The sequence below is a fragment of the Streptomyces sp. NPDC042002 genome, from assembly GCF_055588305.1.
On record NZ_JBVJCT010000014.1, the window covers coordinates 4,605 to 54,693 of the forward strand.

Consider the following 50,089-nt stretch of genomic DNA (forward strand, 5'->3'; position numbering starts at 1 on the left):
ACCCCCCCCCCCCCCCCCCCCCCCCCCCCCCCCCCCCCCCCCCCCCCCCCCCTCCCTCCCCCCCCCCCCCCCCGCGCCCCCCCCCCCCCAGGAAGGGGCGGACATGGAAAGGGTGTGTGTGATCGGGGCGGGCTCGTCCGGGATCGCCGCCTGCCAGGTGCTCGCGGCGCGCGGGATCGCGTACGACTGCTACGAGACCGGATCCGAGGTCGGCGGCAACTGGCGCTATCTCAACGACAACGGGATGTCGTCCGCCTACCGCTCGCTGCACATCAACACCTCGCGCCAGATCATGGAGTACGCGAGCTTCCCCATGCCGGAGGACTGTCCGGTCTACCCCGGTCACTTCCACATCGCCCGGTACTTCGACGGCTTCGTGGACCACTTCGGGCTGCGGCCGTCGATCACCTTCCGCACCGAAGTGGTGCGCGTGGAACCGGTTCCCGGCGGGTCGTGGAGCGTCACGACCCGCCACCGCGACTCGGGCGGGACGGCGGAACGGATCTACGGGGCCGTCCTGGTCGCCAACGGCCATCACTGGAAGCCTCGTTGGCCGCGGCCGTCCCTGCCGGGAACCGAGGAGTTCGCCGGCACGCAGACGCACTCGCACGACTACCGGACACCGGAAGCCTTCGCCGACCGACGTGTCCTCGTCCTCGGCATCGGCAACTCGGCCTGCGACATCGCGGTGGAGACCTCACGGGTGTCCCGGCGCACGGTTCTCGCCATGCGGCGCGGCGCGCACATCCTGCCCAAGTACCTCTTCGGTGTGCCCACCGACCATCTCACGGGTTCCTGGCTGGCGAGGGCTCCGCTGTCCGTGCAGGAGCAGGGCCTGCGGCTCCTGCTGCGGCTCAGCCGGGGCCGGCTGAAGGACTACGGGCTGCCGACGCCCCGGCACCGGGTGATGGGAGCCCATCCCACCATCTCCGACGACCTGCTGTCCCGCCTCGGCCACGGTGACATCGCCGTGAGGCCCGCTCCCGTACGACTGGAGGGCCACCGGGTGACGTTCGAGGACGGGAGCACCGAGGAGATCGACGCGATCGTCTACTGCACGGGCTACGACATCGCGTTCCCGTTCCTCAAGGACGAGGTGATCGACCCGTCCGACAACGACCTCGGCCTCTACCACCGGGTGGTCGCGCCGGACCGCCCCGGCCTCTACTTCATCGGGCTCGTCCAGCCGCTCGGCGCGATCATGCCGCTCGCGGAGGCACAGTCGCACTGGGTGGCGGATCTGCTGGAGGGCCGGTGCGCGCTGCCCGGACCGGAGCGGATGCGCCAGGAGACCGAGGCGTACCGCGCGAGGCTCGCGCGCCGCTATGTCACCTCGACCCGGCACACCATCCAGGTCGACGCGCAGGCCTATCTCCGGGAACTGCGGACGGAACGGCGCAGGGGCGCGGCCCGGGTCCGAAAGCAGGCCGCCGGCCACTGAGAACCCTGCGGAGCGCAGCGGAGGAGCGGAGGGGGACGTCGCCGAGTGCGATGCCCCCTCCGCTCATGCCCGGTGGCGGTGCCGCGCTTCCGACGTGCCCGCGACGACGAAGCCGGCCCACGGGGGCCGTGCGTTCCAACGCGCCCGCAGCGCCTTCCCGTTCTCCACCCCGAACCTCGCCGTCGTCGCCGCACCTCGCCCGACGTGATCCAGATCACCCGACCTGGGTGCATAGTGGGACCCCCGCCAGCGTCTTTCCCCAGGTGTACGAAGGTGGCAAGGGCGGGGACGGTGCGGATGGAACAGGCAAGAACCGAGGGGATCGACGGCTTCGACGCGTTCGTCGCGGCCCGTTGGTCGGCGTTGTTCCATCTCGCCCGCCTGCTCTGCGCGGGTGACCGGCACCGCGCCGAGGACCTGCTCCAGGAGGCCCTGGTCAAACTCTGGTTCGTCTGGCCGAAGGTCGCCGACGAGGCGCCCGAGGCGTACGTACGGAAGGTTCTGGCCCGTGCGGCCGCCCGTTCCGCACGGCGGCGGTGGTGGGGCGAACGCCCCGTGGAGGCACTGCCGGATCTGGCGCACACCGGGGACGAGTCCGCGGCCGTGGTGGAACGGTCGCGGCTGGAGGCGGCCCTCGCCCAGCTGCCGCCCCGGCAGCGGGCGGCCGTAGTGCTGCGCTACTACCAGGATCTGCCCGAAAGGCAGGTCGCGGAGGTCCTGGGCTGCCCACTGGGCACCGCCCGTTCCCACGCGTCACGCGGTGTGGCGCGGCTGCGCCAGATCCTGGCGGATGTCATCGAGCCGGTGGGGTGAAGGAAAACATGGACCACTTCGAGCGGGAGTTGGCGCGGATGATGCGCGACGCCCAGGAACACACCCCCTTCGAGCCCGCACAGCAGAACAGCCTCCGTGCCGGCGTGCGCGTCCGCCGCCGGGTGCGCGCGGCGCAGAAGGCCGCGAGCTGCGTCCTGGCGGTCGCCGCGGTCAGCCTCGGCCTGTTCCTGCTGCCGCACACCCCCGACCGCGACATGCCGCTGGGTCCCGTACCGCGGCCCACGAACAGCCCCGGCTCCCCGTACGTCACCCCGTCACCGACCCCGTCATCGAGTGGGACTCCCACCGAGTCGGCCACCGGCATCGCCGAGAACACCGCCGGGAACACCGGCCCGCCCGACACGCCTACCACGACAGGGAGTTCGACCTCGGTGTCCTCCGGCCCCGGGGGGACAGCGACGACCAGTGCGCCCGCCTCCGCGCCGGTGACGCCCAGCGAGACCCCGTCGTACTCGTCGACGTCGAGCCTCGACCATCCGTCGTCCTCGGCCGGATCGACCAGCACCCCGTAACTCCGGCACGACCTCCGCCGGGCCGCTCCCGCGGGCCGGTTCGGCCCGGGACAGGCTCCCGCCCCCACCGCCCGGCCCGCGATACCGGCCCTGTCCGCACAGCACCCATATCCGCACCCCGTCAGCGCGGTTCGGCCGTGAGCGTCTTCGGCCTGCCTCGCGACAACGCACAGAACAGGACGAACCATGACGAAGGCATTGCGGTCCGCTCCGCCGGACTTCGAGGGCTTCGCGGACTCCGAGGACCTCGAAAGGGGACTGCCCGTGGAGCGAAAACCCGGAAACCGGCGGCCCGTTGACCGCGAACCCGCTGACCGTCCGCTCGTTGACCGGCTGCCCGTCGGCCCCCTGCCAGTCCGCCTTCCGTTGCCGGCGGACCACACGGAACCCGTCCTGGACGTGGTCGTCCCCGTGTTCAACGAGGAAGCGGACCTGGAACCGAGCGTGCGGCGCCTGCACGCCCACCTGCGCGAGACGTTCCCGTACCCGTTCCGCATCACCGTCGCCGACAACGCCAGCACCGACGCCACCCCGCGGATCGCCGCCCGGCTCGCCGCCGACCTGCCCGAGGCCACGTGGATACGGCTCGACGAGAAGGGACGCGGCCGGGCCCTGCGCACCGCGTGGTCCGGCTCGAAGGCGCCGGTGCTCGCCTATCTGGACGTTGACCTCTCCACCGAGCTGAACGCTCTCCTGCCGTTGGTCGCCCCGCTGATATCCGGGCACTCCGACATCGCCATCGGCTCGCGGCTGGCCCGCGGCTCCCGGGTGACACGGGGTCCCCGACGGGAGATCATCTCCCGTTGCTACAACGCCCTGTTGCGGTCCGCTCTCGCCGTCGGCTTCTCCGACGCGCAGTGCGGTTTCAAGGCCATCCGCCGCGATGTCGCCGAGCGCCTGCTGCCCCTGGTGGAGGACTCGGGGTGGTTCTTCGACACCGAACTGCTGGTGATCGCCGAACGCGCCGGGCTGCGTATCCATGAGGTACCGGTCGACTGGGTGGACGACCCCGACAGCCGGGTCGACCTCGTGTCCACGGCCGTGGCCGACCTTCGCGGCATCGCGAGGATCGGCCGCGCGCTGGCCCGTGGCACGCTGCCGACCGCGCGGCTCGGGCGCGACCCCGAGAGCGGGCCGCCTGCCTCACTGACGGCTCAGCTGCTGCGGTTCGGCGCCGTGGGCGCGGTGAGCACGATCGGGTACGTCCTCCTCTACGCGGCGCTGCGCCCGGTGGCGGGGCCACAGGCCGCCAACGCGTGGGCGCTGCTGGTCTGCGCCGTCGCCAACACGGCCGCGAACCGGAGGCTCACCTTCGGGCTGCGCGGCCGCGGTGGCACACTGCGCCACCAGGTCAAGGGACTTGCCGTGTTCGGCCTCGGTCTCGCGCTCACCAGCGGCTCGCTGGCCGCGCTGCACCGCTGGACGCACGGACCCGGCCGATCCACCGAGATCATGGTCCTCGTCTGCGCCAACCTGGCCGCGACGCTGCTGCGTTTCCTGCTTCTGCGCACCTGGGTGTTCAACGCCCCCGCCCAGAACGACGGCACGGAAACCGGGCCGCGATGAACAACGCCGACCCCGCGAACACCCCGGCGGAGCAGAGCAACAGGCCCCGTACGGCTGCCCGTTGGCCCACCGTCAAACAGCCGGACGACACGAGCCCGGCCCACGGCACCGGCGCGACCCACGACACCCGCACGGCGTACGGCATGTGCTCGACGCACGACATCCGCGCGCAAGGCGAGGAGGTCACCCCGCTCACCTCCGGCACGCCCGCCGTCGCCTCGGCTCGCGTCCGTGTCCGTGTCCGCGTCCGCGCCCGCGCCCGCGCCCGCGCCCGCGAGAGCTGGACTCGGCTGTGCCGGGCCTCAGGACCGCACGGTCCGGTCCTCGCGCTGTACGGCACGATGAAGCTCATCGGCTTCTGCGTCTTCATGTACCTGCTGGACTCCTCCGGAGACTTCCGCAGGAAGAACCCCCGCTTCGGGGGCGGCGCCCATGTCTGGGACGTCCTGGCCACCTGGGACGGCTGGTGGTACCAGCAGATCGCGGCGCACGGCTATCACCCCGCGCTCGTACCGGTGCCCGGTGCCACCGGCCTGATCACCCTGGAGGGCAACTCCGCGGCGTTCTTCCCGCTGTACCCCGCTCTGATGCGCCTGGTGTCGTCCTGCACCGGGCTCGGTCTGCTCGGTGCGGGTCTGGTGGTCTCCGTCGTCGCCTCGTGCGTGGCGGCACTGGCCATCTACGCCGTGACCGCCCGGATCAGCGGCCGGCGCGCCGGGCTGGCCGCCGCCGGGCTCTGGGCCGTGTGGCCCGGCTCTGGCATGGAGTGGTCCGGCTACTCGGAATCCCTGTACGTCGCCCTGGCCGCCTGGGCCTGCTACGCCGTCATGCGCCGGAACTGGCTCACCGCAGGCCTCCTGACCTGCGCCGCGGGCCTCACCCGGCCGACGGCCACCGCACTGATCGCGGCACTCACCCTCGCCGTACTCATGGAACTGCTCCGGCACAGGCACGCGGTGCGCCGTCGGGAAGACTCCCCCGCGCCGGACGGGACAAGGCGCCTGGACGCGCTCCTGCGCCCGCTGGCGGCCGTCGTGATCGCCCCTGTCGGCCTGGTCGGCTATCTCGGCTGGGTGGGCTGTCAAATGGGCGACTACGGCGGGTACTTCAAGCTGCAGGACGGCGCCTGGGCCCACACGTTCGACTACGGCCGGCACACCTTCAAGGTGTTCACGTCGCTCACGGTCGGCCACTACGACTACCTCTACGCCTTCCCCTTCGAAGACGTCATCTCCGTGGGCACCGTCCTGCTGGCCCTGATCGTGCTGCCCCTGCTGTTCCGGCTGCGCCCGCCACTGGTACTGACCGTCTACACCCTCCTGACGATCGCACTCGTCCTGGGAAGCCAGCAGATCTTCGGCAACGTCTCCCGCTACCTGCTCCCGGCCTTCCCCCTCCTCATCCCCTGCGCCACCGCCATGCGCCGGCTCAGCACGCCGGTCCTGTGCACGATCCTCACCACCGCGGCACTGGCCTCGGGCTCGTACGCCGGATACGTCCTGTTCGAAGCAGGTGTCCCGTAACCAACACCCGTACGACGCACAGCCGTCGGCCACGCGGATCACACAACGTCCCGAGAAACAAACAGCGTTGCCGCCATCGCCCCCCTCGACCACGACACGCCCGCCGGACATTCCCTGGCGCGGCGGGCGGCAGTCGCCCTCTTCGCCTCTTTGGGGGCTGGCGCCCCTCTACCAACCCATCTGAGGTTCGCCAAAGCGCAGTCCGGTGCCCTGCGGCCAATCCCGTGCGGTGTCCTCCGAGTTGCGCGTACCGATGGACAAGTACACGGCGTGCCTCCCTGGAGAAGGCACACTGTACTGAGTGGTCCATGTGCTGTTGAGACACAGCTGGACGCCACCAAGGTTGGAGCTCGGCAAGGCGCGCAGGGCCGAGAACCAGGAGATGTCGATGGAAAGGGGGCCACAGGCCGCGACGACGCCGTCGATCTCCGACTCGGTGCACTCGTCGCAGTCGCGTAGGGGAAAGGCGGAGGGCGTCTTCCCCTGCATCAGCTGGAACTGCACTCCCCGCGGCATGGGCCACAGGGACGCCAGTTCGGGTTGCAGTTCCGTCTCCACCCGGCCAACGAACGTCTCCTCGAAGCCCAAGCGGTACAGCGTCCCCCACAGTTCCTGGACGCGCGGGTCCTGGAGGTCCCGCTCGTCACACACGAACGTGCCGCAGGTGAAGTACTGCCGGGCGTAACGGAACTGCTCCCGCGTGGCTATGTCGTCGAATCCGACGCTTGGCATGTCCGGTGGCCCGGCACCGAATCGGGCGAGCAGTTGACGTGCGAACAGCAGAGCACTCCGCGCGTCCGGCAGCGGTTCCAGCACCTGGTACAGCATCGACGCGCCCATCGGCCCACCTCCCCCACCGGCACAACAGCCAGGCGGCCGCGTCAGCCCATCGGATCAAGAACCGGGTCAGCAGCCGGGCTGCGGCTCCGGGGCGTACAAGCCATGCGGAACCCTATCGGGATCAACACCGAGCAGCTTCACCATGGGAACCTAGATCTTGGGCCTGAGCATGCTTCCGGGACGGAGACTTCCCGTTTCGTCGAGTTCGTTCAGTACGGCGGACAGGCCGACACGCAGCATCTTCCGCCGGACGTGGCCCAGAATCTGGGCCATGAGGAGACCGCCGGCGCCGGTGAAGCCCGTGTGGTCGTAGGTGAACCGCGTCCCTGCCGCGTGGGGCTGGATCCGGTAGGCCACCTCGGTCGTCTCGCCGCCGCCGTGGTCGGTCCACGAGTAGCGCAGCAGTCGGGGTTCGTCGGTCTCCAGGACGACGCAGTCGACGATGCCGCTCCAGCCGGGCTTCGGCTTCGCGACGAACTGGAACGCGGTGCCCACCTCGGCGGCGAACCCTTCCGCTCGCGCACCGGCGCCCGTCGCGGTCCACAGCGGGATGAGCTCGGGGTCGGTCACGGCGCGCCAGACCTTCGCAGGCGCATGCGGGTAGTCGTCGACTATGCGGATGGCACTCATGCGAGCTCCCAAGGACGTAGGGATGACAGGGCTGCACGGATCACCACAGCGGATCAGCTCCCCGGATCAGCACCGCAAATCATTACAGCGACTAAAACTTTACAGCAGCAGTAATTATTTCGCTACTGGACTACGCTGCCGCCATGAGCACAGTGGACTGGACGGCCTGGCGCCAGCAGGCTGAGGAGCCCGAGGCCGAGGGACTGCGGGAGCGGAAGAAGCGCCTGACGCGGCAACGCCTGTCCGATACCGCGACCGAGATGTTCATGGAGCGCGGCTTCGACGCCGTCCGCGTGGCGGAGATCGCGGAGGTGTGCGGGGTTTCGGAGAAGACGGTCTTCAACTACTTCCCCACCAAGGAATCGCTCGTCCTGGACCTCGGTGAGAGCACGATGGGCGCCCTGCGCGTCGCGCTCGCCGACCCGGACCGCTCCCCGGTCGAGGCGGTACTGCGGATCCTCTCGGGCGAGCTGCGCGGCATGACCTCCTGGATCGCGGGACAGGACGACCCCGTCGAGGCCGCCGCGAAGATCAAACGCTTCGGCGCGCTGACCAGGTCCACGCCCTCGCTGCGGGCCTACCACCGCGACATGACCGACCGACTCGTCGCCGTCGCTGCCGAGGTGCTGGCCGAACGCACGCGTATGAGCCCGGACGCCCCGGAACCGCAGATCGCGGCGACCGCACTGCTCGGACTGTGGAGCATCCAGTTCCAGAGCCTGCGGAAAAACCTGGACGGGGTTCGCTCACCCGAACAGGTCCACAAGGCGGTGACCGCCGACGTCCGGCGCGCGGCCACGCTCATCGACACGGGCCTGGCCGCATTCGACGGCCTCGCGAAGCCGACCCGGCCCGCGGCCACACCGCACCCCTGAGTGGAACCATGGCGACCCGGCGGCCCATACGCAGCTCACGCGCACTGGTTTCCCACGCAGCTCACCGCACAGGTCGCCATACAGCCCCCACGTAGGTCAACCACCGTTCCACCGCCCGGCAGTTGACCTCCGGCACAACGGCCCAGGGGCGGGCGGCACACCCTGCCTCCGGCTCCCGCCGCGCGAGGCTTCATCCATCGTCATGGCGCCCCGGTATCATGGCGCCCCGGCCGAGGGCACTCAGGCGGCCCCGGCCGTTCGCGCGACGAACTGTCTACGGCTGGGTCGGAGCCGCCTGTTGCACGACCTCGAAGGACCACAGCGTGGACCCGCTCGCCGCAGGCTTGGGACGCTCGGCGCCCTGCGTGTCCCCGCCCCCGCCCTGGTGGGCGGCCTTCATGGGGCCCTCCATCCAGGCTTGGAAGGAGGCCTCGTCGCGCCAGCGGGTGTAGACGAGATAGCTGTCGGTGCCTTCGACGGGCCGGAGGAGTTCGAACCACTCGAACCCGTCGGAGCCCTCGACGGCATGGGCGCGGGAGGCGAAGCGCTTCTCCAGCGTCTCCCGCTGCTCGGCGGGTACGGCCAGTACGTTGATCTTGACTACGCTCATGACCCCATCCTGCCGCACCACGGTCGGCAGAACGGTCATGGGCCGCCCGACGCCCGGATCGGACGGCCTGCGTCACCTCGCGGAGCCCGTCGCGACGAACCCGTCTCCGATCCGCGTCAGCGACTCGCCCCTGCGCGAACGCCATGGCGACCGATCAGCAACCAGCCACCGTCAGCGTCGGTGTCGCCGGACGTCGACTCAGGGGCGCGGCCGCCGCGGCGTTCGGGTCAGCGGGCGGTGAGGAGTTGGAGCGTGTCGATGACGCGGTTGGAGAAGCCCCACTCGTTGTCGTACCAGGCGACCACCTTGATGTGCCGGCCGTCGACGCGGGTGAGGGCCGAGTCGAAGATCGACGAGGCCGGGTTGCCCGTGATGTCGGACGACACGAGTGCGTCCTGCGAGTACTCGAGAACACCGGCGAGCGGCCCCTCGGCCGCGGCACGGTAGGCCGCGAGAACCTCGTCGCGTGTCACATCGCGGGCCACGGTGGTGTTGAGCTCGACGATCGAGCCCACCGGAACCGGCACCCGGATCGAGTCGCCCGACAGCTTGCCCTCGAGGTTCGGCAGCACCAGACCGATCGCCTTGGCGGCGCCGGTGGTGGTCGGCACGATGTTGACGGCGGCGGCGCGGGCGCGGCGGGCGTCGCGGTGCGGGCCGTCCTGCAGGTTCTGTTCCTGGGTGTAGGCGTGCACCGTCGTCATGAAGCCGTGCTCGATGCCGGCGAGTTCGTCGAGCACCGCGGCCAGGGGCGCGAGCGCGTTGGTCGTGCACGAGGCGTTCGAGACGATCGTGTGCAGGGCCGGGTCGTAGGCGTCGTTGTTGACGCCGAACGCGAGCGTCACATCGGCGCCCTCCGCCGGAGCGCTGACGAGGACCTTCTTCGCACCGGCGTCGAGGTGGGCCCCGGCCGCCTTGGCCGAGGTGAAACGGCCGGTGGCCTCCAGTACGACGTCCACGGCGAGCTCGGCCCAGGGCAGTTGCCCCGGTTCACGCTCGGCCAGCACCTTGATGCGCGTGCCGTCGACGACGAGGGTGTCCCCGTCGACGGTCACCGGGCGGCCGAGCCGGCCGGCCGTCGAGTCGTAGGCGAGGAGCCGCGCGAGCGTGGCGGGCTCCGTCAGGTCGTTGACCGCGACGACTTCCAGATCGGTGTCGCGTTCGAGCAGCGCGCGCAGCACATTGCGTCCGATACGGCCAAATCCATTGATGGCGATACGAGTCATGAGTGGTGTCCCTTCGGCTCCCTCTCAGGTTCGCGCGCGGCGTCGGGCCGTGACAGCGGCGAGATGGCCAGGGTCCGCAAGGATCGCGCCACCCGTGACGGGCCGCGCGTAGGCGAGCTATTCGCCCTTGGTGAAGGTGCGCCGGTATTCGCTCGGGGTGGTGCCGAGGATCCGCTGGAAGTGCAGCCGCAGATTGGCGCCGGTGCCCAGACCCACGCCCGCGGCGATCCGCTCGACACTCCACTGCGAACGCTCCAGAAGTTCGCGGGCCATGTCGATGCGGGCCCGCATGACCCATTGCATCGGCGTGTACCCCGTGTCGTCCGCGAAGCGCCGCGAGAAGGTGCGCGGCGACACCGCCGCGTGCCCGGCGAGCAGCTCCAGGGAGAGGGGTTCGCCGAGCCGGTGCAACGCCCATTCGCGGGTGGCGGCGAATCGTTCGCCCAGCGGTTCGGGGACGCTGCGCGGCACGTACTGCGCCTGACCGCCGCTGCGGTAGGGGGCCGCGACGAGCCGCCGCGCCGCATGGTTCGACGCGGCCACTCCGAGGTCGCCGCGCAGGATGTGGAGGCACAGGTCGATGCCGGAGGCCGCGCCGGCCGACGTGAGCACGCTCCCCTCGTCGATGAAGAGGACGTTCTCGTCGACCTTGATGAGCGGGTGTTTCGCCGCCAGCGCCCGCGTGTAGTGCCAGTGCGTCGTGGCGCGCTTGCCGTCGAGCAGCCCCGTGGCGGCGAGCGCGAAGGCGCCCGTCGAGATGGCGGCGAGCCGTGCGCCCCGGTCGTGGGCCCCGATCAGCGCGTCGACCACGGCTCGCGGCGGATCCTCGCGGTCCGGAGACCGGTAGCCGGGGACGAAGACGATGTCGGCCCAGGCGAGTTGTTCGAGGCCGTGCGCGACATGGTACGACAGGCCGTCGCCGCCGGTCACGAGACCGGGTTCCGCGCCGCACACCCGTACCTCGTACGGCATGCTCGCCCGCGTTGTGAACACCTGCGCGGCAATACCGACATCGAGCGGTTTGGCACCCTCGAGCACGAGTACGGCGACGCGATGCAAGGGGGATGCTGCCACGGTGAAAAGGGTACGTGGCCGTGCGGATCGTGGCCGCGGTACGCCTTCACACAGCGGCATGTGACCCTCCGCGGTGTGTACGGCGCTGTGTTCGGCGTCCTGTGCGGCGCTGTGTGCGGCGGCTCGGTCAGAGCCAGGTGGTCCCCAGCCAGACGGCTGCCGCGGCGGCCACCAGCAGGACGATGTTGAGTCCGATCATCCGTGCCTCGCCGCGCGAGACGTGGACGGCGATTCCGCCCACCTGGATCAGGACGAGACCCGTCGCCGCGGCGACGGCGAGCCAGGGAGCGATGCCGGTGAGCGGCGGCAGGATCAGGCCCACCGCGCCGAGGACCTCCAGCGTCCCGATGAGCCGGACGACCGGCATGGGAACGCGATCGACCCACCCCATCATCGGCTGAAGCTGCTCCTGGCTCTGCAGGATCTTGATGCCTCCGGCATAGAGGTAGAACGCCGCCAGCAGCGCTGCGACGATCCAGTAGGCGACGTCCATGGGGACCCCTTGCACAATAGTTACCAGGCGTAAGTTGCCCCATGATGAGTCACTGTCGGGGGGCTTACAAAAGGCACATGGGTGTGCGCTACCTACAAGGAGCTGTCATGTCGCAGTACGAGCACACATGCATGATCCGTGGGGACGGCGGGCAGACGATCCGCGCCGTGCTCGACCGGATCTGCGACAAGTGGACGCTGCTGATCGTGACGACCCTCGAGCAGGGACGCCTGCGCTTCACCGACCTCCAGCGGCAGATACCCGGCATCTCGCAGCGGATGCTGACGCTGACCCTGCGGAACCTGGAGCGCGACGGCCTGGTGTCCCGGACGGCGTACGCGGAGGTCCCGCCCCGCGTCGAGTACGCGCTGACCCCCACCGGGCAGAGCCTCATACCGCCGGCCCTCGCGCTGGCCGGCTGGGCGATCGAGCACATCGCGGAGATCGAGGCCAGCAGGACCGCTTACGAGGACCGGGCCGGCTGACTCCGGTGGGCGGGGGCCGGCGTCGGTCTCAGCGCTGGAAGGCGGCCCCGAGCAGTGCGCCGGTGACGGGCGCGGCGAGGGCGTGGGGTCCGTAGCTCACCGCTCCGGTCGCGGTGATGCCCGCGGCGGTGCCCGGGAAGACCCAGACGCCCCCGGAACCGCTGTTCTCCTTCGGCGCCGAGACGACGACGTACCCGCCGACGACGGCGGTACGGCTGCCGAACGCGTCCCCGTTCTCCGCCGTACCGGGCACCCCGGCGGTGTTCTGGCTGAAGACCTGGACCGCTGTCCCGGAGAGGCCCGTCCGGCTCCCCCGGAGCACGGCGAAGGTACCGGCGTCGGTCCGCCCGGCATGGTCCTCGCCTGGCACCCCGACCACGACGTCGGCGTAACCGTCGCCGGTGACGTCACCGACGGAGACGTCGGTGCCGAAGCGGTCGCCGCTCTCCCCCGTGCCGGGGACGCCGGGCGTGTCCTGGCCGATCAGGGTGGCCCGCGGCGCGAACCCGCTCGCCGTGCCCCGCACCTCCCCCACGAGACCGCCGCCCGGTGCCGTACTGCGGCCGAAGACGACGTCCTGGCGGCCGTCGTGGTCGATGTCGCCGAGGGCGATGCTGTCCGCGGACACGGTGTCGGGGGCGGCGATGAGCGGTCCTGCCACCAGACCGTCCCTCGTACCTCGCAGCAGTCGCAGGCGGGGAGGCGGGACCCTCCCTCCGTCGTCCGAGTCCCACGAACCGCTGCTCACGACAAGGTCGGTCGTGCCGTCGCCGTCCACATCACCCGCCGCCATCGCGTAGACACGGACGTCCAGGTCCACGAGGGGTCCGGTGCGGGCCGCGGCTCCGGTGCGGCTGATGGGCCCGTACCGCGTCTCGTACGCCGTCGCCAGGTCCAGGTGCCCGTCCCCGTCGAAGTCACCGGCCCGGGTCGCCGCCCTGCCCTCACCGACGATGGCGGCGGTGGCGAGCCCGCCCACGCTTCCCCACAGAACCGTCTGCCGCCCGACGTCACGCGCGCTGCCGACGTCCTCGCCGGGAGATCCGACGACGAGGTCGGTGTATCCGTCACCGTCCAGGTCGGCAGCCGTGAGATCGCTGCCGAAGTGGTCACCCGCCTCCGCCGTGCCGGGGATTCCGTAGCGGTTCTGGCTGACCAACTGGCGCTTGACGCCGTCGGGGCCGTTGCCCATGCCGTAGACGACGGCGAAGTACCCTGCCCCCGCCCTGCCGTTGACGGTGCCGCCAGGGGCGCCGACCGCCACGTCGAGGTATCCGTCACCGTCGAAGTCCGCGCGCACGGACCCCGGCGCGGCGGCTGCGAGGGCACCCGCCGAGGCGTCCCGCGGGTGGGCCACGGCGGGGGCCGCCCCTGTGGCGGACAGGACGACGGCGGCCGCGGCGGCGACGGGCAGGCGGAGCTTTCGCGAGGGCAAGGCAGACCCCTTGGGACGGGACGATGAGCGCTCGACCGGGCTTCTCGACGCCCGCTGACCCACAAGACCCGTGCAGGACACCAAAGGTTGTACGCCGTCACTTCACCTCGGATTCACCGCGACGCGACCGACTGGTGGTGCGACAGCCTGGCGAAGCCGCTCCCTCCTCCTGCCGTCGGACCCTACCGACCGGCACCCCTCGCGCCGACTACGCCCGGCACGGCCGCGACACCGGACCCGCCGAGGTCGCCCACCACCTCCTTCTCGCGGGAGACCACACCGCCATCCCGGTGACCACGTGGTGCGCCTGCCGCACGGCGCTCCTGACACCAGGAAGGTTGAATCCGCGAGCGGCGCGGTCGTGGCAGCGGGTATCAGGGCGGAGCGGTGGACAGGAATTCGAGGAGGAGCCGGCGAGAGGGACTCCGCGCCACCATGCGATCGCTCCTGACCTCGGCGATCCTCGTCACCGGCTATTACCGGCTCCCGCTCGACTCGGCCTTCACCCCGGGCACGGTCCTCGCGCTCGTCGGCGGCATCGTGGCGGTGGCGCTGCTGCTGGCCTGGCAGATCCGCGAGATCACCCGGGCGTCGCGGCCCGAGTTGCGCGCCATGGAGGCGCTGGCGACCACCGCCCCGCTCTACCTGCTCCTCTTCGCGACGGTCTACTACCTGATGGAGCACAGCGCGGCGAGCAGCTTCAGCGAGTCACTGACGCGGACCGACTCCCTGTACTTCACCATGACGGTCTTCAGCACCGTCGGCTTCGGGGACATCACTCCGCACAGCGAAACAGCCCGGCTCCTGGTCACGGGGCAGATGGCGGTGAACCTGCTGTTGATCGGTGTGGCCGCCCGGCTGCTCGTGTCGGCGGTCCAGCAAGGAAGACGCCAGCGGAACCCGTCAGGGCCTGGGACCGAGAGCAACAGGCCCCCGGATGAACGGTGATCCCGGGACCGTGTCCAGCGCTCTCCCTCAACTCCCGCCCTCGGCCGCGGCCTCCGCCTCGATCTCCTCCTCGGCCACGGCGATCGCGATGCCGAACGCCGCGGCGATGTTGCCCGCTGCCGTCATGACACGGGCCGTACCCACGATGGGGGCGATGGCCACCAGGACGTCCTGCACCGCGGCCATGGTCAGATCGGCCTTGATGGCGGGGTCGATGTGCGCGAGGTAGGAGATGGGCGGCGCGTCCGAGGCCGCGAGGGCCGCGATACGGGTGAGGAGGAGCTGGTCCGTGGGCAGTCCGCACCGCTCGATGGAGTCGACGGTCATGGCGGCGATGGTGTCCAGGACAGGGGTTTCGGATGCTGTGGTCATGGCTGCCGGCCTCCTGATGCGCTGACGGGGGCGCTGGAAGCGGCAGGAATCACTGTCCGCGGGCGCCACTCTGTGCGTCAACCGTAGGTGTATTTCGGGCAGGGCGCGCGCGGAGCCCGGCGGGTCCCGCAGCGCCCGTCCTGAAGCCCGCTGGCCCCACTGGCGGGTCGCCACCCTCGGTCAGGGCAGGCTCTGTTGTTCGCCGGCGTCCGACACTTCTCGGCTCCGGATCGGACCGGTTCCGGATCGGACCGGTTCCGGATCGGACCGGTTCCGGATCGGACCGGTTCCGGATCGGACCGGTTCCGGATCGGACCGGTTCCGGACTTCGGCCGTCCGTCGGTGGCCGACGGACCCGGGGGCGAGTTCGGGCGGCGGCCGGAACTCGCCCCCGGGTCCGCGTGAGCCCCGGTCAGCCGCCGACGTAGGCCGCGAGGTGTTCGCCGGTGAGGGTGGCGCGGGCGGCCACGAGGTCGGCCGGAGTGCCCTCGAACACGAGCCGGCCGCCGTCGTGACCGGCTCCGGGGCCGAGGTCGATGATCCAGTCGGCGTGCGCCATGACCGCCTGGTGGTGCTCGACGACGATGACCGACTTGCCCGAGTCGACGATCCGGTCGAGAAGGCCGAGCAACTGCTCGACGTCGGCGAGGTGCAGGCCGGTGGTCGGCTCGTCGAGGACGTAGACGCCGCCCTTGTCGCCGAGGTGCGTGGCGAGCTTGAGCCGCTGTCGCTCGCCGCCGGACAGCGTGGTGAGCGGCTGTCCGAGGGTGAGGTAGCCGAGCCCGACATCGGCGAGCCGCCCGAGGATGCGCTGCGCGGCCGGCGTGTGCGCCTCACCGGCACCGAAGAACTCCCCGGCCTCGTCCACCGACATCGCCAGCACCTCGCTGATGTCACGGCCGCCGAGGTGGTACTCCAGGACCGACGCGTCGAACCGCTTGCCCTCGCAGTCCTCACAGGTGGTGGCGACGCCGGCCATCATCGCCAGGTCCGTGTAGATGACGCCCGCGCCGTTGCAGGTGGGGCAGGCACCCTCGGAGTTGGCGCTGAACAGCGCCGGCTTCACGTCGTTGGCCTTCGCGAAGGCCTTGCGGATCGGGTCGAGCACACCGGTGTACGTCGCCGGGTTGCTCCGCCGCGAACCACGGATCGGCGCCTGGTCGACCGACACCACACCCTCGCCGGCCGGGATGGACCCGTGCACGAGCGAGCTCTTGCCAGAGCCGGCGACGCCGGTGACGACGACCAGCATCCCGAGCGGGATGTCGACGTCGACATCGCGCAGGTTGTTGGCCGACGCGCCGCGGATCTCCAGCGTGCCGGTGGGCTTGCGCAGCGTCTCCTTGACGGAGGCCCGGTCGTCGAAGTGGCGGCCGGTGACCGTGCCGCCGGTCCGCAGTTCCTCGACGGTGCCCTCGAAGCAGACGGAACCGCCGCCCGTACCGGCGCCGGGCCCGAGGTCGACGACGTGGTCGGCGATCACGATCGTCTCCGGCTTGTGCTCCACGACGAGCACCGTGTTGCCCTTGTCGCGCAGCCGCAGCAGCAGGTCGTTCATCCGCTGGATGTCATGGGGGTGCAGGCCCGCCGTGGGCTCGTCGAAGACATAGGTGACGTCGGTGAGCGAGGAGCCGAGGTGGCGGATCATCTTGACGCGCTGCGCCTCGCCGCCGGACAGCGTGCCGGCCGGCCGGTCCAGGGCGAGGTAGCCGAGGCCGATCTCCACGAACGAGTCGAGGGTCTGCTGGAGCGCGGAGAGCAGCGGTGCCACCGAGGGCTCGTCAAGACCGCGGATCCATTCGGCCAGGTCGCTGATCTGCATCCCGCAGGCGTCGGCGATGCTGATCCGCTTGATCTTCGAGGAACGGGCGCCCTCGCTGAGCCGGGTGCCGTCGCACTCGGGGCAGGTGGTGAAGGCGACGGCCCGGTCCACGAACGCCCGGATGTGCGGCTGCATCGCCTCCTTGTCCTTGGAGAGCATCGACTTCTGGATCCGCGGGATCAGACCCTCGTAGGTCATGTTGATGCCCGCGATCTTCATCCTGACCGGCTCGTGGTGGAGGAAGTCGTGCAGTTCCTTCTTCGTGTACTCGCGGATCGGCTTGTCCGGGTCGACGAAGCCCGACTCCTTGTAGAGGCGCATGTTCCAGCCGTCCGAGCCGTAGCCGGGGATGGTGATCGCGCCGTCGTTGAGCGACCTGGAGTCGTCGTAGAGCTGGGTGAGGTCGATGTCGGAGACCGCGCCCCGGCCTTCGCAGCGCACGCACATGCCGCCGGTGCGGTTGAAGGTCGCCTTCACCGCCTTCTTGGCACCGCGCTCGACGGTGATGGCACCGCTCGCCTTGACCGAGGGGACGTTGAAGGCGTACGCGCTGGGCGGGCCGATGTGCGGCTTGCCGAGCCTGCTGAACAGGATGCGCAGCATCGCGTTGGCGTCGGTGGCCGTGCCGACCGTGGAGCGCGGGTCGGCACCCATCCGCTGCTGGTCGACGATGATCGCGGTGGTCAGGCCTTCGAGGACGTCGACCTCGGGCCGCGCGAGCGTGGGCATGAAGCCCTGCACGAAGCTGCTGTAGGTCTCGTTGATCAGCCGCTGCGACTCGGCGGCGATCGTGTCGAACACCAGCGAGCTCTTGCCCGAGCCGGACACGCCGGTGAACACCGTCAGCCGGCGCTTCGGGATCTCGATGCTGACGTCCTTGAGATTGTTCTCCCGCGCGCCGAGCACGCGGATCAGATCGTGGCTGTCGGCACCATGCGGCGCGGGCGGCTGCGGGTCCGTCCTCGTGGCCTTGCTCATCGTGTCTCCATCTGTCGGGCGGGGTCGCCTTCACGGTCTCCGCCTGCATCGCCTGCCTCGATCCAACCAGCTTCGCGCGGTGCCGGGTCACCGTTCGCCGACTGCGTCCGCGCGGTCGTGGCCACCGTCCACGGCGTACGTCGCCGTCGGTGCCGGCCGACGTGAGGTGACGGTGTCCCTGCGCCACGCTAGGTGAGGCCCGGCCGCCGGCGCTTCTCGAATCCTGACCGGTCCGGTCCCCCGCTGTCGGTCCGGTCACGTGCCGTCTGGGGAACTGTCCGGTCCGGGGTGAGAATCGGAGGGTGACCATGCCATCCGAGACTCCGTCCATGTCAGGTCAGACTCAGTGCGGCAACCGCGCTCGCAGCCCGTTGCGCGCGTTTCTGCGCACGGAGACCGGCAGCGCCGCGGTACTGCTCGCCGCCGCCCTGGTGGCGCTGGCCTGGGCCAACATCGGTCCCGACTCGTACGAGACGGTGTGGGGCACCGAACTGTCGGTCCGTATCGGGTCGGGCGGAGTGTCGCTGGATCTGCGCGAGTGGGTGAACAGCGGCCTGATGACGCTGTTCTTCTTCGTCGTCGGCCTGGAGGCGCGCCGCGAGTTCGACCTGGGCGAGCTGCGGGAACGCCGCCGGGTCACCCTGCCGCTGCTGGCGGGACTCAGCGGCATGATCGTCCCCGTCGTCGTGTACCTCGCCATCACCTCGGGCCATGGTTCCGCGGCGCACGGCTGGGGTGCCGCCATGTCGACCGACACGGCCTTCGCCCTGGGCATGCTGGCCGTCTTCGGCTCACGACTGCCCACCAATCTCCGCGTCTTCATGCTCACCGTCGCCGTGGTGGACGACTTCCTGGCGCTGGCCGTCATCGTCGTCGCCTACAGCGACACCATCTCGCTGCCCGCGCTGCTGACGGCACTCGGCCTGTTCGTGGTCGTCCTGCTGCTGCGGCGCACCATCGGCGCACGGATTCCGTCCCTGTACGGCGTGCTGGGCGTGGCCATCTGGGTGGCGCTCCTGAAGTCGGGCATCGACCCGGTGGTGACGGGTCTCGCGATGGGCATGCTGACGTACGCGTACGCGGCGGAGCGCAGCGATCTGGAACACGCCAGCCGGCTGTTCCGGCGTTTCCGCGAGCAGCCGACCCCGGAGCTGGAGCGCACGGTGCGGCGCGGTCTCGCCTCGACGCTCTCCCCGAACGAGCGGCTCCAGCAGATGTTCCATCCCTGGACCAGTTACGTGATCGTGCCGCTGTTCGCCCTCGCCAACGCCGGAATCACCTTGAGCGCCGGTCAACTCGCCGACGCCTTCACCTCGCCGATCACCCTCGGCATCCTCTTCGGATACCTGCTGGGCAAGCCCGTCGGCATCATCGGCGGCACCTGGCTCACCACGCGCGCCGCCCGAGGGCGTCTCCACCCGCCCGTGGGCTGGGGCGCCATCACGGCCGGGGGCACGCTGGCCGGTGTGGGTTTCACCGTGGCGCTGCTGATCACGTCGCTGGCCTTCACCGGCGACCGTCTGGCGCAGGCGAAGGTCGGCATTCTGGCCGCGGTCGCGTGCTCGTTCCTCCTCACCTGGGTCGTCACCCTGGTGATCGGTGCTCTCACCGCGCGTTCCCGCGCGCGGGCGCTCCTCGGCACCGGTCAGAGCATCGTGGACCTCAGTGAACCCGTCGATGTGGAACGCGACCATGTGCGCGGGCCGCTCGACGCGCCCGTGACCCTTGTCGAGTACGGCGACTTCGAGTGTCCCTACTGCGGTCTGGCCGAGTCCGTGGTGCGCGAACTGCTCGCCGACTTCGGTGACGTCCGCTATGTATGGCGCCATCTTCCGCTCACCGACGTGCACCCCAACGCCCAGCTCGCCGCGCAGGCCTCCGAGGCCGCGGCCCGGCAGAACCGCTACTGGGAGATGCACGACCTCCTCATGGGACACCAGGGCGACCTGGGCCCGAGGGACCTGTTCCGGTACGCCGCTCGCCTCAGCCTCGACAGTGGCCGCTTCCGCGAGGACCTGAGGGACGGCGCGGGCGCGGCCCGGGTGGCCATGGACGTCGAGTCGGCGGACCTCAGCGGTGTTTCGGGCACGCCGACGTTCTTCGTCAACGGCCGCCGTCACTACGGCGCCTACGACATCGTCTCGCTGACAGCGGCCGTACGCGCCGCGCGCCAGCGGGCGACACTCACGGGAGCGGGCCAGGAGACCTGAGGCCCGCGCGCGGGACACCGCGGGAGGAGTGCGCGGTGGCGGTTCAGGTCGCGCGGGCTCGCAGGCGGCGCAGCATACGGGCGTCCTCGAAGCCCACCGCGCGTGCGGCGGCGTCGACGGTGACGCCGTGGCTGATGAGGTGCTCGGCTCGCTCCAGGCGCAGGGCCTGCTGATAGCGCAGCGGTGTGAGGCCGTCGGTCGCGCGGGTGAAGAGACGGGTGAGGGTGCGTTCGCTGACGCCCACGGCCGCGGCCAGTTCCGGCAGGGGGACCGGCCGGTCGAAGCGGGCGTCGAGCAGGTCCTGCGCGCGGTGCACGGTGTCGTCCAGGTGGGACCGGTACCGGAGCATCGCGCTGGCCTGGGGTTCGTGGCCGTTGCGTCGGGCGTAGACCACCATGTCCCGCGCCACCTGCGCGCCCGTCGCCGGGCCGTGCCGGGTGGCGATCAGGTGCAGGGCGAGATCGATCCCGCTGGCGATGCCCGCCGAGGTGACCACCCGGTCGTCCTCGGTGTACAGGACATCGCGGACCACGGCCGCCCGCGGGTAGCGGCGGGCGAGATCGTCCTGGACGTCGTGGTGCGTGGTGCAGCGGCGGCCGTCGAGCAGTCCGGCCCGGCCGAGCGCGTCGGCTCCCGCGCAGACACTGGCGACGGTGCCGCCCCTCGCGTGGTGTTCCCGGAGGACCCGGAGACTGGTTTCACCGATGGGAGGGCCGTCGGTGAGGGTGAGCGCCCGCCAGCCGGGCACGACGATCAGGTCCTCGGGGCCCAGCTCGGGCCAGTCGATCCGGGTCACCAGTGGCAGCCCCTGAGCGCTGGGGATCCGCGGCTGCTCGGCGACGTAGTCGAGGGTGTACGGGTGCCCGAAGTCGGAGGCCGTGGAGAAGACCTGCGCGGGGCCGGCCAGGTCCAGCAGATGGACTCCGGGCACCAGGAAGAAGACGATGTGACTCACGATCCGGTCATCATGCCCGAGACGCGGCCGAGGTCTCAAGATCGTCGACCGTGGCGATGGTGGCGAAGCGCCCGGCCAGGGCGTACTCGGTGCGCCTGATGACCTCCTCGGCGCTGAGGGTGCGGGGATCCGCGAGCAGTTCGGCCACGCTCTGGTCCGCGGGCGCGTCCCGGTGCGGGATGGGGTTGGTCGCGGTGGCGTCGGAGACGAAGGTGACCTGGTAGCCGAGGTCGCTCGCGAGGCGGGCGGTGGTCTCCACGCACTGCTCGGTGCGGATTCCGCAGACGGTGAGTTCGCGGACACCGCGTTCGGTGAGGAGCTGCTGCAGGTTGGTGGTGGTGAAGGCGTTGTGCGAGGTCTTGTGGATCAGCAGTTCGCCGTCCTGGCGCCGGAGCTCCTCCATGAGCCGGACATGGCCGAGGGCGGGGTCGAACACGCCGCCGCTGCCGGGCTCCGAGTGCAGCACCCACACCACCGTGTCACCGGCGCTGCGGGCGAGGCCGACCAGGCGGTCGACCTGGTGGGTGATCTTCGGGTTGGAGATGGTCTCCCACAGGGGGCGGGCGCGGAAGGATTCCTGGACATCGATGACGATCAGTGCTCGGGTCATGCCTCCACTCTGACCGGCGCGCACACCACGGGGACAGACCTCATCGAGTCCGGCTGCGGACCGATCCGGTCACGTCGGAAGCCGGTCCGGCGAAGGCACCGTGATCCTGGCGGCTCGGGCCAGGACGCGGGCCGTGCGCTGTCCTGCCGGCAGGACGTGTTCGGCCGTGGCGGCACGACAGGCACCGACCAGACGGGAACGGAACGACCTAGCAGGCCAGCATCTTCTGAATGGCCTGCCGCGTCACGCCGAGTTCCCGCGCGATGTCCGCCTGGGACACCCCCTGGTCGATGAGGCCCTGCATCAACTCACGCCTCTCGACGGCGAACTGCCGGGCCAGGCGTGCGTGATGGATGGCCTGCTCGCGTACCTCCTTGATACGGCTGAGAGTTGGCTGATGCGCGGAGAGGTCCTTCGTGTTCGCCATATCCACAGACTGACAACCCCTCGTTGTCGCGTCAACCCCCCGTTGTCACACTCGGGAGTGACACCCCTGGCCCCCAGGGGAACACATCCAGCCATAGTCGGCCATGGGGGTCGCAGACATGAAACGCACCCGCCCAACTCCCCCGAGTTAATTGATTGTTGGGGTTCAAGCACTATGCAAGGAGGGTCGCGATGCCGATCATTCTTGTCATGAACCTGCTGCCCGATGGGCGGGTCGCAGCCTCATGGAGGTGTGGGATGCACCGAAGACTCGCCACCGGCCTTGCCGCCTCGGCCATGGCACTGGCAACCATCACGGCGACCGCTACAGCCGCTAGCGCCGCCCCTGCCGACAAGCCCCAGGTCCTGTCCAGTTGGACCCAGACCAGCGCGTCGAGCTACAACACCTGGGTCGCCGCCCGCGCGAACCAGGCCGCCTGGTCAGCGTATGCCTTCGACTGGTCCACCGACTACTGTTCCGACTCGCCGGACAACCCGTTCGGCTTCCCCTTCGCCACCTCATGTGCCCGCCACGACTTCGGCTACCGCAACTACAAGGCCGCCGGCACCTTCGACGCCAACAAGTCGCGTCTCGACAGCGGCCTTTACGCGGACCTCGAGCGGGTCTGCGCCAATTACAGTGGCGCGACGAAGGTCTCCTGCGACAGCACCGCTTGGACCTACTACCAGGCGGTCAAGGCCTTCGGCTGACCCTCCGCCCCTACACAGGAAGCGCCGTACAGCGCGCGGGCAGTACGTGGCATGTGTCCCGCTCGCGCCCTGGTTGATTCGAGCCAACTGCGTTCCAGTTAAACATTGATGATGGCTTGTCAGTCCTTGGGCCCCCATCACGACGGGCGATGCCTGCCCGGTCTACAGATCGACCCCTGCCACCCGCCCCGCACCCACCAGCCGTGCCCTCGTCCACTGTGCGTTCACCGGACCGAAGGGGAGCACATCACGGCTGCGGGGACGCGGGTCGGGTGGCGTGGGCCGTCGTATCGACGCGGCGGCACAGGACTCGACCGGACCGGAGGACTCCGGCTCCTCTCCGCAGGGTCCGGTCGGAGGGAGTGCGCGCCTTCGGCGTCACCACCATGACGGCCCGGTCGTCGTGCGCATCGGCGGACTGGAGTCGTACGCCTCAGCTGACTGGACAGCGGGGAACACATCGAGATGCTCCCCGCGTACCGGCTCGCCCCGCGGACCCCGCACACCACCTGCCCTCCGCGAGCGATCCGACCCACGTTCCGGCCTCCGCGGGCGGCCCGGTTTCGACGGTCGCGTCTGCGGCGGCGCGGGCACCGGCGAGGGCGCGCCGTCCGTGAGGCGGTTTCGACCGGGCGGACCCAGAATGAGTGGGACGGCCTCGTACCCGGCCGTCGAGCCGTCTCGGGGCGGTCGATCGGGACCGTTGGCCCGACGGTCTCCGCCCCTTGAGGCCCGGGACTTGCGAGCGCGCGGGTGGTTGAGCGATGAAGACGGACGAGCCGGCATCCACGGCCGACGAGAGCAGCGCACCGCAGGGAACGAGTGACGCCCCCGCTCCGCCCGCGGGCGCTCCTCCGACGGCGGCCCCAGCGGCTCACCAGGCTGTCCGCCAGGACGAGGCGGTCGCCCTCCGTCGCCTGAGCGCGAGACTGAAGGCCGCGTACCCCTCGGTCGACCCGTCCGTCGTGGATGAAGTGGTCGCGACGGCCCGCGGTTCGTTCCAGCAGGCGAAGGTCAGGACATACGTCCCGATTCTGGTCGAACGCCGGGTCCGGGCGCTGCTCGGCGCCCACCATGAGGTGACCTCCCGCGCTTCGACGGCCGTCGGCGACGCGACCGCCGAGCGGCAGGCACCGGCCAGGACGGCGGAGCGGCAGGACGAAGGCCCGGGACGCTCTTCCCTGCTCGGCCGGTGGATACCCGCCAGGCTCCGGCCCGCACCCGCGTCCGATCTGGGCCGTGCCGGTGAGCCCTCATGACCGTGCGGCGCTCTCCGTGACAGGAAAAGAGGCGGGTCGTCATGACGGATGCCAGGGCCGAGCGCATCGCGGAACTCATCGAGCCACTGCGGGTCGAGCCGGGATCGCGGGTCAACCTGGGCGAGGACTTCGACCCCCGGTACAAGGCCGGCCTGAAGAAGAAGCACGGTGTGGAACTGCTGGGCACGGGCGTGTCCCTGCTCGCCGAGTACCAGGAACGCCTGGCGGCCCAGGACACGTACGGCGTACTGCTCTGTCTTCAGGCGCTGGACGCCGGGGGCAAGGACGGCACGATCCGGCATGTCATGAGCGGGGTGAACCCGCAGGGCGTCAAGGTGAGCAGCTTCAAGCAGCCCTCCGCCGAGGAGCTCGACCACGACTACCTGTGGCGGTACGCCAACAAGCTGCCCGCCCGTGGCGACATCGCGATCTTCAACCGTTCGCACTACGAGGAGGTGCTGGTCGTCCGGGTGCACCCGGAGGTCCTCGACCGCCAGCGGCTGCCGGCGGACGCGCGCGGGGCGGACATCTGGGAGCGCCGCTACCGGGCCATCAACGACTGGGAGCGCTATCTGACGGACAACGGGTTCAAGGTCGTGAAGATCTTCCTGAACCTGTCCAAGGAGGAGCAGCGCACCCGTTTCATGAAGCGGCTCGACGTGCCGGAGCGGAACTGGAAGTTCTCCGCCGCCGATGTCCGGGAGCGCCGACGGTGGGACGACTACCAGCACGCGTTCTCCGAGATGCTCTCGCACACCAGTACGCCATGGGCGCCCTGGTACGTCGTCCCGGCGGACCGGAAGTGGTTCGCGCGCGTCTCCACCGCGGCGGTACTGGCTCACACGCTCATGGACATCGACCCCGATTACCCGGTGGTGGGCAAGGAGGCGCGCAAGGACCTCCGGGCCGCGAGGCGGGAACTGGAGGCCGACGCTCCTGAGGGTGCGCCGGCCGATCCGTACGCGGCCGGTCATCCCGTCCCCGAAGCGGGCGGCCGTAAGGCGAAAGGACGGCAGGCGTCCGGCGCGGCATCGCGGACCGGGAAGCGCAAGCGGAAGTAGGTCCCTCGGGACACGGACGGCGGAGCGAATCCAGATCGGAGAGCTGAGATGGGGATGCAGTCGAGCGGCCCCAGGGCTCCGGAGCGCGTTGCTCCGGAACTCTGGTACGCGCGTGCTCCGCAGGACGTCGCGTCGGCATTCGGTGTCGATCCCGCGTCCGGACTCACCGCGGCCAGGGTCGCCGAACTGCTCGCCGAGAACGGGCCGAACACGCTGCCGGAGGAGAAGCCGAAGCCCGCGTGGCGGCGGTTCGTCGAGCAGTACCGCAGCTATATGCAGGTCGTCCTCCTCGTCGCCGCGGTCGTCTCGCTGGCGATCGCCGAGTGGACCACCGCGATCCTGCTCGTCCTGCTGACCCTGCTGAACGCGGTCGTGGGTCTGCGGCAGGAGGGGAAGGCCGAGAGCGCGATGAACGCGCTCAAGTCCATGCTGACGGCGACGGCCCGGGTCAGACGTGACGGAACCGAGTCGGAGATCCCGGCGGAGCAGCTGGTCGTGGGCGATGTCGTGCACATCACCGCCGGCGACCAGGTTCCGGCGGACGGGCGGATCGTCGAAGCCCACGCGTTGCAGATCGACGAGTCGGCGCTCACCGGCGAGAGCGTCCCCGCCACCAAGGACGCCGAGACCCTGCCGAAGGTCCTGCTGGGCCCGGGGGATCAGTCGAACATGGCGTTCATGCACACCCCGGTCACCCACGGCAGCGGTGTCGTGGTCGTCACCGGGACGGGTGAGGGCACCGAGCTCGGAAAGATCTCGGAGATGCTGTCGGCGACCGAGAGGGAGGAGGCGCCGCTCACCAAGGAGCTCGACACGCTGACGCTGTGGATCACGGCCGCCGCGGGCCTGACCATGATCGTGATGTTCGCGCTCGGGTACCGCCGCGACCAGGCGTGGGACGCCCTGTTCGTCAGCGCGGTCTCGCTGGCCATCGCCGCCATTCCCGAGGCCCTGCCCACGGTGACCCAGGCGATCCTGTCCGTCGGCAGTCTCAATCTGGCGAAGCGCAACGCGATCGTGAAGGAGCTGCCGTCCGTCGAGACCCTGGCGTTCACGTCGGCGATCAACTCGGACAAGACCGGCACCCTGACCATGAACCAGATGACGGCCGTGGAGATATTGACCCCCACGGACCGGTACACCGTCTCCGGCACGGGCTACGGCCTCGACGGCAGGATCCAGCACGCCGCGGGCTCCTCCGCGGGCGTCGAGGACGCGATCCTTCCGTACCTCGTCGCGAACGACGCCAAGCTGGTGAACGGCGAGGTCGTCGGCGATCCGACGGAGGGCGCGTTCCTGGTGCTGGCCCACAAGGCGGGGCTGGACATCGACGCCACGCGCGAGCGGCTGCCGCGTCTCGCCACGCTGCCCTTCGACCCGGGTTACAAGTTGATGGCGACCTTCAACTCCGCCGTCGACGCCGTGGGCCGGCCGGTGGTGCGCTGTTTCGTGAAGGGTGCGGCTCCGGCGGTGACGGCCCGCGCGGCCACCGCTCTGTCGGGCGGCGCGACCGTCCCGTGGGACGCGGAGCTCAGCCGGCGCGCCGACGAGCAGGCCGAACGCATGGGCGGTGAGGGGCGCCGGGTGATGGCGGCGGCGACCCGGGATCTGGACCCGGCCGACTTCGATCCCGGCGGAGATCTGCTCGCCTATGTCACCGGCCTGCGGATTGCCAGCCTGGTCGGGATGGTCGACCCGCCCCGCGAGGAGTCCCGGGCCGCCGTGGCCAGCGCCCAGGCCGCCCACATCCGGGTCCGCATGGTGACCGGGGACGACGTCACGACGGGTGCCGCCATCGCCCGGCAGCTCGGGATCCCCGGCGAGGCCGTTCTCGGCGCGGATTTCGCCGCGCTGCCGGAGCACGAGCAGCTGGCCCGGATCGACGACATCGGGGTGGTGGGGCGGGTCGCGCCGGAGCACAAGGTGCTGCTGGCGGCCACGCTCAAGAAGAAGGGCGATGTCGTCGCGATGACCGGCGACGGCGTCAACGACGCTCCCGCCATCAAGTCCGCCGACATCGGTATCGCCATGGGCAGCGGTACGGACGTGGCGAAGAACGCGGCGCGGATGATCCTGTCCGACGACAACTTCGCGACGATCGTCTACGCCGTGGAACAGGGCCGCAATCTCTACGACAACCTCACCAAGTACATCCGCTTCGTGCTCCTGTTGCTGGTCACCTTCGTCCTGACGTTCCTCGGGGCGACCATCTTCAACATCGCGGCCGGTGAACCGTTCACCCCGCCGCAGGTGTTGTGGATCCACTTCGTGGTCAACGCCTCCTTCGGCTTCGCGCTCGGCTTCGACAAGGAGAGCGCGGGGCTCATGCGGCGCAGGCCGCGTCCCCGGGGCGAGTCGGTGCTGACCCGGCCCGTGATGGTGACGGTCGGCCTGAGCGGGCTGGCGATCACGCTCATCCTGCTCGGGCTGATCAAGCTGGGCGAATCCCATTTCGACAGCGTCCACATCGGCAGTTCGATGGCGTTCACGGCGTTCGCGCTCTGTCTGATCGTGGCCGCGTTCGAATGCCGTAGTGAGACGGATTCGGTGCTGACGACGAGCACGTTCGACAGCAAGCAGATGAACTGGACGGCGCTGGCCCAGTTCGTCCTCGCGGTCCTGGTGACCCAGATGGACGGCTTCCGCCGCATCCTCGGCACCACCCGGATCGATCTGCGGCAGTTCGGCTGGGCCCTGCTGTCCGCCGTCGCGCTCCTGATCCTGTGGGAGGTGGGTAAGTTCCTGGCCCGCAGGACTCAGCGCGCCGAGTGAGTGCGCGGTCCCGCGTCCGTGCCCCGTCCGGCGCGGACCTACCCGGAGGACAGCCGTGTCGAAGCACCCCGGCACCCCAGGCGGAGGGTGGCGTCGCGCTGTTCCGGGGGTCCCCGGCCTCGCGGTACTCAGGGGGTACCGGCGGAGCTGGCTGCGCGGGGACCTGCTGGCCGGGATCACGGTCGCGGCCTATCTGGTGCCGCAGGTCATGGCGTACGCCAGTGTCGCGGGACTGCCGCCCGTCGTGGGTCTGTGGGCCATCCTGCCCGCCATCGTGCTGTACGCCCTCCTTGGCTCGTCCCGGCTGCTGTCGGTGGGGCCCGAGTCGACGACGGCGCTGATGACCGCGACGGTCGTGGGGCCGCTCGCCGGCGGCGATCCCGCGCGCTACGCGGTCCTGGCCGCCGCGCTGGCCTTCGCGGTGGGTCTGATGTGTCTCGTGGCGTGGGCGGCCCGGCTGGGGTTCGTGGCGGATCTGCTCTCCCGGCCCGTGCTGATCGGGTATCTCGCCGGCGTGGCGCTGATCATGATGGTGGATCAGCTCACCAAGCTCACCGGTGTCCCGACGGACGGTTCGGGGTTCTTCCCGAAGCTGGCCTCCTTCTTCGGGAACGTGGACGAGATCCATCCCACGACGGTGATCTTCAGTGCCGTGACGCTGGTCTTCCTGTACGTGGCGACGCGCTTCCGCTGGAGGATTCCGGGGCCGTTGCTGGCCCTCGTCCTCGGCACGGCCGTGGTCGCGGTGTTCGACCTCCAGGACCACGGCCTCGCGGTGATCGGGGAGATTCCGGCCGGGCTGCCCCGCCCGGAACTGCCCGATCTCGGCAGCCTGCCCCAACTGCTGCTGCCCGCCGTCGGTGTCCTGCTCGTGGGCTACACCGACTTCATCCTGACCGCGCGGGCCTTCACGACCGACGACGGCGGTACGGAGCTCGACGCGAACCAGGAGTTGCTGGCCCTGGGTGCCGTGAACCTCGGCGCCGGCGCCTTCCAGGGTTTCCCGGTGAGCAGCAGCGCCAGCCGTACGGCGCTCGCGCAGTCCACGGGCGCGCACAGCCAGGCGTACGGGCTCACCGCCGGGGTCTCCGTCCTGGCCGTCCTGCTGTTCCTGAGTCCGCTGCTCACCAACACCCCCATGGCCGTCCTCGGCGCGCTGGTCGTCTACGCGGCGATCCGGATGATCGACCTGGCCGGCTTCCGGCGGCTTGCGTCCTTCCGGGCCCGGGAACTCCTGCTGGCCCTCGGCTGTCTCGTCGGAGTCCTCGCCCTCGACATCCTGTACGGGGTACTGGTGGCCGTGGGCCTGTCGGTGGCCGAACTGCTGAGCCGGGTGGCACGCCCGCACGACGCGGTCCAGGGACTGGTGCCGGGCATGGCCGGGATGCACGACGTCGACGACTTCCCCGAGGCCCGGGTGATTCCCGGACTGCTGGTCTACCGCTACGACTCACCGCTGTTCTTCGCCAACGCGGAGGACTTCCGGCGCAGTGCCCTGGGCGCGGTGGCCGAACAGGAGATCCCGGTCCGGTGGTTCGTCCTCAACGCGGAGGCCAACGTGGAGGTGGACATCACCGCACTGGACTCGCTGGACGAGCTGCGCCGGGAACTCGGCCGGCGCGGGATCGAGTTCGCGATGGCCCGGGTCAAGCAGGATCTGCGTGACGACCTGGACGCCTACGGGCTGAGCGCGTCCGTCGGCGAGGACCGGATCTTCCCCACGCTGCCCACGGCGGTCGCCGCGTACCGTTCCTGGTGCGACGGCCACGGCGTCGATCTCGGCGGCTACGGCGTCGATCCGGGCGACCAGGAAGGCGGTTCCGGCCGGCCGGAGGCCGGCCTCGGCTGAGGAACGCGGCGCGCGCGAAGCCGGCCGCTGAGGTCCGGCGTCCTCACGGGATCTCCTGTTCGGCCCAGATGACCTTTCCGGCCGCCGTGTGGCGAGCGCCCCAGCGATGGGCGAGCTGAGCCACCAGAAACAGGCCGCGACCGCCTTCGTCCGTGCTGCGGGCGTGTCTGAGCCGTGGGGCGGTGCTGCTTGCGTCGGAGACCTCGCAGGTCAGCCGGGTGTCGCGGAGCAGCCGCAGCCGAATGGGCGGTTCGGCGTAGCGGATCGCGTTGGTGACCAGTTCGCTCACGATGAGTTCCGTCGTCATGGTCAGTTCCCCGAGACCCCAGCCTTCGACGACTCGCGTGGCACGGGCCCGCATGTCGGAGACGGCGGCCGGGTCCACCGGCATCTCCCACGAGACGACATGGTCGTCTCCCAGGGCGTGCGTGCGCGCCAGGAGCAGGGCGATGTCATCGGGCTGGGGCACGGGAACGAGTTGGCGTACCGCGTCCGAGCACAGCGTTTCGAGGTCGGGGTCCGACCGGGCGAGCAGTTCCCCCAGCCGTGTCATGCCGAGCTCCATGTCGTAGTGCCCGCCCTCGACGAGGCCGTCGGTGTAGAGACCGATCAGACTGTTCTCGGCGAGTTCGATCTCGTGGCTCTCGAAGGCCATCCCGCCGAGCCCGAGCGGAGGGCCGGCGGGCAGCTCCGGAAAGGAGAACTGACCGTCGGGGGCGACGACGACGGGGGGCGGATGCCCGGCTCGCGCCATCGTGCAGCGCCTGGTGACGGGATCGTAGACGGCGTACAGACAGGTCGCTCCGAGGAAGGACGCGGTCGTGCTCCGGTCCGCCTCCTGCTCGTGGGTCCGCTCCTCGCTCAGCCGGAGCACGAGGTCGTCGAGGTGCGCCAGCAGTTCGTCGGGGGGCATCTCCATGTCGGCGAGGGTCTGCACCGCGGTGCGGAGCCGGCCCATGGTGGCCGCCGCGGTGATGCCGTGGCCGACCACATCGCCGACGACCAGGCCGACGCGGGCGCCGGACAGCGGGATGACGTCGAACCAGTCGCCGCCGACCCCGCCGCTCGGGTCCGCAGGCAGGTAGGAGGAGGCGATCTCCAGCGCGGTCCCGCCCGTCAGGGCGTGCGGCAGCAGACTGCGCTGAAGAGTGACCGCCGCCGTGTGTTCGCGGGAGTAGCGGCGGGCGTTGTCGACGCACAGCGCCGCGCGTGCCACCACCTCGCGTGCCAGCAGGACGTCGTCGGGCTGGAACGAGACCGGATTGATGGACCGTACGAACGTGGTGAGGCCGAGGGCGGTGTTGCGTGCCCGCATCGGCACGGAGATGAGGGAGTGCAGCCCGTACCGGCGGATGCTTTCCGCTCGCGCGGGCTCCTCGGCGATCCACAGGTCGTCGTCCGGGTCGAGGACCTGGATGAGGACCGGCTCGCCGTTGGTGAGCAGGTGCACGTCGTGGGGCGGCGGAAGGAAGTCCGCCCGGTCCCCGATCCGGGCCACGGCCTCCGGGCAGCCCTCCCGCACCGAGCGCAGACCGGCGCGCCGCATCATCGGCTTGGCGGGTGCCGGTCCCGCGTCCGACAGCCAGGCTCCGTGTCCCTCGGTGCTGAGGACGGATTCCAGGAGGTCGACGACGACGAAGTCCGCGAAGCGCGGAACGGCGAAGTCCGCGAGCTCCTGTGCCGTCCGCATGACGTCGAGGGTCCTGCCGATGGTGGTCCCGGCTTCGTTGACCAGCGACAGGAGCTGCCGGGCGTTCCACCGCTCGGTGACGTCCAGGACCATGTAACACACGCCGGTGTAGGAGTTGTCGACGCCCAGGAGCGGGAAGAACGAGGTGGAATAGGCGTGCCGGCGATGCGGGTCGGCCCAGCTCCATCCCAGGTACTCGTAGTCGATCACGGGCTCGCCGGTCGCCAGGACCTTGTGCATCAGCCCCTCGATGGTCTCCGACTGGAACCCCGGCAGCAGTTCGGTGAGCCGGTGCCCGAGCCGCTGTTCACGGGGCACACCGCCCAGGTGTTCCAGGGTGTCGTTCATCCAGACGTAGCGCAGTTGCAGGTCCAGCACCGCCATGCCGACCGGCGAGCGGGTCAGGAATCCGTCGATGAAGGCCGGCCCCACCGTCCATTGCCTTCTCCGGTCCCGTGCCGAGATCAGGAAGCACTCGCTCTCGCCCATGCGGAAGGACGCGGAGACGCGCAGGTCCACGTCGATGCGCCGGCCGTCGCGGTGGCGTACGGGGATGAGACCGCTCCAGCCCATTCCGGCGCGGCAGCGCTCCGCGACACCGGCCACCCGCAACGGGTCCCTGGGCAGCGCGAGCAGGTGCGCGGCCGAGGTGCCGACCGTCTCGGCCGCCGGGTAGCCGAGGAGCGATTCGGCACCCCGGGTCCAGCCCAGCACCACCCCGTCGCCGGACACCACCGCCGCCGCGTCGGTGGACGCGTCGAAGGGATCGCCCGGTCCTTCGGACGCGGGCGCGTCGGAACCTTCCTGCGCAGAAACCATGAAGCCCTCATCCTTTACACACGACCATGTTCCTGCTTGTCCGCCCGATGTGCACGGCCCGGCGGATGATCACCGGACAGGGGCGGCGCCGCCCGGCACCCGCACCTTGGCCCTGAACATGCCAACGCGCCGCTCTGGAGTGGGCAAGGCCGAGGGCAGGGCGCAGCATGGAAGGGCCGGGGTCGGCACACAGGTGCGCGGCGGCGGCGACGGAGCCGGGCACACCGCGCCGCGGCCGGTGGAGGAGGGCCAGGGATGACAGCCGATTCCCCGCAGTCCGACAGAAGGGGCTACGAGCCCGACCCGTCCCGGCCGACCGGCCTGCTGGATGTGCTCAGCGTGGGCGCGATGGTCCTCGACATCGAGGGGCGCATCGTCTTCTGGACCCCGCAGGCCGAGGAACTCATCGGCTATTCGGCGGAAGAGGCTCTCGGCAAGTACGCGGCGCGCCTGATCATCCACCCCGAGCATCTGCAGTCGGTCACCAAGCTGTTCGCCGATGTGCTGGAGACGGGGCGCAGTTGGGCCGGCGCCTTCCCCATCCGGCACAAGGACGGCAGCACCCGGCTGATGGAGTTCCGCAACATGCGGCTCCTGGACGATCGGGGAGAGGTCTACGCCCTCGGTATCGCGGCCGACCACACGCTGCTCCAGCGGGTGGAGACCGATCTGGCGCTGTGCGAGCAGCTGATCAACCAGTCACCGATCGGTCTGGCCCTGATGGACCCCGACCTGCGCTATCTCATGGTCAACCCGGCACTGGAACGGATCGACGGCATCCCCGCCGAGGACCACGTCGGCCGGGACCTGCGGGAGACGCTGCCCTTTCCCGACGTGGACACCGTCGAGTCCGCGCTGCGTCAGGTGCTCACCACCGGCACACCGCTGCTCGACCAGTACCACGTGGGCCGCCCGCCGGCCGATCCCGACCACGAGCACGCCTGGTCCCTGTCCTTCTACCGGCTGGAGGACGCGGGCGGACGGGTGCTGGGCGCGGCCGCCTCGGTCGTCGACGTCACCGAACGCCACCGAGCGGCCGCCGAGGCCGACCGGGCGCGGCGTCGCCTCGCGCTCATCGCCAGCGCCTCCACCCGGGTCGGCACCACCCTGGAGGTGGAGCAGACCGCTCGCGAACTGGCCGAGATCGCCGCCCCCGAGCTGGCCGACGTGGTCGCGGTGGACGTCCTCGACTCCGTCCTGGCCTGCCGCCGCAAGCGCAGGCCGGACAACGGCCCGGAGTTCTTCCGCTCTCTCGCGCTGAAGGCGTCCTACCCCACCGTGGCGCTGCGCGCCGCCGACCCTCCCGGTGAGATGGCCGCGTACGACGGTGACCGTCTCGTGACCCTGTGCGTCCACACCGGCAGGCCGGTCCTGGTGCGGCACGTCGGTGAGCACGATCTGCCGCGCATCGCCCGCGACGCCGAGGGTACGGCCCTCCTGGCACAGGCCGGTGTCCATTCGTATCTCGCCGTTCCGCTGATCGCGCACGGCGAGGTGCTCGGCGCCCTCGACCTCAAGCGCACCCGCAACCCGGTCCCCTTCGACGACGACGATGTCGTCCTCGCGAGCGAGCTGGCCGCCCGCGCCGCCGTGGCCATCGACAACGCCCGGTGGTTCCAGAGCGTGCGCAACACGGCCGTCACCCTCCAGCGCAGTCTGCTGCCCGAGCATCCGCCCCACCTGACGGGTCTGGAGGTCGCGTCCCGCTATCAGCCGGCCCAGGCCACCAGCGAGGTCGGCGGCGACTGGTACGACGTGATTCCGCTGGCCGACGACCGGACCGCCCTGGTCGTCGGCGACGTCATGGGCAACGGCATCGACGCCGCCGCCACCATGGGCCGGCTGCGCACCGCCACCTGCGCCTACGCCGACCTGGACCTCGACCCCGGCGATGTGCTCCACCACCTCGACAAGATCACGTGCGACCTGGAGCACTACATCGTCACCTGTATCTACGCCGTGTACGACCCCCACAGCAGGCAGTGCCGCATCGCCAACGCCGGTCACATGCCGCCCGCGCTGGCCCGTCCCGGCGCCGCCGCCAGGCTGCTGGACCTGCCGTCGGGCGCCCCGCTCGGCGTCGGCGGAGTCCCCTTCGAGACCACCACGGTGGAACTCAACCCGGACGATGTGCTCGTCCTCTACACGGACGGCCTGGTCGAGACCAGGCTGCATCCCATCGACGACCGCCTGAACGTCCTCCTCAGCTTCCTCGACGAACCGGGCCGGCCCCTGGAGGAGATCTGCGACCTTCTGCTGTACGGCCTGCGCAACTCCGACGACCACGACGATGTCGCCCTCCTCGTCGCCCGCGCGAAGTAGCCCCTACGGCTTCTTCGAGTCCTTGCCGCGGCGGTGGGCGGAGACCTGTTCGCGTGTGGTGTGCCAGCGCGACCGGGTCTGTTCGACCACACTGTCCCACTGGCGGCGGACCTCGTCGTCGGAGGGGCGGTCGCCCGCGCGGATCCGGGTGAGTTCGTCCCGCATCTCGCGTCCGAGGGCCGCCGAGGCGACGATGACGAACATCGCGGCGAAGAGCGCCGAGATCATCGCGAAGACGGCGCCGACCGCCCCGTAGCGAGCGGCGTAGGAGTTGAACAGGCGCGGGAGGTAGACGGTCGCGCCCACCGAGTACAGCGCGGTCATGACACCCGCCGTGATCCCGAAGGGCAGCAGGTCGCGCCAGGGGATGCGCTTCGCGGACAGGTCCCAGCCGCTCCACACGAGGAAGGCGACGCTCACCGGAATCTCGCACACCGAAGCCACCACGCCCAGCTTGCTCCCCCCGAGGACCGCGTGGAGCCACCCGGTGACCGCCGCGTAGCCGCCGAGCCCGAGGATCCACCACAGGCCGTTCCTCGTGTTGCGGACGCTGAGCGGGGTCAGTTGCCAGGTCTGTTCGAACAGCCGCTGCGAGGCGCGCGCGAAGCTCAGCACGGAGATGATCAGGAACACGCTTCCGAAGACACCCACGCTCGTGCTGGTGCCCTCGGCGGGGGCGAGGAGCGACCTGACCGCCTGGGCGCCCTGTCCGGTGAGGCCGTACCGCTGGATGATCCGCTCGGCGGCGTCGTAGTCCGAGAAACTGCTCAGCACCGCGCCGCAGAGAATCGTGAGCGGGATCAACGCGGTGAGCGCGCTCGACGCCAGGGCCATCGAACGGTCGAAGCCCACGATCTTCTGGAACCGGTTGATGACCCGCAACGCGAAGGCGGGACGCAGCCAGAACGTCAGCGTCCTGACAAGGCGCTCGCGATTGATCCCCGCCGTCCTGTCCTCCGTATATTCGGCCCCGGTATGGCGCTGCGAGCGTAACGGACGGCCGTCCGGGCGGGGATCGGCGACACGACGGCGGTCGACGCCCGGGCGGACGACGCTCGTCAGGTCACCCGATCGGCCGTCACAGCCGGTCCTGACCGGCTGCCTCCCTCACCTGGCCGCCCTGCTCCGCGTACCCGAAGCACTCACTCGCCCGTCAGAGGTCCTCGTCTTCTCAGCCGTCCTCGGACAGGGCGACCTCCGCCCAGATCGTCTTGCCGCGGGCCTCGGGGCGGGTTCCCCAGCGGTGGCTGACCTGCCAGGTGAGGTAGAGGCCCCGGCCGCCCTCGTCGACCTCTTCCGCGTGCCGCAGGTGCGGCGCGGTACTGCTGTCGTCGGTCACCTCGCAGACGATGGCGGAGCCGTCGAGGATGAGGCGTACCCCGATGGGACCCTCCGAGTACCGCACCGCGTTCGTGACGAGTTCGCTGACCACCAGAGTGGCGGTGAAGGCGTGCTGTCCAAGGCCCCAGGCCTCCAGCGCGCGCTCGGCGCGGGCGCGCGCCTCGGCGACGGAGGCGGGGTGGTTCGGCAGCGTCCACGACGCGACCTGATCCGCTCCCAGGGCGCGGGTACGGGCCAGCAGCAGCACCGCGTCGTTCTCCGCGTGCTCCGGCGTCAGCCGGTAGAGCACCTCGTCACAGATCTTCTGCAGGGGCCGGTCGGCCGGCAGCAACGCACCGCTGATCCGGACGAGCTGTTCGTGCGGGTCGTCCGAGACAGCACGCAACATGGCGGTGTTGGACAACAGGAGGATGCTGCCCTCGGCGAGCTCGAACTCGGCCGTGCCGTACTTCGCCAGACCACGGCCCAGCGGTGGCCCGGCCGGCACCACGGCGTACTCGACGGTGCCGTCGGGCAGGGCCAGCACCGGAGGCGGATGCCCGGCACTCGCGACCGCGCAGCGGCGGGTGATGGGGCTGTAGACGACGTAGAGACAGGTGGTGTCCTCGATCTCGTCGTCCGCCGGGGGATCCGGATCACGCGGCCGTTCTCCGAGGAGACGGGTCACCAGGGCGTGCAGCCGCTCCAGGACCTCGTCGGGTGCCAGGTCGAGGACGGCCAGCGCGCTGATCGCGGCCCTCACCTCGCCCATGGTGGCGGCGGCCCTCAGGCCGCTGCCCGCCGTGTCGCCGGTCACCAGGGCCACCCGCGCCCCGGAGAGGGGGATGACGTCGAACCAGTCCCCGCCGGCGCCGAGCGGGCAGTAGCTGTAGGCCGTCTCCACCGCGGCGTGGCCGCGGACCCGGGCCGGTCGCAGGCTGAGCTGGAGGACGCGGGCGGCCGATCGCTCCCTCGTGTACAGCCGGGCGTTGTCCAGGCACAGGGCCACGCGATCGGCGAGTTCGGCGGCGAGGGCGAGCTCACCGTCGTCGAAGGCGTGCGCGGTGCCTGCCCGGTAGCAGTGCGCCACCCCGACCACGGAGCCGCGGGCCGCCAGGGGCAGCACCAGCACCGAATGCGCCCCCGCCTCGATCATGCGGCGCCCCCGCACCGGCTCCCGGCCCAGCCAGTCCGCGTCCGGGCTCAAGTGATCGATCATGCGTGGCCGGAGGTCGGCCAGAGACTGGGCGAAGGGAGTCGCCGAGGACAGGCCGATCGCCTCGCCGATGGAGGGAAGGTACCGCTCGGCGTCCGGAGCGACGGAACGACGGCCCGTGCACCGCAGGGCCCCGTACTCCATGACGGTGCCCGGTGCGGAGACCTCGCCGCGCAGGACGGAGTCCAGTACCTCGACCACCACGGTGTCGGCCAGCGCGGGCACCATCTCGTCGGCGAATTCCTGAGCGGTACGGAAGATGTCGAGCGTCGTACCGATGCGTCCGCTCGCCCGCTCCAGCAGGGCCAGCCGCGCCGCCGCCCGTTTGCGCTCGGTGATGTCCACGACGGCCGTCGCCAGCCCCATGACGCCGCCGGCCGCGTCCTCCAGCCGGAAGCAGGAGACCGACAGGACGATCTCGGGCTGGTCGGAACTCAGATGGCCGCGCACCTCCACGTCCAGAGCCGGCACTCCTGTCTCCAGCACCTCCAGCACGGTCGTCTCATAGTTGCCGGTGTAGAAGTCACCGGCCCACTCCCGCGGGTGGCGGCCCAGGGCCTGATCCAGGGCGAACGCCCGGACGTAGCGAGCCGCGGTGTTGAATCGGACCAGGCGAAGCTGCGTGTCGAGGACATGCAGGCCGACGGTCGACTCGGAGAAGAGCGCCGCGAGAACGGCATCGTCCAGCTCCGACCCCGGTCTGCCACGTCCGCCACGCGATGCACCCATGCCACTTCCGTAGACCGTTGACCACCCATACATTCCGGTTTGCCAGAGTTCCACCATATTCGTTCAGGAGTGGCGCGCGACCGGAGCACCGGTGCGCGCGGGCGGACCCCTGCCTGAACCAACGGACGCACCCCGCCCGGCGGACTCCCCCGCGCTCGCCGGACGAGCCCGGCGCCCTGCCCGCGGCGGGCAGGGCGCCTGCGGGACCTAGAACGGTGTCAGGGTCAAGCGGATCGCCTTGGGCGCGGTGTCCTGGATGAACGACGCGAAGTCGGCGACGTCGTCGAAGGCGAAGCCGTAGGCCTTGCCGTCCGCGGTGGCCGCGTGAATGGCCTTGGAGTAGTGGTTGGTGAGGCCGGTCCGGTAGAAGTCGGCCGCGGAGGTGGTCGGTTGGGCCGGGTTGCTGAGCAGTGTGGAGCGGTTGAAGCCGGCGCCGAGGACCGCGGCCACCGGGCCGGTCGTGCCGTCGTTGGGCGCGGCGAGGGTGCCGTCGCAGAAGAGGACGTCACGGGTGGAGGGCTTGGCGAACGAGACGGAGGCGGGCCCCGCGAAGGTGAACCTGCCTCCGCGCACCCGGCCGGTGAACGTGCCCGCGTTGGTTTTGACGGTCAGGTTCTTGCCGGTGTACGTGCTCCACACCTGGTCGATGTACGGGGCGAGGTAGTCCTTGGCGAACAGGCCCGCGTCCAGGCCGTGACCCGGGGCGATGATGCGGAGGTCGCCGACCACGAGGGGCGCGAAGTCCGCGTTCCGCTTGATCGCGGCGAACGCGGCGGCCCGTCCGCCGTGCCGGATGGTGCCGGTGGTCTGCTGCTTGGCCCCGGTCAGCCGGATGTTCATGGGCACGCTGAACATGTCGACCATGGTGGTGTTGCAGAACATGCCGGCCGCGTTGAAGGTGAACTCGGCACAGTCGTGCACCACCCCGAAACTGGGGTCGGACTTGACCCAGCCGGCCGGGAACTGGAGGGCAGCGTTGCCGTTGCCGTCCTTGACCACCTTGAGCTTCAGTTTCGCGCCCAGCGACACATAGATGCGGCCCGACATGAACGGGAGGCTGAGCTTCGTCTCCCCGCTCTTGGCCAGCGTGAGCGCGTAGTCGGTGAATCCGTTCGCACCGTTGTCCGAGAGGGAGATCGGCGCGAGCCTTCCGTCCTGGGTGACGCGGACCTGCTTTCCGTTCTGGTTGCCGACGATGTACACGTGCACCGACGCGTTGCCGAACGAACCGCTGTTGTTGACGATCGTCAGCGGGAGCGAACCCGCGGCGGCCTTGGTGGTGGCGTTCGTCTGGCCGGCCATGGCGTACGGGGCGATCGCCGCGATGGCGGGTGCCGCGACGGCAGCGCCGCCGAGGGCGAACAGCGTCTTGCGACGGGTCAGGTTCCGCTGGTGACGAGGCGTCATGTGACGTGTACTCCTTGGTGCTTGCGCCTTGGGGAGGCGGTGGGGGGAGGAAGGGCGAAGGGTGCCGGGAAGGTCGGCCGAGGCATTGGAGGGGCGCCGGTCAGGCGAGTCGGGCTGGAGGGCGGCCGGTCAGCCGAGCGTCCACTTCTGGTTGGCCGTTCCGCCGCAGGTCCAGATCTGCAGCCGGGTGCCGTCGGCCGAGGAACCGTCCTTGGCGTCGAGGCACTTGTCCGCGCCGGTGTTCGTCAGATCACCGGCGGAGGTGAGAGTCCACCGCTGCGCCTTCGTGCCGTTGCAGGTGTAGAGCTGAACCGCGGCTCCGTTCTCGGTGGAGGCGGCGCGTACGTCGAGGCACTTGCCCAGGGCCCGTACGGTGCCGTCGCCGCCCACGGTCCACTTCTGGGCGTCGGCCCCGTTGCAGCCGTGGAGCTGGATCGGCGTCTCGTCGGCGCTGGAGGCGCCCGCCACGTCGAGGCACATGCCACCGATGCCCTTGATGGCGCCGGTGGTTCCGGACCCGGCGGTGGGCTGGGCGGTGTTCGCGGCGGAGACCCGCACGTAGTCCACGGTCATGGTCTGCGGGAAGGAGGTGCCGGAATCCGGGCTGCCGGGCCAGTCACCGCCGACCGCGAGGTTCAGGATGACGAAGAACGGGTGGTCGTAGACCCACTTGTTGCCGTTCACGTCGGCGGGCGTGCGGGTCTCGTACGTCTGCCCGTCCACGGACCAGGTGATGGCGGTGGGGCTCCAGTCGACGGCGAAGACGTGGAAGTCGTCCGCGAAGGCCTTGCCGCCCGGCAGGGTGTACGCGGCGCCGATACCGCCGGCACCCGAGTATCCCGGGCCGTGGATGGTCCCGTGCACCGTGCCGGGTTCCTTGCCGACGTTCTCCATGACGTCGATCTCGCCGCTGTTCGGCCAGCCCGCGCTGCCCAGGTTGTCGCCGAGCATCCAGAAGGCGGGCCAGACACCCTGCCCGCGCGGCACCTTGATGCGGGCCTCGAACCGGCCGTACGCCTGGGTGAAGGCCTGTGCGGTGTTGAGCCGGGCCGACGTGTACTGGCAGGTTCCGTTCCAGCACTGGAGTCCGCTGTCGCTGTTCTTGCGCGCGGTGATGACCAGGTGGCCGTTCCCGTCGAGGGCGGCGTTGTCGGAGCTCTTCGTGTAGTACTGCAGCTCGTGGTTGCCGTTGCCCGAACCGCCGGTCTCCAAGGTCCACTTGGCGGAGTTCGGTGCGCTTCCGGCGGCCCCGTCGAATTCGTCGGACCAGGTCTGCGCGACCGAGGCGGCGTGGGCCCGGTTCGCGGCGGGGCCCGTGGCGGTGAAGAGGACACCACCGGCGACGCCTGTGGCGAGCAGCAGCGCCAGTCCTCCGAGGGACCATCGCCGTGCGCGATGAGCAGCCATGGCTGAACACACCTTGTCTGTGGGGGAGTTTGAACCCGTGCTCCAGCCCGCGCCCGCTGCGCGTGCGACGAGAGCACATCGATGAGAGCGCTCTCCCGCCAGCGGTGGACGGCACCGGTGGGCCCCGATGCTACTCACGAGTTGTTGAGAGTCCAACTGACGTCCGGGCACCCCAAATGGCCCTGAGCTGGGGTTGCTTCCGGAAGCACCTGGCTCCCAGGGTTGCTTAAGACGCGTTTAACCCGCACTTAAGAAGGAGCGTTCCGCTTCCGGAGTGTCATCCGCCCGGTCTGTCGTGGATCCGCCCGATGGGACACCGGAGTTCAGCTCCCGTCCGGCAGGCGGTCCCTGTTCCCCGCCCCGACCGGCGGTACACGAACGTCGGGAAGTCCCGACCGGACAGACGGCCACGCACTCTTCCGCCGAGCCGAGTGCGTCGTCCGGTCGCGCCAGTTCGAACTGCGCCTGCGCCCGAAGGCGCAGCAGGAACGCCCGCTTCGCCGCGGACCACCGCGCGCCCGGTACGGCCAAGGACACGTCCGTCGCCGTGCAGGACTCCTCGCAGTGGCCGACGTTGCGGCAGGGCGAAGGCGTGCTGGGCCAGGCTGCGGGCCAGGAGGTCCCGGTGCTGCGGGCGGGGCTCCTCCGTCTCGACCAGCGCCGTGTACACGGCCAACGCCTCCTCGGCCCAGGCAAGCCGCCGTCGCGGCGGTGCCGGCCACACCAGCACCCAGCCGAGGGTGAGGCAGCGCATCAGCGCGGCACCGTGCGACCGCCGCGCCGGACGCGTGCTCAGCCGGGCCGCCGCCCGCGACAACGGCAGCAGTGTGCGCACCAGCCCCACCAGCGCCTCCCCTCCGGGGATCCTCACCCGGAGGACGACCGAGCGCCCGAACTGGTTGCCCGGAAAGCGCGGGGCGAGACCGGGCGCGCGATCGGATGGTCCGCGGCCCGGAGGTCCAGGTGAACGCGAACGGAGGCTGTCGCCCCGTCGTGTCGCCGGTGAGCGGGCGACACGACGACTCGGGGCGACAGCCTCCGTAGGCGGACTACTTCAGACCGTAGGCGCGGATCACCTCCTGGGTGATCCGGTTGCCCGCGTCGTCCCAGCCCTCGGCCTTGAGCGACACGTAGCCGTGGTGCGGGGCGTCGTAACAAGCCGTCCAGGTGCCGGACTTGCCGTCCGTCCTGACCGGTGTCCAGGTCGCGCCGTCGTCGTAGGACACCGACAGTGTGGCGCCCTGGATCTTCCCGGCGCCTGCCGCGCCCTCAAGGTGACGCGGGGTGAGGCGGAGCGTCTGGCGGCCGCCACGAGCGTCACCCGCCAGATCGGTGTCGACCCCGTAGTCCATCTGAAGAACCGCCATCCGGTCGATCTTCGTCGGATCGGTCACCGGATCGGACTTCACCTGCCACACCGTGTGGGTGCGGGGCGACAACCGGTAGGTGTCGGCGTCGCGTTCGGCGGTGAGGTCGAGGGTGTAGACCGACGGGGTCGTCGGCGCGGGGTAGATCGTGGCTGCCTGCGAGGTGCTCGTCTTGATCAGGGTGCCGTCCCGATAGACCTTCAGGCTCTTCATGTCACCGCTCTGCATGACGCCGGCGTGCTGTCCCGCGCTGCTGTCGGCCCAAGGCTGGACGTTGAACGCGATCTGGGCCTTCTGCCGCTGCGACCACCAGTAGGTGCCGCCGTTGGCGGGCCGCGTCACCGCTCCGAAGAAGTCACGGACCTGCCGCGATCCCGGCTTGTACGCGTTCCGCACGCTCTGCGAGGAGAGCACCGTTCCCGGCCCGGTGGCCGCGGTCTCCACCCACTGGGTGCCCGGCTGCGTCGAGACGTAGTCGGTGCGTGTGCCGGGGATGTCCAAGCGCTGCAGGAACCCGGAGCCGTACTTGCGGTACGGACGGAAGCCCGACCGGTACTCGCCGCTGGGCGTGGTGGTCGTGCCGTGGAAGCGCATGTCCACGGTGGCCAGATCGGACGAACGGGGCCGGTAGGTCAGCCCGGTGGACGGGATCTGTCCCGGGTGGGCGTCGGAAAGGTCGTACACGTACGGGGAGTTGGGCACACCCTCGACGTCCAGTCGTCCCCGGCCGCGCTTGGCGTCGGCGATCAGGGCCGCGCCGTCGCGCGCGGTGAGGGAGAACACCGGCACGGCGCTGTAGCCGCTGCTCGCGGTGCCGACGTACTCCAGCAGCTTGCCCGGCTGGTCGTTGACGACGATCAGCAGCCCGGCCCCGGCGTCGGCTGCGGCCTGTGCCCGGTCGGCGGCGGAGATGACGTCCGAACGGGTCACCAGCGCCACCTTGCCCTTGACCCTCAGCTTCGCGTACTCGGCGGCGGTGCCGGTGCCGGCGTACACCATGTCCAGGCGCCTGTGACCGTCGTACAGCGCGGAGCCGCCCTGGCCCATCGGCCGGAGCTCACGGCCGTCGTCGGTGAGGGTGAGGAACGGGGCCGCCTTGCGCCAGCGGGTCTCGTACTCGAAGCTGCCGGTGGTCACCTTGCGGGTGGGCAGCACGAACATGCTGTCGTACTTGGCGGCCAGCAGGTACTGCACCTCCAGGATGCCCAGCCCGTACTGGTTGAGGTCCGAGCCGTCGGCGCGGTACCAGTTCATGGACAGCACCCGGTCCTCGGTCCTGCGCGGGACCTCCGCGGTGACCTCGCGGGTACGGCTCGCGTCGAGGACCACGTCACGGTCCTGGTCGAGGACGACCTCGGGGTCACCCATCAGCGCCATGCCGACCGAGTCCGGGCCGTGGCTGCCGGGCACGTCCAGGTAGGTCACCAGGCTGTAGGTGCCCTCGCGCAGCCGCAGGTCGAGCGTGCCGCTGTCGTCGATGGTCTGGGAGTACGGGTCCTCGTTGGCCCCGAAGCGCTGGATCTCGACCCAGCCCGCCGTCGGCTTGCCGGAACGGTCCTTCAGGGTGACGTGCAGGGTGTGGCGAGCGTCCTCCCGGTACAGGCCCACCTGGGTACGGGCGAGCGTCGCGCCGGAGGAGGCGTCCGCGGCGGTGATCTGGCCGAGGTAGCGGCGGCCGTCGGCGCCCAGGCCCGGCTTGGCGGTGGCGGTGACCGTCGCGGTGCCGTGGGCGGGCACGGTCACGGTGTCGGCGGAGAGGGTGAACATCCCGTCGGGGGCGGGCTTGCCCTTGTCGGCGGTCGGGTCGGTGTCGTACGGGCCGCCGCCGACGGAGGCGTTCAGCGCGAGGTTCAGCTCCGCGGGGGAGTCGCCGGTGTTGGTGTAGGTGACGGTGCGGTCGACCGAGCTCGCGCCGTCGTGCGGCCAGGCGTCGATGCCGAAGTAGGCCGAGCCGGTCGCGGTGACGGTGGCGGTGGTCGCGGCGGCGAGGTCGACGCGGCCGCTGCCCACCTGGTAGGTGGTGTACGCCGACAGTTCCTTGGAAGTGCTCATCAGCGCGTCCTTGAGCTGCCGCGCCTTCCAGTCCGGGTGCTCCTGGGCGAGGATCGCGGCGGCTCCGGCGACGTGGGGCGTCGCCATGGAGGTGCCGCTCATCGACGTGTACCAGCCGGTTTCGGCGGTGCCGCCCGCCTTGGCCGCGAGCACGGCGACGCCGGGGGCCGAGATGTCCGGCTTGAGGGCGTAGTCGCCGAGGCGCGGGCCCTGGGAGGAGAAGTACGCGCGCTTGTCGGCGGAGTCCACCGCGGCGACGGTCAGCGCCTCGTCGGCGGCGCCTGGGCTGCCGATGGTCGTCTCGTCGCCCGAGTTGCCGGCCGCGATCACGAACAGGGCGCCGCTCTCGTCGGTGAGCCGGTTCACGGCCTGGCTCATCGGGTCGGTGCCGTCGGACGGCGTCGACGATCCCAGGCTCATGCTGATGACCTTGGCGCCCTGGTCGACGGCCCACTCCATGCCGGCGATGATCCAGGAGTCCTGGCCGTAGCCGTCGTTGGAGAGCACCTTGCCGATCAGCAGGTCGGCGCCGGGCGCCACGCCCTTCTCCACGCCGTCCGAGGCGGCTCCGCTACCGCCGACGGTCGAGGAGGTGTGGGTGCCGTGGCCGTGGCCGTCCTCGGTGGTCTCGTCGGGGACGAAACTCTGCGACGCGCCGATCCGGCCGGCCAGGTCGGGGTGGCGGGAGTCGGCGCCGGTGTCCAGGACGGCGACCTTGACGCCCTTGCCGTCCAGGCCCTTGTCCCAGGCTGCGGGTGCGCCGATCTGGGCGGTGCTGTCCTTCAGGGTGGCCTTGACGCGGCCGTCCAGCCAGATCTTGGACAGCCCGTCGCCGAGCCGGGGAGTGGCGGAGGCCGCCCCGGTCAGCGACTTCGCTCCGGCGGAGGCGCCGGTGGCGGACGTCGCGGGCGCGACGGACTTCCACAGTTTCCGGGCCTGCTTCTTGGCGGCGCGTACGGATGTCGCGTGGATCGCGGGCAGGGTGCGCACCCGGGTGGCGCCGCTGGGTGTGGTGGTGGCGGAGGACGCCGACTTGGAGCCGTAGCCCAGAATGAGCGGGATGCCGTCGCTGTGCGCGTCGTCGTAACCCTGCTCGATCAGGGCGGTGACGTCGAACAGCCGCCGGTCCAGCCGGTTCGCGGCCAGGTAGGGCAGCGCCTCGTCCGGATAGACGTACAGGTCGCCGCCGACGGTCTCGGTGCGCACGCCTCCGAGGGCGCCGGGCGGGCGGGTCACGTCGGCGGTCTGGCTGCCGGTGCCGAGGTCGCTGACGCGTACGACGTCACCGGTGAGGAGAGTGACGGTGTGTTGCCCGGTGCCGGGGGCCGCAACGGGCTGGGCCGCGTCGGCCCCTGATGGTGCGTCAGCCGCCGCGACGCCGGGTGGCCAGGCCAGGGATGTCAGAACTGCGAGGGTACCGACCGCTGCCGCGAGCGCCCTGCGGCTGCTCCGGCTGGGGGGTATGCGGGAGATCATGGAACGCTTTTTATCGGTCCCGACCTGCGGTGGGAACAGCGGACGGTGGCACGAAAGCGCCACGTCTCACATGTGCCAGATTGGCGAACTCCCCACAAATGCAGGGGAGTTGTCCCAACAACACCGTTCGCGGCGGCCTCATCGTATGCCGCCCCGAAGGCCCTTATGAAGTGATACCGCGACTGTCCGGATCGTGCGGCCGACATGTCCGGTCCCATGCCGGACTCGGCCCCGTACGCGCCGACGGCCGACCGGCTCGCGGCGCCCGCCGCGGGCGACCGCCGGCGTCACCTCGCGGGCCTGTTCGGGCGACCGTCGGCGTCAGCTCGCGGGCCCGTTCCGGCGACCGTCTGCTTCGGCCCCGGTCACGAACCCGTGGGAGAGCCGCCCGGGACCGTGGCCGCGGGAGACGACGTGTTCACCGCGCCGGTCGAACCGGGCTGCGGGGTCTGCGCGGAGCTGCTGTCGGGCGAGAACCACGCCACGCCCACGAGCACCGCCAGGAGGAAGACCAACGCTCCGGCAGCCGCGCCCACGGCTCTTCGCCGATCACTGAGGAGCTCAGTGACTCCCGGACGCGGGCGTCTGCGCGACCGGTGGCCGCCCGCCGTGTCCCTCGCCGCCGACGGCAGCGCGTACGTGGTCGAGGGGCCGGCGACACTGAAGTCCTGCCGGTCCTGCCGATGGCGCCCCGGATCCGGCATCGCGGCCGGGAGCGGCTCGGGACGCCCCTGCCAGGCGCCCGAGCTGTACCAGGCTGCCGCCTGAAGCGCGGTGGGGCGGTCGTCGGGCTGCTTGGCGAGAAGGCCGAGCAGGTAGTTCTCGAACGCGGGCGGCAGGTCGGCGCCGAGTGCCCGGGGCGGCGTGGGGGCGGTGTCCAGGTGGTGATGGAGGACGGCGACGGGACTGCTCGCCTGGAACGGCGGTCTGCCGGTGAGGAGTTGGTACAGGACGCAGCCGAGGGAGTACATGTCGGACGGCGGCCCGGCGGTCTTGCCCAGGGCCCGCTCGGGCGCGAGGTACAGGCTGGTGCCGACGATCTGCCCGGTCGCGGTCAGGCCGCCCGCCGGATCGTCCAGGAAGCGGGCGATCCCGAAGTCGCCGATCTTGACGCTCCCTTCGGCGTCCAGGAGCAGGTTTCCCGGCTTGATGTCGCGGTGCACGATGCCTTGCTGATGCGCGGCGGCGAGCCCCGCGGCCGCCTGTGCCGCGATCCGTGCGACGCGCTCGGCGGGAAGCGTCCCGGCGCCGGCCAGGACATGCGCGAGACTGTCACCCTCGACCAGCTCCATCACGAGGAAGAGCCGGTTCTCGTACGACCCGAAGTCCAGGACGCCCACCACATGAGGATGGTTCAGCAGGCCCGCGGTCTGTGCCTCCAGACGGAACCGGGCCGCGGCGGTCGGGTCGGCGTCCTGGGAGAGGAGCAGCTTGACGGCCACGGACCGGCCGATCATCTCGTCGTGGGCCCGCCACACCTCCCCCATCGCGCCCCGCCCGAGAGTGGTGTGCAGCCGATACCGCCCCGCTATCAGCACTTGTGCTTCATCCTCACGCCGTTGGGATTCCGTCGATCGCCACGGGTCAATGCCCTACCGAGCAGGAGTGACCACCGGGGCGCCGCAGCAGGTTGAGCCTACTGCCAACACGACAGTGATCAGACGCTGTTCACCCTCGGCCTCAAGATCGCGGAGAACCGGTCGGAGTGCCACCGGACGTTGACTGAATGTGACACCAAAGTCGATCCGGGGTTGACCGACGAGGACATACGGAGGACAGAGCCTCCACACCCCCGGTCACGCACCGCGCGAGCGGCCAGCACATTGGTATGGACCTCATTGCGACCGCCCACTACCCTCGTTGACGCAACTCTGAGAGCGCTCTCTCCTGCCCTTCGCCCCACTCACCGACCATCGGATCGACGAAAGGCAACTCCCTTGAGACGCACCACAGTTCTGCGCATCGCCTTATCAGCCGGCCTGCTCGTCAGTGCCGCGACCGCCGGCCTCACCCAGGCCGCGGCCGACGAAGCCCCCCTCACCGCCACAGCGTCCCGGGCACCCGCCTCCTCGGCACTGATCACGGCCATGCGGCACGACCTCGGACTCACCAAGCGGCAGGCGACCGCCCGGCTCGCCGACGAGACAGCGGCACGCGGCGTCGAGCGCACAGCCCGGCGCGTGGCCGGCGCCTCGTACGGGGGCTCCTGGTTCGACGCCAAGAGCGGCCGGCTCGTCGTGGCCCTCACCAAAGCCTCCGCGAGCGAAGCCGTGGAGGCGACCGGTGCCCGGGTCACCCTCGTCGAACACAGTCAGCGACAGCTCGACGCCACCATGGCACGCATCGACGCGCTCGACGCGCCTGCCGGTGTGGGCAGTTGGCACGTCGACCCCAAGGCCGGCTCGGTCGTCATCGACGTGGTCTCCGCACACGAGAATGACAACGATGTCCGGTCCTTCGTCACCCGTGCCCGCGCCTCCGGTCCCGTCACCGTGCGGCGGACCGACAAGGCACCGAGGACGTTCGCGGCCGGCACGGTGGGCGGTGACCCCTACTACACGGGCAACGTCCGCTGCTCCATAGGCTTCTCGGTGTACGGCGGCTTCGTCACCGCGGGGCACTGTGCCCAGCCGGGCGCCGGCGTCAGCGGCTGGGACCACAGCTACATCGGCAACTTCCAGGGCTCCTCGTTCCCGGACAACGACTACGCCTGGGTCAACGTGGGCAGCGGCTGGTGGACCGTACCCGTCGTCCTCGGCTGGGGCACCGTCTCCGACCAGCTCGTCCGGGGCTCGGGCGAGGCCCCCATAGGAGCGTCGATCTGCCGTTCCGGCTCGACCTCGCACTGGCACTGCGGCACCGTCCTCGCGAAGAACGAGACCGTCAACTACAGCCAGGGCGCGGTGCACCAGATGACCAAGACGAGCGTCTGCGCCGAACCCGGCGACTCGGGCGGCTCGTTCATCAGTGGTGACCAGGCGCAGGGTGTCACCTCCGGCGGCTGGGGCAACTGCACCAGCGGAGGCGAGACCTGGTACCAGCCCGTGAACGAGATCCTGAACCGCTACGGGCTCACACTGCACACCGCGTGACCCGACCGCGCCGGCCCACCCGCCAAGTGGGCCGGCGCACCGGCGAGTCGGCTGCCGGCCGAGCAGGACGAGGGCCCGCCACGGGAGGTGGCGGGCCTTTCGCACGGAACTCCGGCCGAACGTCAGGCGTCGCGCAGCGGGCCACGCACCGAGAGCCTGTCGCAGAGCCGGCTTGGAACCGTTCATCGCGCGTCAGCCGCTGAAGGGCGTCCCAGGTGTCGGGCCGTCGCTGTCGTAGCAGTAGCAGTAGCAGTAGTTCGATCGTGGGACACCCACGTCGAGGGGCACGCTCGCGTCGCCACGACGGCGGCGGCCGTGCACGATGGGATGGTACCCATCGCAGATTCGGAAAGGCCCTCCCGTGATCAGCATCCCAGCCCGCACGGCCCATGACGGTACACAGCTCCCAGCCGTCGGCCTGGGCACCTGGCCGATGGACGACGCACAGGCCGAGGAAGCGGTGAGCCACGCGCTCGGCATGGGCTACCGGCTCGTCGACACGGCGACCAACTACCGCAACGAGACCGGCACCGGACGAGGTGTCGCCCGCGCCGACGTGCCGCGCGAGGAGATCGTCGTCACCACCAAACTGCCGGGCAGGCACCACGGTTACGACGAGACCCTCGCCTCCTTCGAAGAGTCCCGCCGCCGCCTCGGACTCTCCTACGTCGATCTCTACCTCATTCACTGGCCACTGCCCCGCGTGGACAAGTACGTGGACTCCTGGAAGGCGATGATCGAGCTCCGCGACGCGGGTCTGGTGCGTTCGATCGGCGTCTCGAACTTCACGGCCGGACACCTCACCCGGCTGGAGGCGGAGACCGGAGTGCTGCCTTCGGTGAACCAGATCGAGCTCCATCCCTATTTCCCCCAGGACGAGTTGCTCGCCTTCCACGCCGACAAGGGCATCATCACGGAGAGTTGGAGCCCCCTGGGTCGTGGCAGCAGCCTCCTGGACGATCCGGAGCTCGGGAAGATCGCCGAGGCACACGGCGTGACACCGAGCCAGATCGTGCTGCGCTGGCACACACAGGTCGGAGCGGTCCCCATCCCCAAGTCCGCCGACGCCGGGCGGCAGCGGGAGAACCTCGACATCTTCGGATTCGAGCTGACTCCCGCCGAGATGGCGGCCGTCACCGGCCGTCCGCACCGGCGCCTCGGCGGCGATCCCACGACGCACGAGGAGTTCTGAGCGCTCAGGAACCTCAGTCGTGTCACGCCTCCGCGCCGGGGCGCCGACGCGGAGGTGTCCTTCCGGTCCCTCGAAAGCCCGGACGCGACATCCTTCCCACGGCCTCACTTCAGGTTCCCGCCCCCAGTTCATACGCCCTCGGGCGGTCCGTCCGCGACCGCAGCAGCGTCACGGCGCGCGACCTGTCCGGCATCACCCCGCGCCTGTCGGCGAGCGCCACCGTCCGCGGCGCGGTGTAGAACCGCGCGGTCAGGCGTACGGGGCAGGGGGAGCGGCGCGAGGACCGGCTGTTCCAGGACCGGCTGTTCGTCCTGTCCACCGGACAGTGGACCGGCTTCGACACGCGAGAAGCGGGCGTTCGTACGTCGACGCCGGGGACGCCGGTCCCGGGGGGGGGGGGGGGGGGGGGGGGGGGGGGGGGGGGGGGGGGGGGGGGGGGGGGGGGGGGGGGGGGGGGAGGGGAGGGGGGGGTGGGGGTGGGTA

Annotated in this window: 37 protein-coding genes; 17 read left to right on the top strand and 20 right to left on the bottom strand. The window is 70.6% G+C overall.

Annotated features, from left to right (window positions below):
* Positions 1 to 103 precede the first annotated feature (103 nt).
* From ACZ6KY_RS21445 to ACZ6KY_RS21465, 5 genes are all read left to right on the top strand, one after another.
* Positions 104 to 1,441 (top strand): NAD(P)-binding domain-containing protein, encoded by a 1,338-nt coding sequence (locus ACZ6KY_RS21445; RefSeq protein WP_469311876.1) that lies wholly within the window; start codon positions 104 to 106, stop codon positions 1,439 to 1,441.
* Between the two features lie 297 nt (positions 1,442 to 1,738).
* Positions 1,739 to 2,254: a SigE family RNA polymerase sigma factor gene (locus tag ACZ6KY_RS21450; protein WP_469311877.1), complete on the top strand. Its 516-nt coding sequence runs from the start codon at positions 1,739 to 1,741 to the stop codon at positions 2,252 to 2,254.
* 8 nt (positions 2,255 to 2,262) lie between these two features.
* Entirely contained in the window at positions 2,263 to 2,787 is a 525-nt protein-coding gene (locus ACZ6KY_RS21455; RefSeq protein WP_469311878.1) for a hypothetical protein, read from the top strand.
* A 186-nt stretch (positions 2,788 to 2,973) separates the two neighbouring features.
* Positions 2,974 to 4,353 (top strand): bifunctional glycosyltransferase family 2/GtrA family protein, encoded by a 1,380-nt coding sequence (locus ACZ6KY_RS21460; protein WP_469311879.1) that lies wholly within the window; start codon positions 2,974 to 2,976, stop codon positions 4,351 to 4,353.
* Positions 4,354 to 4,694: 341 nt separating this feature from the next.
* Positions 4,695 to 5,876, top strand: a complete 1,182-nt coding sequence (locus tag ACZ6KY_RS21465; protein ID WP_469312045.1) for a hypothetical protein — start codon at positions 4,695 to 4,697, stop codon at positions 5,874 to 5,876.
* 168 nt (positions 5,877 to 6,044) lie between these two features.
* On the opposite strand, the gene ACZ6KY_RS21470 is transcribed toward ACZ6KY_RS21465, so the two are convergent.
* A complete protein-coding gene (locus ACZ6KY_RS21470; RefSeq protein WP_469311880.1) occupies positions 6,045 to 6,716 on the bottom strand; it encodes a hypothetical protein in 672 nt (223 codons plus the stop codon).
* 150 nt (positions 6,717 to 6,866) lie between these two features.
* Complete coding sequence (locus ACZ6KY_RS21475) at positions 6,867 to 7,346, bottom strand: SRPBCC family protein (RefSeq protein WP_469311881.1); 480 nt, start codon at positions 7,344 to 7,346, stop codon at positions 6,867 to 6,869.
* A gap of 143 nt (positions 7,347 to 7,489) precedes the next feature.
* On the opposite strand from ACZ6KY_RS21475, the gene ACZ6KY_RS21480 reads away from it, so the two are divergent.
* Complete coding sequence (locus tag ACZ6KY_RS21480; RefSeq protein WP_469311882.1) at positions 7,490 to 8,221, top strand: TetR family transcriptional regulator; 732 nt, start codon at positions 7,490 to 7,492, stop codon at positions 8,219 to 8,221.
* A gap of 274 nt (positions 8,222 to 8,495) precedes the next feature.
* Here ACZ6KY_RS21480 and ACZ6KY_RS21485 read toward each other — a convergent pair whose 3' ends face one another.
* The 4 genes from ACZ6KY_RS21485 to ACZ6KY_RS21500 all read right to left on the bottom strand — a co-directional run bounded on the left by ACZ6KY_RS21485 (position 8,496) and on the right by ACZ6KY_RS21500 (position 11,624).
* Positions 8,496 to 8,831 carry an antibiotic biosynthesis monooxygenase family protein gene (locus ACZ6KY_RS21485; RefSeq protein ID WP_469311883.1) on the bottom strand — a complete coding sequence of 112 codons (336 nt, stop codon included), beginning with the start codon at positions 8,829 to 8,831 and terminating at the stop codon, positions 8,496 to 8,498.
* Between the two features lie 227 nt (positions 8,832 to 9,058).
* Entirely contained in the window at positions 9,059 to 10,057 is a 999-nt protein-coding gene (gene gap / locus ACZ6KY_RS21490; RefSeq protein ID WP_469311884.1) for a type I glyceraldehyde-3-phosphate dehydrogenase, read from the bottom strand.
* A gap of 117 nt (positions 10,058 to 10,174) precedes the next feature.
* Positions 10,175 to 11,131, bottom strand: coding sequence for a GlxA family transcriptional regulator (locus ACZ6KY_RS21495; protein ID WP_469311885.1), 957 nt, complete (start codon positions 11,129 to 11,131; stop codon positions 10,175 to 10,177).
* 127 nt (positions 11,132 to 11,258) lie between these two features.
* A complete protein-coding gene (locus ACZ6KY_RS21500) occupies positions 11,259 to 11,624 on the bottom strand; it encodes a DoxX family protein (RefSeq protein WP_469311886.1) in 366 nt (121 codons plus the stop codon).
* Positions 11,625 to 11,731: 107 nt separating this feature from the next.
* Between ACZ6KY_RS21500 and ACZ6KY_RS21505 the strand changes: the two genes are divergently transcribed.
* Positions 11,732 to 12,109, top strand: a complete 378-nt coding sequence (locus ACZ6KY_RS21505; protein WP_469311887.1) for a winged helix-turn-helix transcriptional regulator — start codon at positions 11,732 to 11,734, stop codon at positions 12,107 to 12,109.
* 28 nt (positions 12,110 to 12,137) lie between these two features.
* Here the strand turns inward: ACZ6KY_RS21505 and ACZ6KY_RS21510 are convergent, their stop codons facing one another.
* Complete coding sequence (locus tag ACZ6KY_RS21510; protein WP_469311888.1) at positions 12,138 to 13,544, bottom strand: FG-GAP-like repeat-containing protein; 1,407 nt, start codon at positions 13,542 to 13,544, stop codon at positions 12,138 to 12,140.
* A gap of 435 nt (positions 13,545 to 13,979) precedes the next feature.
* On the opposite strand from ACZ6KY_RS21510, the gene ACZ6KY_RS21515 reads away from it, so the two are divergent.
* Positions 13,980 to 14,492: a potassium channel family protein gene (locus ACZ6KY_RS21515; RefSeq protein ID WP_469311889.1), complete on the top strand. Its 513-nt coding sequence runs from the start codon at positions 13,980 to 13,982 to the stop codon at positions 14,490 to 14,492.
* Positions 14,493 to 14,519: 27 nt separating this feature from the next.
* Here ACZ6KY_RS21515 and ACZ6KY_RS21520 read toward each other — a convergent pair whose 3' ends face one another.
* Positions 14,520 to 14,864: a carboxymuconolactone decarboxylase gene (locus ACZ6KY_RS21520; RefSeq protein ID WP_469311890.1), complete on the bottom strand. Its 345-nt coding sequence runs from the start codon at positions 14,862 to 14,864 to the stop codon at positions 14,520 to 14,522.
* A 412-nt stretch (positions 14,865 to 15,276) separates the two neighbouring features.
* Positions 15,277 to 17,664 carry an ATP-binding cassette domain-containing protein gene (locus ACZ6KY_RS21525; protein ID WP_469311891.1) on the bottom strand — a complete coding sequence of 796 codons (2,388 nt, stop codon included), beginning with the start codon at positions 17,662 to 17,664 and terminating at the stop codon, positions 15,277 to 15,279.
* Between the two features lie 308 nt (positions 17,665 to 17,972).
* Here ACZ6KY_RS21525 and nhaA point away from each other — a divergent pair, with 308 nt between their 5' ends.
* On the top strand, positions 17,973 to 19,874 hold the full coding sequence (gene nhaA, locus ACZ6KY_RS21530; RefSeq protein WP_469312046.1) for a Na+/H+ antiporter NhaA: 1,902 nt from the start codon (positions 17,973 to 17,975) through the stop codon (positions 19,872 to 19,874).
* 43 nt (positions 19,875 to 19,917) lie between these two features.
* Here nhaA and ACZ6KY_RS21535 read toward each other — a convergent pair whose 3' ends face one another.
* The 3 genes from ACZ6KY_RS21535 to ACZ6KY_RS21545 form a co-directional block, all read right to left on the bottom strand.
* A complete protein-coding gene (locus ACZ6KY_RS21535) occupies positions 19,918 to 20,829 on the bottom strand; it encodes a GlxA family transcriptional regulator (protein ID WP_469311892.1) in 912 nt (303 codons plus the stop codon).
* 10 nt (positions 20,830 to 20,839) lie between these two features.
* On the bottom strand, positions 20,840 to 21,439 hold the full coding sequence (locus ACZ6KY_RS21540) for an isochorismatase family protein (protein ID WP_469311893.1): 600 nt from the start codon (positions 21,437 to 21,439) through the stop codon (positions 20,840 to 20,842).
* Positions 21,440 to 21,647: 208 nt separating this feature from the next.
* Positions 21,648 to 21,866, bottom strand: a complete 219-nt coding sequence (locus ACZ6KY_RS21545) for a hypothetical protein (RefSeq protein WP_469311894.1) — start codon at positions 21,864 to 21,866, stop codon at positions 21,648 to 21,650.
* Between the two features lie 257 nt (positions 21,867 to 22,123).
* On the opposite strand from ACZ6KY_RS21545, the gene ACZ6KY_RS21550 reads away from it, so the two are divergent.
* The 5 genes from ACZ6KY_RS21550 (at position 22,124) to ACZ6KY_RS21570 (ending at position 29,517) form a co-directional block, all read left to right on the top strand.
* Positions 22,124 to 22,576, top strand: a complete 453-nt coding sequence (locus tag ACZ6KY_RS21550) for a phospholipase (protein ID WP_469311895.1) — start codon at positions 22,124 to 22,126, stop codon at positions 22,574 to 22,576.
* A gap of 764 nt (positions 22,577 to 23,340) precedes the next feature.
* On the top strand, positions 23,341 to 23,835 hold the full coding sequence (locus tag ACZ6KY_RS21555) for a three-helix bundle dimerization domain-containing protein (protein WP_469311896.1): 495 nt from the start codon (positions 23,341 to 23,343) through the stop codon (positions 23,833 to 23,835).
* 41 nt (positions 23,836 to 23,876) lie between these two features.
* Positions 23,877 to 24,896 carry a polyphosphate kinase 2 family protein gene (locus ACZ6KY_RS21560; protein WP_469311897.1) on the top strand — a complete coding sequence of 340 codons (1,020 nt, stop codon included), beginning with the start codon at positions 23,877 to 23,879 and terminating at the stop codon, positions 24,894 to 24,896.
* Between the two features lie 48 nt (positions 24,897 to 24,944).
* Positions 24,945 to 27,668 (top strand): cation-translocating P-type ATPase, encoded by a 2,724-nt coding sequence (locus tag ACZ6KY_RS21565; RefSeq protein WP_469311898.1) that lies wholly within the window; start codon positions 24,945 to 24,947, stop codon positions 27,666 to 27,668.
* A 55-nt stretch (positions 27,669 to 27,723) separates the two neighbouring features.
* On the top strand, positions 27,724 to 29,517 hold the full coding sequence (locus tag ACZ6KY_RS21570) for a SulP family inorganic anion transporter (protein WP_469311899.1): 1,794 nt from the start codon (positions 27,724 to 27,726) through the stop codon (positions 29,515 to 29,517).
* Positions 29,518 to 29,560: 43 nt separating this feature from the next.
* Here the strand turns inward: ACZ6KY_RS21570 and ACZ6KY_RS21575 are convergent, their stop codons facing one another.
* The gene (locus ACZ6KY_RS21575; RefSeq protein ID WP_469311900.1) at positions 29,561 to 32,026 is read right to left on the bottom strand and encodes a SpoIIE family protein phosphatase; all 2,466 of its coding nucleotides are present in this window, start codon (positions 32,024 to 32,026) and stop codon (positions 29,561 to 29,563) included.
* Between the two features lie 255 nt (positions 32,027 to 32,281).
* On the opposite strand from ACZ6KY_RS21575, the gene ACZ6KY_RS21580 reads away from it, so the two are divergent.
* The gene (locus tag ACZ6KY_RS21580) at positions 32,282 to 34,348 is read left to right on the top strand and encodes a SpoIIE family protein phosphatase (protein ID WP_469311901.1); all 2,067 of its coding nucleotides are present in this window, start codon (positions 32,282 to 32,284) and stop codon (positions 34,346 to 34,348) included.
* Positions 34,349 to 34,351: 3 nt separating this feature from the next.
* On the opposite strand, the gene ACZ6KY_RS21585 is transcribed toward ACZ6KY_RS21580, so the two are convergent.
* From ACZ6KY_RS21585 to ACZ6KY_RS21610, 6 genes are all read right to left on the bottom strand, one after another.
* Positions 34,352 to 35,230 carry a YhjD/YihY/BrkB family envelope integrity protein gene (locus ACZ6KY_RS21585; RefSeq protein WP_469311902.1) on the bottom strand — a complete coding sequence of 293 codons (879 nt, stop codon included), beginning with the start codon at positions 35,228 to 35,230 and terminating at the stop codon, positions 34,352 to 34,354.
* Between the two features lie 289 nt (positions 35,231 to 35,519).
* Positions 35,520 to 37,613: a SpoIIE family protein phosphatase gene (locus ACZ6KY_RS21590; protein ID WP_469311903.1), complete on the bottom strand. Its 2,094-nt coding sequence runs from the start codon at positions 37,611 to 37,613 to the stop codon at positions 35,520 to 35,522.
* Positions 37,614 to 37,820: 207 nt separating this feature from the next.
* A complete protein-coding gene (locus ACZ6KY_RS21595) occupies positions 37,821 to 39,020 on the bottom strand; it encodes a beta-1,3-glucanase family protein (RefSeq protein WP_469311904.1) in 1,200 nt (399 codons plus the stop codon).
* Between the two features lie 129 nt (positions 39,021 to 39,149).
* Entirely contained in the window at positions 39,150 to 40,427 is a 1,278-nt protein-coding gene (locus tag ACZ6KY_RS21600; RefSeq protein ID WP_469311905.1) for a family 16 glycosylhydrolase, read from the bottom strand.
* A 1,049-nt stretch (positions 40,428 to 41,476) separates the two neighbouring features.
* Positions 41,477 to 45,322, bottom strand: a complete 3,846-nt coding sequence (locus ACZ6KY_RS21605) for a S8 family serine peptidase (protein ID WP_469311906.1) — start codon at positions 45,320 to 45,322, stop codon at positions 41,477 to 41,479.
* Between the two features lie 365 nt (positions 45,323 to 45,687).
* The gene (locus ACZ6KY_RS21610; protein WP_469311907.1) at positions 45,688 to 46,860 is read right to left on the bottom strand and encodes a serine/threonine-protein kinase; all 1,173 of its coding nucleotides are present in this window, start codon (positions 46,858 to 46,860) and stop codon (positions 45,688 to 45,690) included.
* A 399-nt stretch (positions 46,861 to 47,259) separates the two neighbouring features.
* Here ACZ6KY_RS21610 and ACZ6KY_RS21615 point away from each other — a divergent pair, with 399 nt between their 5' ends.
* Positions 47,260 to 48,414, top strand: a complete 1,155-nt coding sequence (locus tag ACZ6KY_RS21615; protein WP_469311908.1) for a S1 family peptidase — start codon at positions 47,260 to 47,262, stop codon at positions 48,412 to 48,414.
* Between the two features lie 192 nt (positions 48,415 to 48,606).
* On the opposite strand, the gene ACZ6KY_RS21620 is transcribed toward ACZ6KY_RS21615, so the two are convergent.
* Positions 48,607 to 48,735: a hypothetical protein gene (locus tag ACZ6KY_RS21620; RefSeq protein WP_469311909.1), complete on the bottom strand. Its 129-nt coding sequence runs from the start codon at positions 48,733 to 48,735 to the stop codon at positions 48,607 to 48,609.
* A gap of 40 nt (positions 48,736 to 48,775) precedes the next feature.
* On the opposite strand from ACZ6KY_RS21620, the gene ACZ6KY_RS21625 reads away from it, so the two are divergent.
* On the top strand, positions 48,776 to 49,606 hold the full coding sequence (locus tag ACZ6KY_RS21625) for an aldo/keto reductase (protein ID WP_469311910.1): 831 nt from the start codon (positions 48,776 to 48,778) through the stop codon (positions 49,604 to 49,606).
* Positions 49,607 to 50,089 lie beyond the last annotated feature (483 nt).

Coding starts and splice junctions, on each gene's coding strand:
- ACZ6KY_RS21445 (WP_469311876.1), top strand. CDS start 104: ATGGAAAGGGTGTGTGTGATCGGGGCGGGCTCGTCCGGGATCGCCGCC.
- ACZ6KY_RS21450 (WP_469311877.1), top strand. CDS start 1,739: ATGGAACAGGCAAGAACCGAGGGGATCGACGGCTTCGACGCGTTCGTC.
- ACZ6KY_RS21455 (WP_469311878.1), top strand. CDS start 2,263: ATGGACCACTTCGAGCGGGAGTTGGCGCGGATGATGCGCGACGCCCAG.
- ACZ6KY_RS21460 (WP_469311879.1), top strand. CDS start 2,974: ATGACGAAGGCATTGCGGTCCGCTCCGCCGGACTTCGAGGGCTTCGCG.
- ACZ6KY_RS21465 (WP_469312045.1), top strand. CDS start 4,695: ATGAAGCTCATCGGCTTCTGCGTCTTCATGTACCTGCTGGACTCCTCC.
- ACZ6KY_RS21470 (WP_469311880.1), bottom strand. CDS start 6,716: ATGGGCGCGTCGATGCTGTACCAGGTGCTGGAACCGCTGCCGGACGCG.
- ACZ6KY_RS21475 (WP_469311881.1), bottom strand. CDS start 7,346: ATGAGTGCCATCCGCATAGTCGACGACTACCCGCATGCGCCTGCGAAG.
- ACZ6KY_RS21480 (WP_469311882.1), top strand. CDS start 7,490: ATGAGCACAGTGGACTGGACGGCCTGGCGCCAGCAGGCTGAGGAGCCC.
- ACZ6KY_RS21485 (WP_469311883.1), bottom strand. CDS start 8,831: ATGAGCGTAGTCAAGATCAACGTACTGGCCGTACCCGCCGAGCAGCGG.
- gap (WP_469311884.1), bottom strand. CDS start 10,057: ATGACTCGTATCGCCATCAATGGATTTGGCCGTATCGGACGCAATGTG.
- ACZ6KY_RS21500 (WP_469311886.1), bottom strand. CDS start 11,624: ATGGACGTCGCCTACTGGATCGTCGCAGCGCTGCTGGCGGCGTTCTAC.
- ACZ6KY_RS21505 (WP_469311887.1), top strand. CDS start 11,732: ATGTCGCAGTACGAGCACACATGCATGATCCGTGGGGACGGCGGGCAG.
- ACZ6KY_RS21515 (WP_469311889.1), top strand. CDS start 13,980: ATGCGATCGCTCCTGACCTCGGCGATCCTCGTCACCGGCTATTACCGG.
- ACZ6KY_RS21520 (WP_469311890.1), bottom strand. CDS start 14,864: ATGACCACAGCATCCGAAACCCCTGTCCTGGACACCATCGCCGCCATG.
- ACZ6KY_RS21525 (WP_469311891.1), bottom strand. CDS start 17,664: ATGAGCAAGGCCACGAGGACGGACCCGCAGCCGCCCGCGCCGCATGGT.
- nhaA (WP_469312046.1), top strand. CDS start 17,973: ATGCCATCCGAGACTCCGTCCATGTCAGGTCAGACTCAGTGCGGCAAC.
- ACZ6KY_RS21540 (WP_469311893.1), bottom strand. CDS start 21,439: ATGACCCGAGCACTGATCGTCATCGATGTCCAGGAATCCTTCCGCGCC.
- ACZ6KY_RS21545 (WP_469311894.1), bottom strand. CDS start 21,866: ATGGCGAACACGAAGGACCTCTCCGCGCATCAGCCAACTCTCAGCCGT.
- ACZ6KY_RS21550 (WP_469311895.1), top strand. CDS start 22,124: ATGCACCGAAGACTCGCCACCGGCCTTGCCGCCTCGGCCATGGCACTG.
- ACZ6KY_RS21555 (WP_469311896.1), top strand. CDS start 23,341: ATGAAGACGGACGAGCCGGCATCCACGGCCGACGAGAGCAGCGCACCG.
- ACZ6KY_RS21560 (WP_469311897.1), top strand. CDS start 23,877: ATGACGGATGCCAGGGCCGAGCGCATCGCGGAACTCATCGAGCCACTG.
- ACZ6KY_RS21565 (WP_469311898.1), top strand. CDS start 24,945: ATGGGGATGCAGTCGAGCGGCCCCAGGGCTCCGGAGCGCGTTGCTCCG.
- ACZ6KY_RS21575 (WP_469311900.1), bottom strand. CDS start 32,026: ATGGTTTCTGCGCAGGAAGGTTCCGACGCGCCCGCGTCCGAAGGACCG.
- ACZ6KY_RS21580 (WP_469311901.1), top strand. CDS start 32,282: ATGACAGCCGATTCCCCGCAGTCCGACAGAAGGGGCTACGAGCCCGAC.
- ACZ6KY_RS21590 (WP_469311903.1), bottom strand. CDS start 37,613: ATGGGTGCATCGCGTGGCGGACGTGGCAGACCGGGGTCGGAGCTGGAC.
- ACZ6KY_RS21595 (WP_469311904.1), bottom strand. CDS start 39,020: ATGACGCCTCGTCACCAGCGGAACCTGACCCGTCGCAAGACGCTGTTC.
- ACZ6KY_RS21600 (WP_469311905.1), bottom strand. CDS start 40,427: ATGGCTGCTCATCGCGCACGGCGATGGTCCCTCGGAGGACTGGCGCTG.
- ACZ6KY_RS21605 (WP_469311906.1), bottom strand. CDS start 45,322: ATGATCTCCCGCATACCCCCCAGCCGGAGCAGCCGCAGGGCGCTCGCG.